Origin of the sequence: Acinetobacter sp. YH01022, from assembly GCF_013420235.1 — a bacterium.
In the GTDB taxonomy this organism is placed as follows: domain Bacteria; phylum Pseudomonadota; class Gammaproteobacteria; order Pseudomonadales; family Moraxellaceae; genus Acinetobacter.
The window spans coordinates 1-57671 of sequence record NZ_VOYP01000005.1 but is presented as its reverse complement, the minus strand read 5'-3'; the positions used below and the strand labels follow the sequence as shown (position 1 = coordinate 57671).

General features: G+C 43.4%; 55 protein-coding genes and 2 rRNA genes (1 of these 57 running past the window's edge). 31 read left to right on the top strand and 26 right to left on the bottom strand.

The features are described 5' to 3' along the window. Window positions 1-1148 carry the 5' portion of a glutamate--cysteine ligase gene (gshA, locus tag FTT87_RS02615; protein ID WP_180174306.1) on the bottom strand. The gene continues 430 nt to the left of window position 1, outside the view, so only the first 1148 of its 1578 coding nucleotides appear in the window; its start codon is at window positions 1146-1148; the stop codon falls past the left edge of the window. A gap of 226 nt (window positions 1149-1374) precedes the next feature. Between gshA and FTT87_RS02610 the strand changes: the two genes are divergently transcribed. The 5 genes from FTT87_RS02610 to FTT87_RS02590 all read left to right on the top strand — a co-directional run bounded on the left by FTT87_RS02610 (window position 1375) and on the right by FTT87_RS02590 (window position 6800). Then, window positions 1375-1914 (top strand): DUF924 family protein, encoded by a 540-nt coding sequence (locus FTT87_RS02610; RefSeq protein WP_180174305.1) that lies wholly within the window; start codon window positions 1375-1377, stop codon window positions 1912-1914. Window positions 1915-1965: 51 nt separating this feature from the next. Continuing rightward, a complete protein-coding gene (locus tag FTT87_RS02605; RefSeq protein WP_086196566.1) occupies window positions 1966-2517 on the top strand; it encodes a hypothetical protein in 552 nt (183 codons plus the stop codon). Window positions 2518-2547: 30 nt separating this feature from the next. After that, window positions 2548-3855 carry a DUF445 domain-containing protein gene (locus FTT87_RS02600; RefSeq protein ID WP_180174304.1) on the top strand — a complete coding sequence of 436 codons (1308 nt, stop codon included), beginning with the start codon at window positions 2548-2550 and terminating at the stop codon, window positions 3853-3855. A gap of 317 nt (window positions 3856-4172) precedes the next feature. Beyond that, the gene (gene argS / locus FTT87_RS02595; protein WP_180174303.1) at window positions 4173-5963 is read left to right on the top strand and encodes an arginine--tRNA ligase; all 1791 of its coding nucleotides are present in this window, start codon (window positions 4173-4175) and stop codon (window positions 5961-5963) included. 225 nt (window positions 5964-6188) lie between these two features. Continuing rightward, window positions 6189-6800 carry an SPOR domain-containing protein gene (locus FTT87_RS02590; protein ID WP_180043160.1) on the top strand — a complete coding sequence of 204 codons (612 nt, stop codon included), beginning with the start codon at window positions 6189-6191 and terminating at the stop codon, window positions 6798-6800. A 201-nt stretch (window positions 6801-7001) separates the two neighbouring features. Here FTT87_RS02590 and asd read toward each other — a convergent pair whose 3' ends face one another. The 3 genes from asd to pncB form a co-directional block, all read right to left on the bottom strand. Further along, window positions 7002-7853: an archaetidylserine decarboxylase gene (asd, locus tag FTT87_RS02585; RefSeq protein ID WP_180174302.1), complete on the bottom strand. Its 852-nt coding sequence runs from the start codon at window positions 7851-7853 to the stop codon at window positions 7002-7004. Then, window positions 7850-8698: a sulfurtransferase gene (locus FTT87_RS02580; RefSeq protein ID WP_180174301.1), complete on the bottom strand. Its 849-nt coding sequence runs from the start codon at window positions 8696-8698 to the stop codon at window positions 7850-7852. Before FTT87_RS02580 ends, asd begins: the two co-directional genes overlap by 4 nt. A gap of 113 nt (window positions 8699-8811) precedes the next feature. After that, window positions 8812-10017: a nicotinate phosphoribosyltransferase gene (gene pncB, locus FTT87_RS02575; protein WP_180174300.1), complete on the bottom strand. Its 1206-nt coding sequence runs from the start codon at window positions 10015-10017 to the stop codon at window positions 8812-8814. Between the two features lie 358 nt (window positions 10018-10375). Between pncB and dtd the strand changes: the two genes are divergently transcribed. Next, entirely contained in the window at window positions 10376-10816 is a 441-nt protein-coding gene (dtd, locus tag FTT87_RS02570; RefSeq protein ID WP_180174299.1) for a D-aminoacyl-tRNA deacylase, read from the top strand. 134 nt (window positions 10817-10950) lie between these two features. Here the strand turns inward: dtd and FTT87_RS02565 are convergent, their stop codons facing one another. From FTT87_RS02565 to serB, 3 genes are all read right to left on the bottom strand, one after another. Then, window positions 10951-11430 carry an SCP2 sterol-binding domain-containing protein gene (locus FTT87_RS02565; protein ID WP_180174298.1) on the bottom strand — a complete coding sequence of 160 codons (480 nt, stop codon included), beginning with the start codon at window positions 11428-11430 and terminating at the stop codon, window positions 10951-10953. 148 nt (window positions 11431-11578) lie between these two features. Then, the gene (gene aciT / locus FTT87_RS02560) at window positions 11579-11914 is read right to left on the bottom strand and encodes an AciT family ciprofloxacin tolerance protein (RefSeq protein ID WP_086196574.1); all 336 of its coding nucleotides are present in this window, start codon (window positions 11912-11914) and stop codon (window positions 11579-11581) included. A gap of 423 nt (window positions 11915-12337) precedes the next feature. Continuing rightward, window positions 12338-13558 (bottom strand): phosphoserine phosphatase SerB, encoded by a 1221-nt coding sequence (gene serB, locus FTT87_RS02555; protein WP_180174297.1) that lies wholly within the window; start codon window positions 13556-13558, stop codon window positions 12338-12340. 77 nt (window positions 13559-13635) lie between these two features. On the opposite strand from serB, the gene FTT87_RS02550 reads away from it, so the two are divergent. Further along, on the top strand, window positions 13636-14889 hold the full coding sequence (locus tag FTT87_RS02550) for a hypothetical protein (protein WP_180174324.1): 1254 nt from the start codon (window positions 13636-13638) through the stop codon (window positions 14887-14889). A 95-nt stretch (window positions 14890-14984) separates the two neighbouring features. Here FTT87_RS02550 and FTT87_RS02545 read toward each other — a convergent pair whose 3' ends face one another. The 3 genes from FTT87_RS02545 to mhpT all read right to left on the bottom strand — a co-directional run bounded on the left by FTT87_RS02545 (window position 14985) and on the right by mhpT (window position 18152). Then, complete coding sequence (locus FTT87_RS02545; protein ID WP_180174296.1) at window positions 14985-15929, bottom strand: bile acid:sodium symporter family protein; 945 nt, start codon at window positions 15927-15929, stop codon at window positions 14985-14987. A 98-nt stretch (window positions 15930-16027) separates the two neighbouring features. After that, entirely contained in the window at window positions 16028-16663 is a 636-nt protein-coding gene (pncA, locus tag FTT87_RS02540) for a bifunctional nicotinamidase/pyrazinamidase (RefSeq protein ID WP_180043173.1), read from the bottom strand. A gap of 283 nt (window positions 16664-16946) precedes the next feature. Beyond that, complete coding sequence (gene mhpT, locus FTT87_RS02535; protein ID WP_180043151.1) at window positions 16947-18152, bottom strand: 3-(3-hydroxy-phenyl)propionate transporter MhpT; 1206 nt, start codon at window positions 18150-18152, stop codon at window positions 16947-16949. A 722-nt stretch (window positions 18153-18874) separates the two neighbouring features. On the opposite strand from mhpT, the gene dapA reads away from it, so the two are divergent. Genes dapA through purC form a run of 3 tightly spaced genes read left to right on the top strand, consistent with a single transcriptional unit; the run spans window position 18875 to window position 21149 of the window. Then, the gene (gene dapA / locus FTT87_RS02530) at window positions 18875-19774 is read left to right on the top strand and encodes a 4-hydroxy-tetrahydrodipicolinate synthase (RefSeq protein ID WP_086196578.1); all 900 of its coding nucleotides are present in this window, start codon (window positions 18875-18877) and stop codon (window positions 19772-19774) included. Window positions 19775-19787: 13 nt separating this feature from the next. Continuing rightward, window positions 19788-20393 (top strand): lipoprotein-34 precursor (NlpB), encoded by a 606-nt coding sequence (locus FTT87_RS02525; RefSeq protein ID WP_180043150.1) that lies wholly within the window; start codon window positions 19788-19790, stop codon window positions 20391-20393. A 36-nt stretch (window positions 20394-20429) separates the two neighbouring features. Then, window positions 20430-21149, top strand: coding sequence for a phosphoribosylaminoimidazolesuccinocarboxamide synthase (gene purC / locus FTT87_RS02520; RefSeq protein ID WP_086196580.1), 720 nt, complete (start codon window positions 20430-20432; stop codon window positions 21147-21149). A gap of 342 nt (window positions 21150-21491) precedes the next feature. Here purC and FTT87_RS02515 read toward each other — a convergent pair whose 3' ends face one another. Beyond that, window positions 21492-22766, bottom strand: coding sequence for a replication-associated recombination protein A (locus tag FTT87_RS02515; RefSeq protein WP_180043149.1), 1275 nt, complete (start codon window positions 22764-22766; stop codon window positions 21492-21494). 158 nt (window positions 22767-22924) lie between these two features. After that, window positions 22925-23377, bottom strand: a complete 453-nt coding sequence (locus FTT87_RS02510) for a YcgN family cysteine cluster protein (RefSeq protein WP_086196582.1) — start codon at window positions 23375-23377, stop codon at window positions 22925-22927. Between the two features lie 192 nt (window positions 23378-23569). On the opposite strand from FTT87_RS02510, the gene FTT87_RS02505 reads away from it, so the two are divergent. Beyond that, window positions 23570-23728 (top strand): DUF1328 domain-containing protein, encoded by a 159-nt coding sequence (locus FTT87_RS02505; protein WP_180043148.1) that lies wholly within the window; start codon window positions 23570-23572, stop codon window positions 23726-23728. A gap of 178 nt (window positions 23729-23906) precedes the next feature. Here the strand turns inward: FTT87_RS02505 and murJ are convergent, their stop codons facing one another. Continuing rightward, a complete protein-coding gene (murJ, locus tag FTT87_RS02500) occupies window positions 23907-25457 on the bottom strand; it encodes a murein biosynthesis integral membrane protein MurJ (protein WP_180174295.1) in 1551 nt (516 codons plus the stop codon). A 75-nt stretch (window positions 25458-25532) separates the two neighbouring features. Then, window positions 25533-26108, bottom strand: a complete 576-nt coding sequence (gene ampD / locus FTT87_RS02495) for a 1,6-anhydro-N-acetylmuramyl-L-alanine amidase AmpD (protein WP_180174294.1) — start codon at window positions 26106-26108, stop codon at window positions 25533-25535. Window positions 26109-26283: 175 nt separating this feature from the next. Between ampD and nadC the strand changes: the two genes are divergently transcribed. After that, the gene (gene nadC / locus FTT87_RS02490; RefSeq protein WP_180043145.1) at window positions 26284-27129 is read left to right on the top strand and encodes a carboxylating nicotinate-nucleotide diphosphorylase; all 846 of its coding nucleotides are present in this window, start codon (window positions 26284-26286) and stop codon (window positions 27127-27129) included. Between the two features lie 89 nt (window positions 27130-27218). Here nadC and rph read toward each other — a convergent pair whose 3' ends face one another. The 3 genes from rph to FTT87_RS02475 all read right to left on the bottom strand — a co-directional run bounded on the left by rph (window position 27219) and on the right by FTT87_RS02475 (window position 30362). Next, entirely contained in the window at window positions 27219-27935 is a 717-nt protein-coding gene (gene rph, locus FTT87_RS02485) for a ribonuclease PH (protein WP_166170535.1), read from the bottom strand. A 174-nt stretch (window positions 27936-28109) separates the two neighbouring features. Further along, window positions 28110-29255: a fatty acid desaturase gene (locus tag FTT87_RS02480; protein ID WP_373423492.1), complete on the bottom strand. Its 1146-nt coding sequence runs from the start codon at window positions 29253-29255 to the stop codon at window positions 28110-28112. 84 nt (window positions 29256-29339) lie between these two features. Continuing rightward, a complete protein-coding gene (locus FTT87_RS02475) occupies window positions 29340-30362 on the bottom strand; it encodes a ferredoxin reductase (RefSeq protein WP_180174293.1) in 1023 nt (340 codons plus the stop codon). A 172-nt stretch (window positions 30363-30534) separates the two neighbouring features. Between FTT87_RS02475 and FTT87_RS02470 the strand changes: the two genes are divergently transcribed. Next, on the top strand, window positions 30535-31194 hold the full coding sequence (locus FTT87_RS02470; protein WP_180043143.1) for a TetR family transcriptional regulator: 660 nt from the start codon (window positions 30535-30537) through the stop codon (window positions 31192-31194). 60 nt (window positions 31195-31254) lie between these two features. Here FTT87_RS02470 and FTT87_RS02465 read toward each other — a convergent pair whose 3' ends face one another. Then, entirely contained in the window at window positions 31255-31872 is a 618-nt protein-coding gene (locus tag FTT87_RS02465) for a thiol:disulfide interchange protein DsbA/DsbL (RefSeq protein ID WP_180043142.1), read from the bottom strand. Between the two features lie 180 nt (window positions 31873-32052). On the opposite strand from FTT87_RS02465, the gene ubiG reads away from it, so the two are divergent. The 13 genes from ubiG to FTT87_RS02400 all read left to right on the top strand — a co-directional run bounded on the left by ubiG (window position 32053) and on the right by FTT87_RS02400 (window position 43504). Further along, window positions 32053-32766, top strand: coding sequence for a bifunctional 2-polyprenyl-6-hydroxyphenol methylase/3-demethylubiquinol 3-O-methyltransferase UbiG (gene ubiG, locus FTT87_RS02460; protein WP_166170527.1), 714 nt, complete (start codon window positions 32053-32055; stop codon window positions 32764-32766). After that, the gene (locus FTT87_RS02455) at window positions 32766-33464 is read left to right on the top strand and encodes an HAD family hydrolase (protein WP_180043141.1); all 699 of its coding nucleotides are present in this window, start codon (window positions 32766-32768) and stop codon (window positions 33462-33464) included. The genes ubiG and FTT87_RS02455 overlap by 1 nt, the downstream gene beginning before the upstream one ends. A gap of 31 nt (window positions 33465-33495) precedes the next feature. Continuing rightward, window positions 33496-34242, top strand: a complete 747-nt coding sequence (locus FTT87_RS02450) for a YciK family oxidoreductase (protein ID WP_086196593.1) — start codon at window positions 33496-33498, stop codon at window positions 34240-34242. A 204-nt stretch (window positions 34243-34446) separates the two neighbouring features. After that, a complete protein-coding gene (locus FTT87_RS02445) occupies window positions 34447-34602 on the top strand; it encodes a hypothetical protein (protein WP_180044009.1) in 156 nt (51 codons plus the stop codon). Window positions 34603-34903: 301 nt separating this feature from the next. Then, the gene (locus FTT87_RS02440) at window positions 34904-35302 is read left to right on the top strand and encodes an RcnB family protein (protein WP_086196594.1); all 399 of its coding nucleotides are present in this window, start codon (window positions 34904-34906) and stop codon (window positions 35300-35302) included. Between the two features lie 228 nt (window positions 35303-35530). Next, window positions 35531-35920 (top strand): RcnB family protein, encoded by a 390-nt coding sequence (locus FTT87_RS02435; RefSeq protein WP_180044007.1) that lies wholly within the window; start codon window positions 35531-35533, stop codon window positions 35918-35920. Window positions 35921-36049: 129 nt separating this feature from the next. Beyond that, window positions 36050-37402 carry an amino-acid N-acetyltransferase gene (argA, locus tag FTT87_RS02430; RefSeq protein WP_180174292.1) on the top strand — a complete coding sequence of 451 codons (1353 nt, stop codon included), beginning with the start codon at window positions 36050-36052 and terminating at the stop codon, window positions 37400-37402. A gap of 329 nt (window positions 37403-37731) precedes the next feature. Next, window positions 37732-38694 (top strand): sulfonate ABC transporter substrate-binding protein, encoded by a 963-nt coding sequence (locus FTT87_RS02425; protein WP_180044003.1) that lies wholly within the window; start codon window positions 37732-37734, stop codon window positions 38692-38694. 28 nt (window positions 38695-38722) lie between these two features. Beyond that, window positions 38723-39715 carry a sulfonate ABC transporter substrate-binding protein gene (locus FTT87_RS02420; protein WP_180044001.1) on the top strand — a complete coding sequence of 331 codons (993 nt, stop codon included), beginning with the start codon at window positions 38723-38725 and terminating at the stop codon, window positions 39713-39715. 16 nt (window positions 39716-39731) lie between these two features. Beyond that, window positions 39732-40907 (top strand): FMNH2-dependent alkanesulfonate monooxygenase, encoded by a 1176-nt coding sequence (gene ssuD / locus FTT87_RS02415; protein ID WP_180043999.1) that lies wholly within the window; start codon window positions 39732-39734, stop codon window positions 40905-40907. Continuing rightward, window positions 40907-41722: an aliphatic sulfonate ABC transporter permease SsuC gene (gene ssuC, locus FTT87_RS02410; protein ID WP_180043997.1), complete on the top strand. Its 816-nt coding sequence runs from the start codon at window positions 40907-40909 to the stop codon at window positions 41720-41722. The genes ssuD and ssuC overlap by 1 nt, the downstream gene beginning before the upstream one ends. Before the next feature lie 10 nt (window positions 41723-41732). After that, window positions 41733-42542 (top strand): ABC transporter ATP-binding protein, encoded by an 810-nt coding sequence (locus tag FTT87_RS02405; RefSeq protein ID WP_180043995.1) that lies wholly within the window; start codon window positions 41733-41735, stop codon window positions 42540-42542. Window positions 42543-42889: 347 nt separating this feature from the next. Then, a complete protein-coding gene (locus tag FTT87_RS02400) occupies window positions 42890-43504 on the top strand; it encodes a TetR/AcrR family transcriptional regulator (RefSeq protein ID WP_180174291.1) in 615 nt (204 codons plus the stop codon). Window positions 43505-43574: 70 nt separating this feature from the next. Here FTT87_RS02400 and FTT87_RS02395 read toward each other — a convergent pair whose 3' ends face one another. Further along, the gene (locus FTT87_RS02395) at window positions 43575-44147 is read right to left on the bottom strand and encodes a 5'-nucleosidase (protein ID WP_180174290.1); all 573 of its coding nucleotides are present in this window, start codon (window positions 44145-44147) and stop codon (window positions 43575-43577) included. A gap of 320 nt (window positions 44148-44467) precedes the next feature. On the opposite strand from FTT87_RS02395, the gene ribF reads away from it, so the two are divergent. The 5 genes from ribF (at window position 44468) to FTT87_RS02370 (ending at window position 50085) form a co-directional block, all read left to right on the top strand. Next, a complete protein-coding gene (ribF, locus tag FTT87_RS02390) occupies window positions 44468-45469 on the top strand; it encodes a riboflavin biosynthesis protein RibF (protein ID WP_180174289.1) in 1002 nt (333 codons plus the stop codon). A 63-nt stretch (window positions 45470-45532) separates the two neighbouring features. Continuing rightward, the gene (gene ileS, locus FTT87_RS02385; RefSeq protein WP_180174288.1) at window positions 45533-48379 is read left to right on the top strand and encodes an isoleucine--tRNA ligase; all 2847 of its coding nucleotides are present in this window, start codon (window positions 45533-45535) and stop codon (window positions 48377-48379) included. After that, window positions 48372-48914 carry a signal peptidase II gene (lspA, locus tag FTT87_RS02380; RefSeq protein ID WP_086196606.1) on the top strand — a complete coding sequence of 181 codons (543 nt, stop codon included), beginning with the start codon at window positions 48372-48374 and terminating at the stop codon, window positions 48912-48914. The genes ileS and lspA overlap by 8 nt, the downstream gene beginning before the upstream one ends. After that, window positions 48907-49389 (top strand): peptidylprolyl isomerase, encoded by a 483-nt coding sequence (locus FTT87_RS02375; protein WP_180174287.1) that lies wholly within the window; start codon window positions 48907-48909, stop codon window positions 49387-49389. The genes lspA and FTT87_RS02375 overlap by 8 nt, the downstream gene beginning before the upstream one ends. 153 nt (window positions 49390-49542) lie before the next feature. Beyond that, window positions 49543-50085, top strand: a complete 543-nt coding sequence (locus FTT87_RS02370; protein ID WP_180174286.1) for an NADPH-dependent FMN reductase — start codon at window positions 49543-49545, stop codon at window positions 50083-50085. A 979-nt stretch (window positions 50086-51064) separates the two neighbouring features. Here FTT87_RS02370 and FTT87_RS02365 read toward each other — a convergent pair. From FTT87_RS02365 to FTT87_RS02335, 7 genes are all read right to left on the bottom strand, one after another. Next, window positions 51065-52255: a PQQ-dependent sugar dehydrogenase gene (locus FTT87_RS02365; protein ID WP_373423491.1), complete on the bottom strand. Its 1191-nt coding sequence runs from the start codon at window positions 52253-52255 to the stop codon at window positions 51065-51067. Window positions 52256-52574: 319 nt separating this feature from the next. Next, the gene (locus FTT87_RS02360) at window positions 52575-52898 is read right to left on the bottom strand and encodes an ankyrin repeat domain-containing protein (protein WP_180174285.1); all 324 of its coding nucleotides are present in this window, start codon (window positions 52896-52898) and stop codon (window positions 52575-52577) included. 64 nt (window positions 52899-52962) lie between these two features. Then, window positions 52963-53814 carry an abortive infection system antitoxin AbiGi family protein gene (locus tag FTT87_RS02355; protein ID WP_180174284.1) on the bottom strand — a complete coding sequence of 284 codons (852 nt, stop codon included), beginning with the start codon at window positions 53812-53814 and terminating at the stop codon, window positions 52963-52965. 92 nt (window positions 53815-53906) lie between these two features. Beyond that, complete coding sequence (locus tag FTT87_RS02350) at window positions 53907-55256, bottom strand: aromatic acid/H+ symport family MFS transporter (RefSeq protein WP_180174283.1); 1350 nt, start codon at window positions 55254-55256, stop codon at window positions 53907-53909. Window positions 55257-55598: 342 nt separating this feature from the next. Next, complete coding sequence (locus tag FTT87_RS02345; RefSeq protein WP_180174282.1) at window positions 55599-56960, bottom strand: MFS transporter; 1362 nt, start codon at window positions 56958-56960, stop codon at window positions 55599-55601. A gap of 328 nt (window positions 56961-57288) precedes the next feature. Then, a 5S ribosomal RNA gene (rrf, locus tag FTT87_RS02340) occupies window positions 57289-57403 on the bottom strand. A gap of 177 nt (window positions 57404-57580) precedes the next feature. Then, window positions 57581-57671, bottom strand: a 23S ribosomal RNA gene (locus FTT87_RS02335); the annotation flags it as partial.

Sequence of the window (57671 nt, the reverse complement as noted above, 5' to 3'; positions counted from 1 at the left end):
CGCTCAATCTGTTCCTGTTCCGGATCGAGCAAATCGGGGCTGTCCTGTACCAGGCAATGCAGCGCCAAAACTTCCAGAAATGCTGCCGTGTTTTCATCAATTCCGATCGGACTGTACGGATTGACGTCGACTGCGCGCAGTTCAACATAACCCACCCCGCGATTTTTCAGCGCCTGGGATGGGGTTTCTCCCGCTTGAGGCACCTGTTTTGGGCGAACCAGGCTGTAGTATTCATTTTCAATTTGCAGCACATGATCATTGATTTGAATCGGTTCACCGTGCTCATCATTGAGTCCTAAACGGCTAAAAGGTGCATAAGGCGTTTTCACGGCTTTCTGCAAACCATCCAGATAATCCGACAGGTTATTGTAATGAATACCCAATTGCTTCTGGGTAGAATTCTGATAGCCAAAATTGCCCATGCGCAGTGCTGTTGCATACGGCAAGAACAGGGTGCCTTTTAATAAAGGCAACAGATGATGTTCACGCCCGGTCATGAAACACTGGCACACAGAAGGGCTGGCCCCCACCAGGAACATCACCAGGGGTGTTAGACGGATGAAATTACGGATCAGGCCAAAGTAACGGTGACTGCGATAATCCTGCAAACTGAGGCTTTTTAGGGCTTCATCGCTTTCATGCTGTTGCAGCGCTTCAAACAATTGATCTGGAAAAGATAAATTATAATGCACCCCGGAAATGGTTTGCATACGGCGACCGTAACGCACGCCTAAACCACGACGATACAAAGTCTTGAAACGTCCAATATTGGAACTGCCATATTGGGCTAAACGAATGTTTTCTTCGTCATCATCCAGCATGCAGGGCATCGACAAGGGCCAGAGCTTTTCGCCATTTTCCAGATGACGGTGCGCAACGGCATGAATATCGGCCAAATAGTCGAGTGCTTTTTCAATGCTGTCTTGTGGAGGAGTAATAAATTCCATCAAGGCTTCGGAATAGTCAGTGGTGATATGCGGATGTGTTAATGCAGAACCAAGTGCCTGAGGATGTGTTGCCTGGGATAAAAAGCCATTGCTTTGCATACGCAGGCTTTCACGTTCAATACCGCGCAACATGCCCTTAAACAGCGAAGAATCCACCCAAGTTGGTACCATAACTTGAGAGGTCGATTCGGGTTGACTCATTAACAATCTCGCTTATCGGAAGATAACTACTAAATAAAACTACTAAAATAAAATCATCAGTTTATATCAGTATAACGTGATTTTTGGCTGCTACATTACACCCTGTATAGTTTTCAAGCAAAACGTCAATTTTATTTCTGGCAAATTTTTATCACAAAGATACTGTATAAGACATCTGAATTTTGTGTTTGTATTGAATAATAAGTGCTAAGGATTTGTAAATATTATGAATTATCCAGATGTTTTGGACTTTTGGTTTAATCCGGAAACCCAGCCGCTGTGGTTTGCAAAAAGTGATGATTTTGATGCACTGATCAAGCAAAAATTTTATGACATTCACCAAAAAGCGGCACAGGCCGAACTGTGGTCATGGCGTCAAACCGCTGAAGGCCGCCTGGCAGAAATTATTGTTCTGGATCAATTCTCGCGTAACCTATTTCGGGATCAAGCTCAGGCCTTTGCCCAGGACCCCTTAGCATTAGCTCTGGCGCAAGAAGCCATTAGCCTAGATTTGGATAAACAATTAAGTCCAGAACAACGGTCGTTTTTATATATGCCCTTTATGCACAGTGAATCGAAACTGATCCACGAATTCGCGTTAAAATTATTTCAACGCTTAAATAATCCACTGAATCTGGATTATGAAAAACAGCATAAAGCCATTATTGACCGTTTCGGGCGCTATCCGCACCGCAATGCCATCCTGGCACGTAGCTCAACTACGGAAGAGCTCGAATTTTTAACCCAACCGAATAGTCGTTTCTAAACATTTATTGTGTCTCCTCCCCGCGCACAGTAAATCGTATGGAGGTTTAACATGAAGAACAGCATTATAGGTTTAACTATGGTCATAGCCATAGCGCTGTCAGGCTGTGCAACCACACCTTCAAAACCGCTAACTTTTGAACAGCTGGGGCAATTCAGCAATACGCCCCTGAATGCACAAAGCTATCGCATCAGTTTTCAGGCCCGTCCTAACATGAGTTTTGGGACTGCCGAAGAAATTACTCTGGTGAAAGCCGCCCAGACCACGGTACAGAACGGCTTCCGCTATTTTAAAGTACTAGCTGATCCAAGTAACCGTAACCAGCCACCTCGTCAGGCTGTGGTCTATTCCAGCCCGATGTACTATCCCTATGGTTATTATCGCCGTTATCCCGGCTTCTGGCCTGACCCGTTTTATGACATGCCGCACGTGGTGACTATTGACCCGGTACAGGTTTCCTATAGCATTGAATGTTATAAAGATCAGAAAAAAGCACCGGATGATGCATTTGATGCCTATTTGATTTTAAAATATTTAGGACAAAAGTATGGCTTGGGCCCTAACGGCCAAGTATTACCACCAGTACCAAAAACAGTAAAATAACAACAGTTTAGTAACCGACAGGAATCCTGCATGACCACAGCGGAAGCAATCACCACACCGAGTTTGCAACGCAGTAAACGCTTTGCCACCATTGCCCTCATCAGTGCCATTGTGACCTGGTTGGTGTTAATGGTAGTGGCCAAACTGATTCCTGAATATGCCTGGCTGGTTCATATTTTCATGCTTTCTGCCGAAGCGGGTGTGGTCGGCGGACTGGCCGACTGGTATGCCATTACCGTATTGTTCCGCAATCCTTTTGGGAAAATGCCAATTCCCAAGTTTCTGCTCGACCACACTGAAATCATTCCGCGCAATAAAGCCCGGATTGCCGAATCGATGGGACGTTTTGTACAGGAAAACTTTTTATCTCCACAAGTGGTGGAAAGAAGCCTGCAAAGTACCGATCTCAGCCTTGCGGTCGGACAATGGCTGGCAAAACCGGAAAATAATACTCAAGTCACTCAGGTCATTCAGCAAACCGTACCGAAGATTTTCGAATTTGTTGGTCAGGAACAGATTGGAAACTTTATTCAAAACAACAGTGTGCAATGGGTGCGTAACACCCAGGTTAACACCCTGGCCAGTGAAATGCTGCGCGCGGTACTAGAAAATGACTTCCATCAGGATGTATTGCAACGCGGACTCGATTTGGCACATGAATGGATGATTTCCCATCCAGAACAAACTAATGAGCTGACCCGCCGGCTGTTCAAAGAACTGGGCGTGTGGAAGCTGGCCAAAGGTGCCAGCTGGATTGGTATTGATGTACAGCAACGCACCATCGATTCACTGATTGAACGGGTGGAATCCATGCTGGCCGATCCGCAGCATCCTTGGCGGCAAAAAATTGAACAGATGGGCCAGCAGCTGATGTTGGAACTGGCAGATAGTGAAAGTGAGGCCAGTGAGCGGTTAAACCGCACCAAAGATGCCCTGTTGGATAGCCCTCAGGTACTGAATTTTATCAGTGGTGCCGTAGTGATCCTCTGTGATGCCATTAAAGCAGACTTGCTCAAACCCGATTCAGGCATTGCGCAAAACCTTCGTGTTGCGATTCAACAGGTCGGGGAAAATATCATTTCCAATCCGGCAGTACGTCAATTGCTGAATGAACGAATGAGTGGGCTTGCCGTCAATTTGAGTGATCAATACAGTGAAAAAGTGATCCGTTTTATCAGCGAACGCATTCATGAATGGGATTCACGCGAAATGATCGACAAAATTGAAAATGAAGTCGGTGGCGATTTGCACATGATTCGGGTCAATGGGGTTGTAGTCGGTGCATTTATCGGTTTGGTGCTGGGGATAATCCGTGCCTTGGTGGATGTATTGCTTTAAAGATCTGTTCAAAATCAATAAAGCCTATTCATCAAAGCAACTGGTCTGGACTAAGAACTGATTCACTTCGATGAATTGGGAGCAGAAAGATTAACCAGTTTGTCTGTTAATTTACGCACCAAAAGCAACAGGGTTAGCACAATGGGAAAAGCAAACACTCAGGAAATCCTGCTTTTTTGAATCTTTTTCAGAATTTTCCTGCTTCAATTCTGCGGTAGTTGTCGGACAAGATTCATTCAATACAAATGCATTCACCTAAAGACCACGAAATTTGCTATATTTGCTGTTTTTCTGCGACATTTATTTTTCGACTGATTATGAATACGGCAATCCAAGCAGCTCTCGATCATGCAGTGCAATCTCTTCAAGCTGAAGGTGTACTTCCATCCGACTGGAATAACAGCGGTCATTTAACGCGAACCAAAGACCGAAGCCACGGTGACTTCGCTTCGAATATTGCCATGATTGGTTCTAAAGCTGCGGGTATGAAGCCTCGTGATCTTGCAGAAAAAATTCTTGCTGCATTGCCTGAAGTAGCAGACATCAGCAAAGCAGAAATTGCGGGTCCCGGCTTTATTAACTTCTTTTTAAATGCCGACCAGCGCTTTGCTGTTTTAGACCAGATTCAAGCACAAAAAGATCAATTTGGTCGTACCCAAGCCAATGGTGAAAAACGCGTTCAAGTCGAATTTGTTTCAGCAAACCCGACTTCTAGCCTGCACGTTGGTCATGGTCGGGGTGCAGCCTATGGCATGACCGTTGCCAATCTGCTGGAAGCAACCGGTGCCAAAGTTGACCGTGAATATTATGTCAATGATGCTGGCCGTCAAATGGACATCCTGGCGACCTCTACATACCTTCGTTATTTAGAGCTTACGGGTCAAACCTTAGTCTTCCCTAAAAATGCTTACCAAGGCGACTACGTTAAAGAAATCGCGCAAAGCATTATCGACCAGGATGGTGAGGCTTATGTACGTCCAGTGGCTGATGTCTACAAAGATGTGCCTGAAGATGTTCAATATGCTGCCGAACTGGATGCAGATGGCAACAAGGTGGTGTTATCGGGCGATAAAGAAAAACACATCGATGGCTTGATTCACAATTCTCAAGCATTGATTGGTGAAGGCTACCGCGTCTTCCATCAAGCGGCACTTAAAGCCATTCTTGATGACATTAAAGATGACCTAGGCGAATTTGGCGTAACCTTCAACCAATGGTTCAGTGAAGCATCTTTAACTGAAAAAATTGAAGAAGCGCTACAAACATTAGATCAACGTGGATTCCTATACGAACAAGATGGCAATATCTGGTTTAAATCGACTGAATTTGGCGATGAAAAAGACCGTGTAGTCAAACGCCGGAATGGTCAAACTACTTACTTTGCCTCTGACATTGCTTACCACCTGAATAAACTACAACGTGGCTATACCGATATCGTCGATATCTGGGGTTCAGATCACCACGGTTATATCGCCCGTGTTAAAGCAGCGATTGATGCCATGGGTTATGACTCGAAAAAATTGACCGTGCTTTTGGTTCAGTTCGTGAGCTTGTGGCGTGGTGGCGAGATGGTGCAAATGTCATCCCGTTCAGGTCAGTTCGTGACTTTACGTGACCTGCGTAAAGAAGTCGGCAACGATGCAGCACGTTTCTACTACGTGATGCGCAAGTCTGAACAGCACATCGATTTCGACTTGGACCTTGCTGTTTCTCAAAGTAAAGACAATGCCGTGTATTACATTCAGTATGCACATGCCCGTATCTGCCGTATGCTAGAAAAAGCGGTTACAACAGGTGTGAACTTTGATGCTGCGAATGCACGTCAATTTGCGGCGAAACTTGCGCTGGATGCAGAAACAGAAATTCTGGCCAAACTTGCAGCCTACCCTGAGATCGTGATTCGCGCAGCCAACAGTTATGAGCCGCATCAAGTCGGTAACTATCTGAAAGAATTGGCAGCATTATTCCACGGTTGGTATAATGAGCATAAAGTACTTAATGATGATGCTGAACTTACACAAGCCCGTTTATTACTTTCAGTAAACGTACAACAGGTTTTACGTAATGGTTTAGAATTATTAGGTGTATCTGCTCCTGAGGCGATGTAAGCAAAACAAGGTTTTGCATCACCGCAAGACCGAAAGCTATGCTTGAAGTGGCGATGTAATAATTAATGCCTTTGTACAGCAATGTTACTCGCAGCAAAAGTCATGTTTGTGATCATCTAAACTTAGTTAATGATTTATAGACAATAGGGTAAACAAGGTGTTATCTAAAAATAACACCTTGTTTTAAATAAATTTAAATTAAAAATAATACACGAGGAATCCCACGTGTTTGGAAAAACGCAGCGCGGTGTCTCTGAGCGACCGAATAAGCCGAAAAAGCCATTGATTCCTGCATGGCTGGGAACGCTGGTGGTTATTTTAATTGTGTTGAGTTTTGCCGTAGCTTTGATGCTGTGGAAACCGTGGGCACCGGTTAAACCGAAAAATCAGATCAGTTCTGAACATTATCAGGAAGATACCAACAAGGACTATCGTTTCTACGATTTATTACCACAACAGCAAGTGACACCCATTCCAGATCAGGCAGTTCCTGAAACTAAAAATTCAGAAACTGTAGTGATTGTTGAAGCTCCAGAAACAGAAACAGCTGCTCCGGCTGAAACAGCCGAGCCAGGTCTGGAAAGTTCTGAAGCACCTGTTGCCCACCAGCCAAGTTATATTTTGCAGGTGCGTAGCTATCCCGATCCAGATAGTGCCGATGCACGCCGTGCCGAAATTATCCTGAATGGTCTGTCTGCAGATGTAGTAAAATCGGTTGAAGGTGGTCAAACCTGGTACCGGGTAATTTCTGGGCCTTATGATTCTCAGGAAGCTGCGATGATTGCACAGCAAACCTTGCAACGCAGTGGTATTGATTCGATTGTGGTGAAACGTTAATTTTTAGACATTAAAAAGCGCCTTATTTAAGGCGCTTTTTTATTTTGACCGTCCTAAATCCTTTCCTTGATGAAACATCCCCCTTAACAAAGGGGGACTGAGGGGGATTGATATAATTCAAGAGGTAAAATAATCCCTCCCTTACGCACTCGAAATATATTTCGAGGATGCTTACCTTTAAAAAAGGGAGGTTAAAAGCATTTAAACCGTATGACCTAAAGCCTCGCCCATCATCACAACAGAATTGGCTTTAAACATCGGGTCCCATTGCATTTTATCTTTTTCAAATAGCACCACAGCGGTTGAACCCAAATAGAAACGGCCCAGCTCTGCGCCTTTTTCCAGAAACAGGTTGTGCTGGTTGAGTTCCAAATGTCCACTCGGTTTGACCTTACCGGTAGCTACCGTTTCAATGCCTGCAACAATCATGGCACCCACTAGAACTACCGCCATACGCCCCAGTTCAGTATCAAACAGACAGACCATACGTTCATTACGCGCAAACAGGCCCGGAATATTTTCCGCAGTGGTTTGATTGACCGAGAACAATTCCCCTGGCACATACAAGGTTTCAGTCAAAGTCCCGGCAAAAGGCATATGAACACGATGATAATCTTTAGGTGATAAATACACAGTCGCAAAATGGCCATTTTTAAATGGTTCTGCCAATTGCGGATCAGCAATCAGTTTTTCCACCGAAAAGCTTTGCCCTTTGGCCTGAAAAATATCGCCTTCTTCAATCTTGCCCAGCTGTGAAATGGCGCCATCGGCTGGTGACACAATACTATGCGGATCGGTATCGATTTGACGTACACCCTCTTTTAAAGAGCGGGTAAAAAACTCATTAAATGATTTGAACTTCAATGCATTGCTTTGTTCAGCAATCGACATATCAATTCCATACTGGGCTTTAAAAGCCTGAATCACGGTATTTTTGATAATCGGATGTTCACTGGCAGCCAGTTTACCCACGACACGTGATAATTGGTGTTGTGGCACAACACGTTGTGCTTGAATAAAAATTTGTTTTTTTAAACGTGATGTGAAGCTCAAGATGGTAACTCTCCGGTAATAATCGGACTGTCGAGGCGGTTGCCCCATTCACTCCACGCACCATCATAAGCCTGTATCTTCCAACCGAGCAATCGGCCCAGAATATAGGCCAAACCCGAACGGTGATGTGACTGACAATAGACCACTACAGGTTGTTTTAAATTGAAACCCAGTTGTTCCAAGCGCTGTTGAGTGCGTTGTAAAGGATGCAATTTTAAATGATTTTCACGATTTAGGGCAGTACTCCATTCAAAATGTCGGGCATTTGGAATGTGACCGCCGCGTCGCGCTGCAAGACGAAGACCGGTATATTCATCTTCGGTGCGGCAATCCCACAATTGAATGCTGTTATTTTGGACTTTTTCTAACAGCTCTGCATATTCAATACGGTACTTTTCGATATTGGTCTGGTTAATGTCCACCAGAGGCACTACGGGAACTAATTTTTCCACTTCTGAAGAAGTAGGCAAACCGGCTGCCAGCCAGGCATGAATGCCGCCATTCAACAAGCTGGTATTTTCAAAACCCAGACAATGCAGGTTCCAGATCAGACGCCCTGCCCAAGCCCCACCTTCATCATCATAAGCCACCACATGATGTTCCGGAGAAATATTCAGATATTCAATCAGGGCTTTTAAGCCTTCTACATCAGGCAACAAACCTGCAGCCTGCTCTTCTTGGCGTACCAGCTGCTTCGGTTGCACATGAATGGCATGCGGAATATGCAATTGATCGTAAACAGAACGACGGCTTAAATCGACAATGCGTAATTTTTCATTGCCTAAAAACGGAACCAGCTCTTCTGCTTCTATCAGCAGAGCAAAATTAAATGCAGATACAGTCATACTTTTTTCGTGTTTTGTTTAGATCAACATGGACGATCTTAGCATAAGTCATTTTCACTATTATGCTGATTTTTTGCATTGGTTTAGCAAAAAATCAGCTATAGCCATCATGATTATTCTGTTTCGCTGAGATTAAATACCTGACGTAAATAGGCCAGGAAGGTATCATTATCGGTCATGGTTTTGCCTGGACTGTCGGAAATTTTTGCTACCGATTGACCATTGCATTCCACCAGTTTTAACACAATATTGAGTGGGGTTTGTCCCAAGTCATTGGTTAAATTAGTGCCTATACCAAAGCTGACCTGAAAACGGTCTTTAAAGTATTGATGCAGGCTCCAGGCTTTTTCCAGATTCAGACCGTCACTAAAGGTCAGCATCTTGGTTTTACTGTCAATTTTTAATTTCTTATAGTGCGCATAAGCTTTATCACCCCATGCATAGGGATCCCCACTGTCATGACGCAGACCGTCAAACAATTTGGCAAAATACAAATCGAAGTCACGCAAGAACGCATCCATTCCTACCACATCGGTCAGGGCAATCCCTAAATCACCACGATATTCCTGCACCCAGGTTTCCAGTGCCGCTTTCTGAAAATCGCGTAAACGCACATCAAGAGCCTGAAAGGCCTGTAAAAACTCATGTGCCATGGTTCCGATCGGAGTAATTCCCAATTCTTTCGCAATCAACACATTGCTGGTACCACGGAAAATATTCGGTGAGGCTTGGTTAAATACCTCAATCACATGCTTTTGCCATGCAAAGCTATAACGACGACGCGTACCAAAATCAGACACCAGAAATGGTGGTTCATGAGGCTTCAGTTCTTTTTCATAATGCTTTAACAGTTCGACTTTGGCTTGCAAACAGCGTTCACCTTCTGCCAAAACTTCATCACTGCGAATACGCATGAAATACAGTTCATTGACAATGGCCAGAACAAAAATCTCAAACATCATGGCCTGAACCATCGGGCCTTCAATCCAGATGTCCAGACGGCCTTGTTCATCAATGCTGGCTTTAATAAAACGACGTTTCAGCTGGAACAGTTCCAGATAATCAACAAAGTCACTTTTGATAAAACGTAAACTGCGAAGATAGAGCAGCTCATCTTCTTTAAACTTAAGCTGGCATAAATAGTCAAGTTGCTGATTCAAATCATCCAGAATATCCGTCAGTGGATAAACGGTATCCTCTAAATTACGGCAACGAAAATGATAAACACTGTGCGTTTGAGGAAATTTATGCAATACCACCTGTAGCATGGTGAATTTGTACAAGTCGGTATCAAGCAAAGATTGAATGATTGGGGCCATATCTAATGAAATTTCGCTGTGCTGACTGCATTAAAACACACTTTTTATCTTGATATTGCTAGTTTTGCGTACAGCTGGACCCGTCAACGCAATAGAGTAAGGGCTAAACCTCCTTCTTATTCAGCCATAGAGTCATATTTCATTTCCTATGAGCGGCTGTGGGTCATGACTCTCACATTTGCATCTTCATATCCAGTTTCGTTAAAGTCTGCTTGGGTTTATTCATGCAAAGATAGAGCAAAATATCTTTAACCAAACCTGATGATTCTGTTGAGATATTGTGTGTATTTTAAAGCTTAAATTTCTGCCTGTTTGCTACAATGCTGCGGATAAATTGAAGATTTAAATTGGTTAAGTTATGCGTGCATTATTGCAACGGGTTCTAGAAGCAAAGGTTGTGGTGGATGGTGAAACCACCGGACAAATTGAAAAAGGCATTTTGGTTTTTCTGGGATTAGCTAAAGAAGACAATCTGGAAAAAGGCAAAAAGCTGATCGACAAGATATTGAAATACCGTTTTTTTGATGATGAACAGGGAAAAATGGGCTGGAATGTGGCTCAGGCCGGTGGTGGAGTATTACTAGTGTCGCAATTTACATTGATGGCACAAACGCAAAAAGGCTTGCGTCCGGACTTTGGTCCAGCCATGCCACCGGGTGAGGCAAAAGCTTTATATGAAGCCTTGGTCGACTATGCAAAATCTCAATTTGAAAATGTGCAAACAGGTATTTTTGCCGCCGACATGAAAGTGCATCTGGTCAATGATGGCCCGGTGACGTTTAATCTGGAAGTTGAATAAGGCGACAATATTGCCATCACAAAAAAGCCCTCGATTGAGGGCTTTTTTGTTTTAATCCTTCCCTCTTGCGAACTCAGAATATATTCTGAGGATTCCCACCTTTTTAAAAGGAGGAGAACGAAAGATATAAAATCTTATTTACCAGTCTTTTCACGAATGAATGAACGTACCAGTTTCACTTTTTCTTCTACCGGTTTAGGTAGTTTTGGTGGAATCAGTTTGGCAACCTTGTTAAACCAGACCAAAAGGCCAAAATCGCCTTCCATTTTAATCGTGCCATTTTGCATGCCAGTCATGAACGCGCTTGGATCACCTTTCATTAAGGTTTTTACGCCCTGTTCACTGTCTGCGAACTGCAAAATGAAGTCCGCTTTTTCTGCATCGCCTGCTACTGTGTCAATTTGCCCATTATTTACAATAATTTGACGTGCAAAGCCCAGATCAGTGCCAATTTGGATACGGAATTGACGTTCATGAACCAGTTCAATAAATTTTGGACTGGTACGCGCCAACTGTTTCATACGCAAAGCTAAGCCCGCAACTAACAAATCAAGCGGATCCGTGCTTACATCGACCAGTGGTAATTTTACGACAGGAATCGAAGATAGTTTCATGACATTTAAGCCTATTGTAATTGTTGGAAAATTGACGACTTATCCTACCATAACTTGGGTTTTTTGAAGTAAGGCTTTGTATAACAATAATCAATAAAAAAAGATGTGCCGCAGCACATCTTTTTTTATTGATTATCAGTTTTTCAAATTAACGGCTTGAGTAGTGTTGCTGCTCATCATCATAGACTGGTGTATGTTCAATATAGCGACGTTTGGCTAAAGCGCGTTCTGCACGACGATCTTCGCGGATTAACAGCAGGGTTAAAATTCCCATGACCGACATTAACGCCGTCAGGTAACTGTATCCCATCGGTAAATCAAACGCCAGTTGAGTACTAAAGCGAATGGCTTCAATCAAGCCCCAAAACAGCATACCTGCAAACATAAAGCTTAACAAACGACGATAAGGCGAGAAGAAAACAGCTATCAAAGCAGCGGCAATCAAGCTTAAGCCTATGATGGTTGCTAAATTCGCTGTAACCATAAAAACCTCCGTCCTATAAAGGATGTTGACACTTTTATATGGGTCTAAATCAAATCCCCGATAGCGTGAATAAATGCTGAAATATATTTATATCAATTTCTATGCAAGCATTATGCGGAGTTTTTTTAAGAAAAAAAGTCTTGTATTTTCAGCAAGCGACATACCTTGTCGCAATATTATTTTGTCATTACATTTTTTTATTTTTAACTTTTTCTGGAAATAAGATGGGCTCGGACTTGCCGTGTCATTACAAAAAAATAATGCATTAAAAGCATTAAAAAAATATTTTTTACCAATGGATAGATTGGTGTTTTGATCGGCAATTTCAGCCAACCGTTCATCGTAATTTCACTATTTTGACCACAAAAAAACGCGACATCAATGTCGCGTTTTGTCAATAACATCCACCGTTAGACTGAACCATTAGGCACGGCTCAGGTCTTTATCATGTACACCTAGAAGATATAACACCCCATCCAGACCCACACTTGAAATCGCCTGATTGGCATTCTGGCGAACCAGAGGTTTGGCGCGAAAAGCCACCCCTAAACCGGCAATCGACAGCATTGGCAAGTCATTGGCACCATCACCCACGGCAATGGCCTGTTCCAGTGAAATATCCATTTTGTCTGCCAATTCACGCAGCAACAAGGCTTTGCGAGCGCCATCCACAATATGACCCTTGACTTCACCTGTGACCACGCCATCTTCCACATCCAGAATATTGGCATGGACTTCATCAATCCCCAATTTTTCTTGCAGGTATTCGGCAAAATACTGGAAACCACCGGAAAGAATTGCAGTTCTATAGCCCAACGCTTTCAAGGTTGAAATCAGGCGCTCTGCCCCTTCAGTCACGGTCAGACGCTCGGCAATTTTAGGTAAAACAGAGGCATCCATACCTTTGAGCAAAGCGACACGGGCGCGGAAACTTTGCTGGAAGTCCAGTTCACCTTGCATGGCACGTTCAGTGATTTCAGCCACTTGCTCACCGACACCGGCTTCAATGGCCAACTCATCAATCACTTCCTGTTCAATCAGGGTCGAGTCCATATCGAAGCAGACCAGACGGCGATTACGACGGTAAGCATTATCTTCCTGAACCGCCACATCGACACTCAGTTCACTGGATAAACGCAAGCAGGCGGCACGCATGGCAGTGGCATCGAGCATTTGTCCTTTGAGGCCAAATTGTACGCAAGAGCGTTTTGGTCCTTCAACTGTGCCATTGAGTTCCGGGCGGCCCGACAAACGGGTCACGGTTTCAATATTAAAACCCTGGTTAGAGACGATCTGGGTCACGGCCTGCAAATGTGAGGCGGTCAATTCAGGTGCCAGTGCCGTCACGATATAACGGGTCTGCCCACCTTCACTCACCCATTGATCATATTCTGATGTAGAGATTGGTTTAAAGCGCACTGTTAAGCCAATATCATGTGCTAGAATCAGAATCTCCTTCATGGCTAATGCTGTAGCAGTTTGGTCATCTGACGAAACAACAATACCTAAAGTCAGTTGGTTGTGGATGACGGCTTGTCCAACGTCCAAAATTTGTAACGAATGTACGGACAATACCTGCATTAATCGTGTAAATTGATTAGGCTGGTCGGGTCCCAAAAATGATATAAGAATGATTTCTCGCATGAATTGACTCGGATCTGAGCTACAACTATTGCTAGAATCATAATCGAATTTGAACATAAATGCCTTGGAAGTTTACGTTGAATGCGCCTAGACAAGGGCTATTTGCTAGCCTACTGATTGTAAGTTTTGCTTTTCACACCTTTTTACTGGTACTTGCGACGACGCATCAGCTGAATGCTAACCGCGCCAGTCAGGGACAGCTGATGACCTCACAACTGGTCACAGACAGCCTGTCCGAGCTGGAACCGGCCAATACGGTGTCATTGGCTTTACTGGCCGACCGTTATGCCACCAACCCGAGTGTGGCTTCTATCCGTATTTTGGATGCGAACAATCAGGTACTGGCAACAGGCGGTTTAACCAAAACACGCCAAGGTGAAGTGTTTGTTCGTGAAGCACTGCAAAATGAAAAGAAAGTGGGCAGTATTGAAATTACCCTGATTCAACCCAGTATTGGAGAAATTTTACGTACCCAATGGCTGGCCATTTTATTATCGCTGCTGATTCATGGCTTGTTATGGTTGGCTTACCGTGCCATTGCCCGTCCAAGCCGTACCGAATATCTGGCACGTATCAATAATGAATCACGCCTCAAACATGAAATTCAAACCCTGACTCAGGCTTTGGAACAAGAACAGCACAATGCCGCAGTCGCGATTGCCCAGGCACAGAACAATGCTCAGGCCAAAGCTAAAATCAAAGAATCGAAACCTGTGGTACTGGATGACAAGTGTATTGCCTTAAATATCCAATTTTATGACCCTAAACAGCTGATGGATTCGGTCAATAAAACCGTTTCCATCCCCTATTTCAATCTATGTCAGATTTTCCTGAATAAAACCACTGAACTCTGTGTGCAACACTACAAGTTAAACAGTTCAGACATCACCACGGTGCATAAATTTGATGAACACGGCGCAACCATTAGCATGACGGTAGAAACACCAAATGCAGTGCCTTGCCTGGTGATGATCAGTACCGTGTTCCAGCTCTTGTCCGATGTGCTGTACAAACGTTATCGTGAAGAAAAACGTTTTGTGTTGCAGACCCGCAGTGCCATTTCCAGCCACGTTGAGGCCATGCAGCTCAGCCCTGTCCAGGCAGCAGAACGTCTGGTACAACAATTGACTGCCAAGGAAAGTGCTATTCACTTACCGAATGAGTTGCTCAAGCAAATCTCGGATTGTTACCAGCTGGTTAGCCTGCCGAATCCAACCAATGTACTGACCCGTCATGCCTTTATGATGAACGGGATGGACAGCGAAGTGGCGGAACTGGCACAAACCTTTAGAACCGAAATCTTAAAAGCCAAACAATCCAAGGCCTCTTAAACTTAAGGTATAAAAAAACCGAGCTGAACTGCTCGGTTTTTTTATCTCTAGGATTCTGTGCTGAAGTACAACTGTGCTCAACAGAGATATCTTGATCATTCTTCTATTTTATCTGTCCTGCTTGCCCAATAACTCGCTAATGCAGGACCCGAAATATTATGCCATAAACTAAAAATGGCACTCGGTACGGCAGTAAGTGGTGAGGCAGCAAAATGCACTGCAGCCAAAGCCACGCCTAGACCCGAGTTTTGCATGCCGACTTCTACCGCAACTGCTTTACAGTCTGCATAGGGTAATTTAAACAAACGGCTTGCCCAAAAACCCAATAAGTAACCCAAACCATTGTGTAGGGCCACCACGCCCAGAATCAATAAACCAGATTGCAAAATTTGTGTCTTACTTCCTGCAATAATGGCCGCCACAATGGCCACAATCGCCAGCACTGAAATGAATGGCATCACCTGAATATAAGAGTCCACTTTTGATTTCAGGACAGCCCGAACAATTAAGCCCAGAATGATTGGAAACAGCACCACCTGAAGAATCGAACCCAGCATCGACAGGGCATTAATTTCAATCCACTGGCTGGCCAGAAAATAAAAAATTGCCGGTGTTAATACTGGCGCTAAAAGAGTCGAAACCGAAGTACAGGCAACCGATAACGCGGTATTGCCTTTGGCCATATAGGTAATCACATTGGATGCTGTGCCGCCCGGGCAACAGCCGACCAGAATTACCCCAATGGCAATTTCAGGGGGCAACTGAAACAGCTTGCACAACACATAGGCCAGTCCCGGCATCAGCGCAAATTGTGCGACCACACCAATCCCCACGGCTTTGGGACTTTGCACTACCCCTTTAAAATCATCCACGGTCATGGTCATGCCCATACCAAACATGATGATTCCCAGCATCCAGGTAATATAGGCTTTAAGCCAGACAAAGGCTTCCGGGAAAATTAAAGCAATAGCGGCAAATATTACTACCCAAAGGGCAAATGTTTTCTGAATAAATTGGGTAAAGCGCAAAAAAGCAGACATACAATACATCCAATATTTATGCTGTTCTGATCTGGAGAGCAGGTTGTACCATATCTATTCAGCAAAACAGCAACTTTATTCAGCTTGATCCTGTTTTTTCAGGAGATATGGCGTTGAACGATATCCTTCATCAAAATACGCTTGACCCCTGCAGCGAGCATATCTTGCCAGGCATGTTGCAGTGAACCGTGTAAATCGATGCCCTTGGTGGCATCGGAAATCACATAGCTTTTAAAGCCCAGTTTACAGGCATCTATTGCGGTCCAGGCCACACAAAAATCTGTGGCAATGCCGACAATAAAAACCGTATCAATGCCACGTTCTTTTAAATAGCCAGCCAAACCGGTTGTGGTTTTTTGATCTGCTTCCAGAAAAGCTGAATAGCTGTCGATATGGGCATGTGCACCCTTACGGATGACCAGTTGGGCAGTCGGTAAATGCAGATCCGGATGAAGTTCTGCATCAGCAGTGCCTTGCACACAATGACTTGGCCACAGGACTTGCGAGCCATAATCTAGCTGAATCATCTCAAAAGGTGTTTTACCAGAATGATTCTCGGCAAAGGAAATGTGATTTTCTGGATGCCAATCCTGGGTAATCACAATATTGTCAAAATGCAGCCCCAACTGGTTGATGTTCGGAATAATCTGATCAGCATTGGCCACAGCCAAATTGCCTCCCGGCGTAAATCCTCGTTGCACATCCACCACAATCAAAGCCGCATTCTGCATTATTTTCATCCCTTGAAATATCAATTTACGCCCAAGCATAGCGCAAAATAGTAGAGGATTTTTAGCGCTGCCGATAAAAATAGAATGACTGTTCATTCGGATTAATCTTGGAATCAGTTCCATATCTGTATTATTTTGCAATGCATAATAAATTAGGAAATCGCTTTGATTTCATCGCAAATGATAAGCAAAAACAGAAAATTCCCCCTATCAATACCATGATGATTTTTTAAATTCTGAGCATTAAAAAAGCCTGCAAATGCAGGCTTTTTTAATCTTTTCAGTATTACACCTTGGTGCGGTTCACCAGGATCAGCATACATACTGCAGAGATAATGATACATGGAATCGCTGCAGTAATAACGCCTGCTGCACCGAAACCTGCAGTCAGTAACTGACCTGCAATCACAGGGCCAAGCATTGCACCGATACGGCCTACTGCAGAAGCAACACCTACACCGGTACCACGTACTTCGGTCGGATACACGATACTACCGAAAGCATACAGTACACCCTGACAGCCAATCACGAAGGCACCTGCCAATGCTGCAGCCATATACATCTGGCTCAGCGAGCTTGCACCGTTCAATGCCAATAGGCCTGCCAAAATACCACCGTACATCAACACAATCACGTAGGCTTTTTTCCAGCGGTCGGTCAACATACCCAAAATTACAGTACCAATCGTTGCAGTAACCATAAAGTAGAACTGTGCAGTTGAACCGTCTTTGCGGGTGAAGCCCAGCTCCATAAACAATGATGGTAACCAGCTCAGCATGATGTAAACCACCATCAGCGTGAAGAAGTAGCTGACCCAGATGCACAGGGTACGTAACAGGTTATTCGAGTTAAACAGATCCTTGAATGAACCTTGTGGAGCAGCGGCAAGTTCAGCTGCAGTTTTGTTCTGTACTTTCAGGTATTCTTTCGACTCAGGCAGGAACAGCATCATCAGTGGAATCACGAAAATCGGTAATAAACCGCCCAGGTAGAATACATTCTTCCAGTTGGCACCGAATTCAGTTGCGGCAATTAACGACAGAATCGCAGCACCGACCGGCATACCACAGTACATCAGGCCCACGGCACGACCACGGTTTTTTGGCGATACAGCTTCAGAAGCCAGCGTGATCAGAATTGGCATGGCACCACCCAGACCGGCACCCGCCAGGAAACGCACAGCCAGCAACGTGTTAAAGCTGTTTACCCAAACTGTACATAAAGTAAATGCGGCAAACACTGCTGTCGACCAGATCAGGACTTTCTTACGACCAATACGATCTGCAAATCGACCGCCGACCAGTGCACCAGGCAGTAAGCCTAAAATCCCTGCACTGAAAAACACACCCAATTGCGAGCTGTCAAGACCAAAATGCTCACGAATACCCGCGGCTGCAATACCTGCGGCCTGAATATCCAGGCCCTCGATCACCGCGATCAGAAAACAGATCGCTACTGTGATGACCGCGTGCTTGTTATCTGATTTTTCCATTGGAATATCCTTGTTTCAATCAGCGTTGTTCATAATAAAGTCGCAATCATCTATGAGACTGGCAGCATAATTAACTACCAATAAGTTGAATAATTTACAGTTTATTAACAAAAATACTGGATATTTAAAGTTTTTCAGTACCAAATACACATAGTCGCAAAAACACTTAATCCGCTTAATCCGTACAAGAAAAATTCACATGATCTTGATAAATTCGATTCTAAAAATCATCCTGTGCGAAAAAAGTCAAAATGGAGTAATAGTTTTTATTAATTATTCTTCTAGTTTTTAATGATCATTTTGATAGATTAACTGTCTGGTTCATATAGCTTTAAAGTCTATACTGATTCTTATTAAATCTTAAATTCTGATGTTTTTACCCGGAATTATTGAGTTGATTGGGCCCAGCGCAGTTTTTTAAAATCAAAGTAAGCATTTTCACAGTCAAAAAATTGATCTTAAAGGATTAAAAACAGATTAGAATTTCAGGACACATCCTTTTAAAAAAATTACCCTGGTTATATTTGTGCTGTTTTTCACTTGCTTTTCATAAAGTTTTTAGATGGTTTGACTAAAGCATATTGTTCTTCACCGCTTGTTCGTTCATAATTTGCATAAGCATTATTCAATTGGCTTGAATTTGCTATAAATCAAAATACGTAACCATCCACATCTCTGTTTTTCTACCCCAGTTGGATGGCCAAATAGGATAATTTTTTAAAATGACTCAGCAAGCACAGATCATTCAAGGTTCAATTGTCGCAATCGTCACCCCGATGTTTGAAGATGGCAGCGTAGATTGGAAGGGTCTAGAAAAGCTGGTTGAGTGGCATATAGAACAAGGCACCAACAGTATTGTGGCTGTAGGGACCACAGGTGAAGCATCGACTCTAAGCATGGCTGAACATACCCGCGTGATTAAAGAAATCATCCGTGTAGCCAACAAACGCATTCCTATTATTGCCGGTACCGGTGCAAACTCGACTCATGAAGCCATTGAGCTCACCAGAGAAGCAAAAGAGCTCGGTGCAGATGCCGCATTACTGGTTACGCCTTATTACAACAAGCCTACACAGGAAGGTTTATATCAGCACTACAAAGCGATTGCTGAAGCTGTTGATTTGCCTCAAATTCTGTATAACGTCCCAGGACGTACCGGCGTGGACATGCTTAACGAAACCGTGATCCGTCTGGCCGATATTCCGCAAATTGTCGGTATTAAAGATGCCACTGGGGATGTAGCGCGTGGGAAAGAACTCATCGAAGGATTAGCCGGCAAAGACATGACTGTTTATTCTGGCGATGATGCGACTGCATATCAATTAATGGGACTTGGCGCTAAAGGCAACATTTCTGTCACTGCCAATGTCGCACCGAAGGAAATGAGCCTGATCTGTGCTGCAGCACTCGCAGGTGATGCAGAAGGTGCTGAAGCTTTAAATAATAAAGTTGCAAATTTACACAATATTTTATTTTGTGAATCTAACCCAATTCCTGTGAAATGGGCACTCCATGAAATGGGCTTAATTGGTACCGGTATTCGCTTACCATTAACTCCTCTTGCAGAACAATATCGTACCCCGTTGCGTGAAGCACTCAGCGCTGCGGGTGTCATTAAATAAAGAGCACAACATTATGCAATTACGTTTCGGTTTAACCCTTGCACTTTCGGCATTCAGTTTAGCGGGTTGTAGTTCCATGGGAATCAGCAATGGTTCACTGGACTATAAAAATACAACAACCCTTGAACCTGTGAAATATCCGGAAGGTTCAATGGTTCGACCGGCAACGCCGTTGTATCCAGCCCCAACCATTGACCCGCTGGCGATTGAGCATGCACCCAAGCTTGAAAACAAGCACGGTAACCGCTTTGCTCTACCCCGTCCCGACAAGGCGCAAAGCAATAGCGCTGCCGATGCTCAACAAGACAGCACAAATATCGGTCGTCCACAGCTGGTTCGTGATGGAAACCAAAATCCACTGCTCAAAATAGACGGAAATTCTGCTACAATTTGGCAGTACACACTTGCCACCCTCAGTAGCCTCAACCATAGCATTGTTGGTCAAAGTAAAAATCGTTACGAAGTAACCATTAAGATTGATCAGCAAATTTATGTATTAAGACTGACCTCTGTAGGCACAAGTAACAACTTAGCTGTATTCAATGCCGATAACAGCTTTGCAGACCAAGAAAAAGCTGCAGAACTGTTAACCCAGATTTACCAAAATTGGCCAGCCTAGTCGTACTAGGCATTTTTTTTTGAAAAAGGTTCCCCCATGTTGAAACAAACCTTGCTCTATACTGGTAAAGCGAAATCTGTTTATGAAACAGATAGTGCAGATCACCTTATCCTAGTTTTCCGTGACGATGCTTCTGCATTTAACGGCGAAAAAATCGAACAGCTGGATCGTAAAGGCAAGGTGAACAACCGTTTTAACGCCTTCATCATGGAAAAATTGGCTGCAGCTGGCATTGAAACTCACTTTGAAAAACTTCTTTCTCCAACTGAAGTTTTAGTGAAAAAATTGAAAATGGTTCCAGTTGAATGTGTAATCCGTAACTATGCTGCCGGTTCTTTATGCCGTCGTTTAGGCGTAGAAGAAGGTAAAGAACTGGTTCCACCTACTTTCGAATTGTTCTTCAAAGATGATGCGCTTGGCGATCCAATGGTGAATGAATCTCAAGCGATTGCTTTAGGTTGGGCAACTGCTGAACAATTGGCACAAATGAAAGAACTCACTTACAAAGTGAACGAAGTGCTTAAAGGCTTGTTCGATGCAGGTAACATGTTACTTGTAGACTTCAAACTTGAATTCGGTGTATTCCACGACCGTATCGTACTGGGTGATGAATTCTCTCCAGACGGTTGCCGTCTATGGGACAAAGACACCAAGAAAAAACTCGACAAAGACCGTTTCCGTCAAGGTTTAGGCGGTGTTGTTGAAGCCTATGAAGAAGTTGCTGCACGTTTAGGTATCGACCTTTCTGATATCTAATTCGTTCATCGAATTTCAAAAAACCGGGCTGTTTAGCCCGGTTTTTTATATCTCCAAAAATCGAAAAAACAGATTTAATTAATAAAAATGATCGTTTTTACAATATTGGTTTTTTTACTTAATATCTCTTATATACCAGGCAACAAGAGGTTGAAGTCAATGACTTTATAAGCTCCTGCTTACCGACCAAAATTTTTAGTTTACCCTCTAGGATGTATCTCCCCTAAGACATCCTATTTTCAGCCCAATCCGTCCTATGGATTGGGCTTTTTTTTACATTTTTTCATCTGAAAAAACTTAGCATGAAAGAAAATGCCTCAGCGCCTGGAATCATCTTGACTGTTATTGCTGTTGTTGCTGTTGCATCCAGCGACGCTGTTGCAGTTTTTCTCCTTCCACTTCGCGCTTGTTCCGTGCAGATTCGTATAGCTTGGTGCCTTTTAATTCAGGTGGCATATACTCTTGCAGAACGAAATGCTCTGGATAATTATGCGGATAGAGATAATTCACACCATAGCCCTGCTCTTTCATGAGCTTGGTTGGTGCATTGCGTAAATGTAGCGGCACAGGCAAGTTTGCAGTTTTTTCAGCCAGGTCGAGTGCCTTATTAATAGCAAGATAAGTGCTGTTACTTTTGGCACTGGTCGCCAAATACACTGCACATTGACCGAGAATAATACGACACTCCGGCATGCCCACAGCCTGTACCGAACGGAAACATTCGCCTGCCAGAAGCAAGGCATTCGGATTGGAATTGCCAATATCTTCCGAAGCGGCAATCAGCATACGACGGGCAATAAACACCGGATCTTCGCCGCCTTTTAGCATGCGCGCCATCCAGTACAGCGCTGCATCCGGATCACTGCCGCGGATGGATTTAATAAAGGCAGAGACCAGGTCATAGTGCTGCTCACCCGATTTGTCATAACGGGCAATATTCTGCTGCGCCACCTTGACCACAATGGCATTGGTGATGATATTTTCCAGTTCCGGTTCAAAAGTACTGGCAATTAAATCTAGAAGATTAAGCGCCTTACGTGCATCTCCAGCCGCAAATTGCAGTAATGCTTCGTATTCTTCAATTTGGATATAACGCTCTTTTAAAAAGGCATCCTGCTGTATGGCATTATTCAATAAAGTTCGAATTGACTCATCATCCAGCGCATTTAAGGTATACACCTGACAACGCGATAACAAGGCATTGTTCACTTCAAAAGAGGGATTTTCTGTGGTTGCTCCAATTAAGGTAATTTTGCCTTTTTCTACTGCATTCAATAAGGCATCTTGCTGTGACTTGTTAAAACGGTGAATTTCATCAATAAACACGACCGGGGTCAATAAATCGCCACTTTCGGCAATCACTTCACGCAGTTCTTTTACTCCGGTATTGAGCGCCGATAAACTGATAAAGGGCCGATCCACGGCTTGAGCCAAAAGCAAAGCAATGGTGGTTTTTCCAACGCCTGGTGGCCCCCAAAAAATGATGGAAGGTAAATGGCCCTGATCAATCATTTGACGTAAGGGGGCACCTGCTCCCAATAAATGATCTTGCCCGATAATTTCGGACAAATCACGCGGACGAAGTCGTTCAGGGAGTGGAATATGGCTCTCAGACATCTTGTTATTTCTTTACTGTACTTAAACTAAGTCTACTATGTAATTTTAATATCGCGCATTTCAAATGAGCCGATTTACAAAAAAATCGCTGTATCAGGTCGGGGTGAGGATGAAATTTGCAAATTTTTTCAGCCAAAAATTATATGATGAACAGGAAATTAACGCACCCAACGCACAATATATTCCTCAAGATCATCTTCATTGACTTCTGTTTCGGAAATACAACGGCCTGCTGCCGATTTGCGCGCCTTGATCACACTGTCACGTGTTCCTGTATTTAAATAATGCCAGGCAGGTAGACTCTTACCTTCTTTTAAACGGCGATAAGCACAGCTCGGCGGCAGCCAATGAATAGTGGCTAATTTTTCTGGTGTGAGTTGAATACAATCCGGCACATGGTCAAGTCGCTGCTCATAATTACTACAACGTGCAGTTTTGCAGTCTAAAAGTTTGCAAGCCACCTTGGTATAAGCGACTTCTTGCAGTTCTTCATCTTCTAATTTGATTAAACAGCAGAGACCGCAACCATCGCATAATGCTTCCCATTCGGCAGGATTAAGTTCAGTTAGAGCATATTCTTTCCAAAATTGTGGGCGTAAGGATTCGGTCATAGCAAGGCAAAAATTAGCAAATGAAGCCTATTATAACCTGTGCATGATTACAGTCCATAAACGTGATTATTACTTTAAATCATCGATTTGCCGTCAAACTGAACATTTTTTAAACATAAGCATAACACTGCTGGAAATTTTCCGCCCCTATACTGAATCTACTTTGAAAATAACAACACATGGAGAAAGCTTATGTTCCGTTGGGCGATTATTTTTGCAGTGATTGCACTGATTGCAAGTCTACTAGGTTTTGCTGGCGTCGCAGGATTATCTAAAGATTTTGCGGTTATTTTACTCGTGGTTGCCGTTATTTTAGCAATCATCGGCTTCCTCTCCAGGGGAAGAGTTTAGTTGAATGAACTCCACTTAAAATATCTCACTTGATCAAAAAAAAGAGCCTATTCAGGCTCTTTTTTCATATCCGATTTTTTATTCAGCTTTCTATTATCTACCTAGCAAAAGAACCGAATCAAAAATTAAATATCTTTTTATCTAACTTATCTCACCGTGTAGAGTTTTAAGATAAAAATTAAGGTCGTAAATGGCGTGGTCTAAAGCCGGTGACCAATAAACCAATCGCATAAGCCACCACACCAGCGACACATAAACCAATCACTTCAAGAATTCGCATCCACTGCGATACCTCTCCATTGTACCAACTGAGACCATACCACAGTACAGCAATCATCGCGGCATTCGCCACTGCATATTGTAGAAACAGCTTTTTCCAGTGTCCGGCAAAGCGGAAAATATTGCGTTTATGCAGATAGAAATACAGCATACCGGCATTGACCAAGGCCGAACCTGAAGAAGCCAGGGCCAAGGCCATATGCTCTGCATGCCAATCAATCAGTTTAAAGAAACCAATAAACACCACGTTTAAAATGGCATTCGCTGCCACGGCCATCAAGCCAACACGCACAGGTGTGCGGGTATCTTGCTGAGCATAAAAGCCCGGGGCAAAGACTTTAATCAGCATGAAGGAGATTACCCCGGCACTCATACATTGCAGGGCCAGCGCAGTCATTTCAGTATCTTGCAAGGTAAATTGCCCACGCTGGAACAATGCCTGAATAATTGGAGTAGACAGCATAAATAAGGCGATGCTGGCAGGGATACCGACCAGCATGATCACTTTGGCAGCCCAGTCAATCATGCCTCTAAATTTAACCTGATCCTGTTCGGCATGACGTGCAGAGAGTGAAGGTAAAATTACCGTACCAATCGCCACACCGATCAACCCCAAAGGCAATTCCGTCATCCGCTCGGCACTGTATAACCACGATACCGAACCATCCTGCATGAACGATGCCCAAATGGTGTTGAGCAATAGATTAATCTGGGTGACCGAGACACCAAACAGTGCAGGAAGCATCAATTTCATGATGCGTTCTACACCTTCATGTTTAAAATCTACTTTAGGCGGAATTAATAATTTTTTACGCCACAGCTCTGGAATTTGAATCACCAGCTGTAAAATACCGGCAATCACCACAGCCCAGCCGAGTGCCATAATCGGTTCGGCCATATAGGGCGTTAGCCACCATGCGCCTGCAATCATGGTAATATTCAACAGTACTGGCGAAAAAGCCGGGGTTGAAAAAGAACCATAACTGTTCAGGATACTGCTGGCAAAAGCCGTTAACGACATAAACAGCAGATAAGGAATGGTCAGACGGAACATGTCTGTCGCCAAGGCAAATTTTTCCGGGTCATCATGGAAACCGGGCGCATAGATATACAGCACCGCAGGTGCTGCCACCATGGCAATAAAGGTCAGGGTGGTCATAAAGGTGGCCAGACAACCAAACACCCGACTAATCAGGATTTGCACTTCTGCATGAGTGCGCGTGGTTTTATATTCGGTTAAAACCGGAATAAAAGCCTGTGAAAATGCACCTTCGGCAAATAAGCGCCTGAAAAAGTTGGGAATACGAAAGGCCACCACAAAGGTATCGAAATCTTTACCTGCACCAAACACATTCAGCAATACCACATCTCGGACTAAGCCCAGCACCCGAGACAACATGGTCATTGTACTAACAATAAAGGTCGATCGCCAAAGCGCCATCGTAACCACCCAGTGAAAAAATTAAGTCGCTATTGTAATGAAACTCCACATGGAGTTTCGTTGTTTAATCATAAAGCCCACTTATTATTGATGGATTTTATGCTGCTGCAATAAAGTTCTGAATTTGACCCAGTCAAAAAATGGGCCCGGATCGGTTTTACGTCCAGGCGCAATATCGGAGTGACCGGCCAAATGCTGCAAAATTTTGGGATAAGCCGCTTGCAATGCAGCGGTCACTTGCGCCAACGCCACATACTGCACCTCGTCAAAAGGCAAATCATCACTGCCTTCCAGTTCAATGCCAATAGAATAGTCATTACATTCTTTTTTGCCCAGGTAAATGGAACGTCCGGCATGCCAGGCCCGATCATTAAAATTGACAAATTGCAGCACTTCACCACTGCGTAAAATCAGCAGATGGGCAGAAACTTGCATGCCTTCAATGCTTTGAAAATAAGGATGTTCTGACCAGTCCAGTTGGTTCTGAAAAAACTGTTCAATATATCCCCCACCAAACTGTGACGGCGGCAGACTGATGTTATGCACCACAACCAGTTGAATTTCGGTGTGTTCGGGACGTTGATTATAATTTGGGGAAGGTACTTGCCTGGCACCGATTAACTGACCGTCGATGACCTGAAAAAAGGGGGCCTGTTGCATAGTCCAATCCTGAGTCCTGTTCGCATAAGCTGATGATTTTAGCGCAATCCTAAAACTTTAAACTTAAAATCTCAAATTCCGCAGCTAAAATCGCTGGAAAAAAACATTTCTTTTAAATGAACAGTGCTAAAATAACGCGCAATTTTCATGGGTTAAAAAAGATACGGGAATCCTTATGAGCATATCTCAATCCTTGCTTGAACAATCGATCCAAATCAACATTCAACAAGCATTACAAGAAGATATTGGCGAAGGTGATATCACTGCTTTATTAACTCCTGAAGATGAACAGGCGACAGCAACCATTATTAGCCGTGAAGACATGGTGCTGGCCGGTCAGCCTTGGGTCAATGCACTGATTCAGGCTTATGATCCAAAAGTACAGGTCACCTGGCTAAAAAATGATGGCGACCGCGTACAAGCCAATGAAGCCTTTTTAAAACTGGCCGGTTCTGCACGCAGCCTGCTCACGGTGGAACGCCCTGCCCTCAACTTTGTGCAAACACTTTCTGCGGTTGCGACCAAAACCGCTTTATATGTCAAAGAACTGGAAGGCTTAAATACCAAATTGTTAGATACCCGTAAAACCTTGCCGGGCTTACGTATTGCACAAAAATATGCCGTGGCGATTGGTGGCGGTCAGAACCATCGTCTGGGTTTGTTTGATGCCTTTTTGATTAAAGAAAACCATATTATGGCAGCCGGTGGTATTGCGCAGGCGATTAGCAAGGCACATAACATTGCACCGGGTAAACCTGTTGAAGTTGAAGTTGAAACCTGGGATGAACTAAACCAGGCTTTAGAAGCAAAAGCGGATATCGTGATGCTGGATAACTTCAGCCAGCAGCAAATGATTGATGCGGTGAAGCATGTTGCCGGTCGTTGCAAGCTGGAAGCATCAGGTAACATTACCATCGCAAACTTACGTGAAGTGGCAAGCTCAGGTGTGGATTATATTTCAATGGGTGTATTAACCAAAGATGTGAAAGCAGTGGATTTATCCATGCGTTTTAATGCTTGATCGCCCCTACTCAACTCAATAAAAATTGAGTCAATAAAAAACGCACCGATGGGTGCGTTTTTTATTGCTGAGATTGTTAAATTAACAACTTACCAGCCTAAAGCTTCTTGCTGTTTTTTAATGAGTTCTTGGATGCCTTTTTCTGCCAATTCAAGCATTTCGTTACATTGTGCACGGGTAAATGGCTTGTCTTCAGCAGTCCCCTGCAGCTCGATAAACTCGCCTGCTTGAGTCATCACTACGTTTAAATCAGTTTGGCAGTTTGAATCTTCTTCATAACACAAATCGAGCAAGGCTTTGTCTTGATACATGCCGACAGAAATCGCAGCCACCAGACCTTTCAACGGATCGTGTTTAATTTTCTTGGTTTCAAGCAATACATTCATGGCATCGACTAAAGCCACTGCTGCACCAGTAATGGATGCTGTACGTGTACCACCATCAGCCTGAATCACATCACAGTCAATGGTAATGGTATTTTCACCCAGTTTTTTCAAGTCCACCATGGCACGCAGGCTACGACCAATCAGACGCTGGATTTCCTGAGTACGGCCACTTTGTTTACCACGCGCCGCTTCACGGTCACTACGGGTATGGGTAGAACGTGGCAACATGCCGTATTCCGCAGTCACCCAACCCTGTCCCTTACCTTTCAAGAAACGCGGTACTGAATTATCAATACTTGCAGTACAAAGAACTTTTGTATGACCAAATTCAATCAACACTGAACCTTCCGCATAACGTGTATAGTTACGGGTAATTTTTACGTCACGTAATTGATCTAATGTACGTTGGTCGATACGCATAATGAGTCCTTAATTTCGGCTAAAATTCATTGCGGCCTAGTATAACAGAAGCATGCTCTCAGGTTTTGCCAAGAGATTCTCTATTGGCAAAAACCATCAAGCCCGGATGCATCCATTTTAGCTTGCATGAAATTCGCTACCCACCCTGCATATCCTTAAGCTTGTTATTGAAGTTTAAAAGCTCAATAAGTCTTTTAATTTCTGTTTGGATTGTTCAAGAGTTGAAGTCCATGAATTTGGCAATGAACATTGAGCCAAACGTACCCAGACGCTCCCAAACTGTTTCATGAAACTGGCTTCATTATAGTGAATGCCATACTCTGCACATAAGGCACGGATTTTTGGTGCAGCTTCAGCATAACGGTTCGCTGGCATATCAGGGAATAAATGGTGTTCAATTTGATGACTCAAATTACCACTCAAAATATGCAGCCATTCTGTGCCGCTAAAATTACTCGATCCGCGAATTTGACGTAAATACCATTCGGCACGCGTTTCAGTGGCCGTATTGTCCAGTTCAAAGGTTTCGGCATCTTCAGTGAAATGTCCATTAAAAATCACTGCGGATGCCCAGAGGCTACGAATGACATTCGCCACTGCATTTCCGGCAAATACCGGCAGTGCATTCGGACCTGCAATTAATGGAAAAAAGACATAATCTTTGGCAATCTGACGGGTGGCTTTCTTGCGGAATTTTGCCGACTCTTTCCAGACCTGTTTCCAGGTTTTGGTTTTATAGGCAATCGCATCTTCCAGATGTAAATTCTGTACACCGACATACCATTCAAAGAACAGCATCAGCTGAATAGTTAAAGGAATATTGAATAAAAAGCGCGGTTCCCATTTTTGTGCTTCACTGACCCGAATCAGGCCATAGCCCACATCATGGTCTTTACCGACAATATTGGTATAGGTGTGATGGATATAGTTATGCGTATGTTTCCAGTCATCGCCTGTTGCCATGGTGTCCCAGTCATAATTGGCACCATTTAATGTCGGATCATTCAGCCAGTCGAACTGACCATGCATCACATTATGGCCTAGTTCCATATTTTCCACGATTTTGGAAATACCCAATAAACCGGTTCCCAATAACCAGACTGGTGGAATCCAGCCGCCAAACATCAACATGCTGCGTGAGGCAATTTCGCTATAACGGACAAAATCGCGGATTTTATAAATGTATTCGGCATCTTTTTCACCAATGCTGTCCATAATTTCGCGGCGAATGGCATCGACCTTTTCACCAAATTCGGCAATTTGTTCAGCAGTTAAATATTTTGATTTACTGTTTTCTTGAAACTTTACTGACATATTCATTGTTTTTCTCCTGAGTGAGAATCAAACACTGCTATAAAAATTGCAATCAATCACTGAGCAGCGCTATCAAAGCATTTTTTGTTTTTAAAGGTTAATCACCACCGGACTCACGGCCTGGCTAATACACAATTTAATCTGGGTATTGCTATCGTGGTCGATTTCACCAGTGAGCAGGTTTTTGGTTGAGCCGCTGACTTTGGTACAGGTACAGGTATTGCAGATGCCCATACGGCAACCATGTGCGGGTCTTAACCCCGCCTGTTCGGCACTTTCCAGCAAATTGGTCTTGGCTTCAAACTGTTGTTGAGCGCGTAAGAAAATTACCGGTTGTACTGCAGCAGTTTCATCAACGACGACCTGGAAATATTCCTGTTTGAGCAGATCGGTAATCCCCAGCTGTTGATAAATCTGGTTCAGGCTTTGCATCATGCCCTTGGCACCACAAGCATAACTTTGACGTTGCTTAAAATCTGGAATGATACTTTCAAGCAGTTCCACCGTTAAATGTTGCTTCTGGGTCAGGGTATTAAAATGATGATATTGAAACTGTGGATACTGCTCGGCCAATTGCTGCAATTCGCTATGAAAAGCCTCATCACGGCTAAAATAAATCAGGTCAATTTGACTGACTTTTTGATGGATGGCCTGTTGCAATAAAGAATAAATTGCAGTGATACCACTGCCTGAAGCTAACAACAGAATAGGTTGTTGAGATGAACTTAATGTGAAATCACCCTGCACCTGGGAAATTTCCACCACACTGCCCACAGCCAAACGGGTTAAAGCATTGGAGACTTTGCCCTGACGTTTCACGGCAATCACCACGTTACCGTTGGCAGTGATTTTGACAACGGAATAACTGCGTTGCTCACGCACACCTGCAATCACCACAGTCACTAAAATACTTTGTCCGGCATAAAAAGCATCAGCACAAAAATTATGATTCGGCTGCAACTCGATCTGATAAAAGTCTGAACTCAGCATCTGTACATCGACAATACTGGCTTTGACTTTTTTCCATGCCCAAACTGGATTGATTTTTTCAGCAATAAAATCGACGAAATCTTCTCGAATCCATTGTGGCTGATATTGCATGACATGACTCATATGACGTTCCTCTTTTATTGCTGGCTATTTATTTGAGTGAACAGGTGTTCTTATAGTGAACACATGTACACTATAATCATTTTTTAATTCAGTCAACATCCGTTCACTGACATTCGTCGTTTAATTTGTTTTTTTTTGATAGACTTCATGCAGCATTTTTTAGGGTAGTCGCATGTCGATACGGGATGAGCGTAAACAGCAGAGCCGCCAGGCACTTTTGGATGCCGCGCTGGCGTTAAACACGTCTGGACGCTCTTTCAGCAGCATCAGTTTGCGTGAAATTGCACGCCATGTCGGTTTGGTACCAACGGCATTCTACCGTCATTTTCAGGACATGAATGAGCTGGGACTAGAACTGGTTGATCAGGTTGCCCTGCATTTAAAAGGTATTTTTCATCAGCTGGGACAAGCCTATATCTATCAGCCAGATACCGAAACCCAAATCAGCCTAGACCTGTTTTTTCAGGCAGTTGAACATCATCCTGAACCGTGGGTATTTATGATTGCCGAACGCTGGGGTGGATCAGAAGTGATTCGCCAGGCGATTGCCCGGGAAATTAATTTTTTAATTGAAGACCTGGCTAATGATTTGGGTCAAATTGAGGCCATGCAGCACATTGGTAATACCCAAGACCTGCAAGTATTTTCTAATATTTTAATTAACTTGTCTTTTACCTGGGCCATGACCTGGATGGACATTAGCCGGAAATATCAGGCTGAAGAACGTATAGAACAACAAAAACAGTTTAAGCTGCAAACCATGACTCAAGTGCATTTGATTTTCCGTGGCATCTCCAACTGGGACCCTTCCAAAGATTCGGTCTCTTCATAATTGAATAACGACCAGATGTAAAAAAACCGCCATGATGGCGGTTTTTTTAGAACCTGTTGCTTATTTGGCTTTACGCTCTTTTTCTACCAGATAGCTGAGCACTTGCGTGACTTTGGCATCTTCACCTTGCACCACATATTTACCATTGACCACAACCGCAGGCACACCACTGAGTTGATATTGCTGTGCCAACTGTTTGGCTTGCGCTATTTTTGAAGTAATAACAAATGAATTAAACATGCTGTTGAATTTGGCTTCAGGCACGCCATATTTTACAAAGAACTTGGCTTGGGATTTTTGATCAAAAATCTGCTGGCCACCTGCATGAATGGCATGGAATAAAGGCAAGTGAGTTTTCTTACGAACGCCTAATGCTTCAGACACATAATAGCCACGCGCGCCCTGCTCCCAGACAGGATTCATTGCCGCCGGAGTACGCACGAAACGCACATCTTTAGGTAATTTTTTCAGCCAGGTCTGCATATGCGGCTCTAAGCGATAGCAATGCGGGCAGCCATACCAGAAGAATTCACGCACTTCAATTTTTCCAGGAACTTCAACCTTAACCGGATTGGCCACCACGGTGTAATCTTTACCTGCAACAAAATTGGCTGCCATTGCAGTACCGGATAAGGCAAAAATAGCCGTTGCTACACTACCTAAAAGAAATTTTTTCATTGACCTTATTGTCCTCTAAATCGTTATGCTTAATTTATGCGATCACTATAAATCAATTATGCCGAATTCGTTTTCATTCTGTGAACTTTTTTACGGCATTTATCGCTTTTTTTAGAATTAACGCTACACTAAGCTTCTGTAACTTTTTTAAATTATAATGACTTGATTGAGGTGATACCGATGTCGCAATTGAATGTTGATCCACAAGAAATTGCCAAATTTGAAGCATTCGCTGCCATATGGTGGGATCAGCATTCTGAGTTCCGCCCCTTGCATATGATCAATCCGCTGCGTTTAAACTGGATTGATGAGCATGCTGGCGGTCTCAGCGGTAAAAAAGTGCTCGATGTCGGTTGTGGTGGCGGTATTCTGTCGGAAAGCATGGCGCGTCGTGGAGCCAATGTTTTGGGTATCGACATGGGTGAAGCGCCATTAAATGTAGCCCGCATTCATGCCGAACAGGAAGGCGTGCAGAATATTGAATATCGCCAGGTTCCGGTAGAACAGTTGGCCCAGGAACAGGCCGGACAATATGATGTGGTGACCTGTATGGAAATGCTGGAGCATGTTCCAAATCCGGCATCAATTATTCAGGCCTGCCAAACCCTGGTCAAACCGGGCGGCCATGTGTTCTTCTCGACCATTAACCGTAATCCAAAGTCTTATCTGTTTGCCATTATTGGCGCGGAATACGTTCTGCGTATGCTCGCTAAAGGCACCCATGATTACAGCAAGTTTATCAAGCCTTCCGAGCTGGCGCATGATATCCGGGCAGCAAATCTGAAACTGAAAGACATGACCGGCCTGCATTACAACCCGCTGACCAAACGTTACTGGCTGGCACCAAATGTCGATGTGAACTATATGGTTTATACGGTAAAAGAAGGTGCCTGATGAAAGCTGTACTGTTTGACCTGGATGGCACCTTAATTGACACTGCGGCTGACTTTATTCGCATTATTCAGGACATGTGCCGCGACAAACCCTGTGACATCGTGGCCGCGGATTTAATTCGTACCCAGGTCTCTGAAGGTGCACGGGCCATGGTGAAACTGGTCTATCCGGAACTGGAAGTGGAAGATCCGGTATTCCTCGCCCATCGCCAGCGCTTTTTGGATTTGTATGGTGAAGATATTGCGGTAGAGACCGATCTGTTCGAAGGCATGCATTCCTTGCTAGAACAACTGGAAAGTCAGGATATTCCTTGGGGCATTGTCACCAACAAGCCTCGCTGGCTCAGTGAGTCCCTGCTTCAGGCACTCAATCTGACCGAACGCTGTGCGGTTCTGGTTTGCCCGGAAGATGTCAGCAACACCAAACCCGATCCGGAACCGATGTATCTGGCGGCCAAGCAAATTCAGGTACGACCTGAAGATTGTATTTATGTGGGTGACCATCCGCGTGACATTGATGCAGGCCGCAATGCCAATATGTACACCATTCTGGCAGGCTATGGCTATTTACCATTGCAACACAAAGATAACTTAACAGCATGGCAGGCGGATTGTATAGTGAAGACAGTTGCAGAATTACATCAAGTGATTAATCAACTAGTCGGCGTAAAACAAGATCATCATTCACTCATTTCATAACGACATAACAATATAAACGAGGAGGTATGCAATGAAATATTCAGAATATCAGCCTCGCCCCGATCTGTTAAAAGATCGCATTATCCTGATTACAGGTGCGGGCGATGGTATTGGCCGTGCGGCTGCAATAAGCTATGCCCTGCATGGTGCCACTGTAGTGCTGCATGGACGTACCCTAAACAAGCTTGAAGTCATCTATGATGAAATTGAAAGCCTGGGTGCACCACAACCGGCTATTCTGCCTTTGCAGCTCTCCAGTGCCTCTCCTCGTGACTATGAGTTACTGGTCGATACTTTAACGCAACAGTTCGGTCGCCTAGACGGCATTTTGCACAATGCCGGGATTCTGGGAGAGCGTACCGAACTGGCGCATTACCCGGTAGATGTCTGGGATGATGTGATGGCTGTGAATCTGCGTGCTCCCTTTATTTTGACCCAGGAACTGCTGCCCTTACTGGCAAAGTCCGAGCATGCTTCGGTGGTATTTGCCAGTTCCGGTGTCGGACGTGAAGCACGGGAACGTTGGGGCGCTTATTCAGTATCCAAAATTGCCATTGAAGCAGTGAACCAGATTTTTGCCAAAGAAAATGTCTATCCGAATGTGCGTTTTAACTGCATCAATCCGGGTGCCACCCGTACCGCCATGCGTGCCAAGGCTTATCCTGAGGAAGATCCAAAAACCTTGGCGACACCGGAAAGCATTATGCCGGCTTACCTCTATTTAATGGGGGATGACAGCCTGCATTTGAATGGTCAAAGCATTGATGCACAAGACTGATCTCTAAAAATAAAAAAGGGAGCTCTATATGCTCCCTTTTTTATTGCAGACTTAAATTTTTAAAAACTCAGAACTGTACTTTCGCTATTTAAGGCTTAAATCGTATTTTTAGATAATTTTTACAAAAATATTCGTTTTTATAAATTAAAAGAATGCCGCTATGCTGAACAGCATTCAAAAACATTCAGTATGAGGAAGCTCAACATGGCAGATCAAAAACGTAAAATTGAAACGATTCGTTGTATTGAAAAACTACAGCTTTCAAATACTTTGATCATCGGTCTGGATGATGTCAAACAGGCAGAAGCAATTGCTGAGGCTGTCAACTCACTACAAGGCCTGGTGGAACAATGGAACTAAAAGAAAACTATATGGAACTGTCGAACCCAACCCGCTGTTCAGCCCATTGCTTAGAACATTGTTAAATCAGTCAACGTGATCTCAAAACTTTGATACAAAGTTTTCCTCAAGCAAAAGTTTTTTAATATTTAATAGCGCTATAAAATTGCTGAAGATTTTTAAATGATGAGATATTTTCCCATAATATCCTTATTATCTCTGCATTTTTTAAGAAATGCATGATTGATCTTCACAGTTTCTCTGCAATTATTTTGTACATTAACATCAGTGAAATTAATACTTTTTTTTATGAGGGTTCAACATGAAAAAGATTTTGACTGTTTTGGCAATTTCTTTCAGTGCTTTGATGGCAAGTAGTGTCAGCCTTGCCGGACCTCATGAAAAAAACAATAATTATCGTGGCTGGGATCAATCCGATCAGCCAAAATTTAGCCGCGGTCGCGATTTTCGTGAAGATGACGATGACATGCAAGACAAACGCCGTATGCGTGAAGAACGCGGATTCAAGCGTCTACAACAGCATAAATGGCAACCGGGCTATGTGATGCCACAGCATTATCGTGGCGATGGCTACAAGGTCGACTATAAAAACCATGACTTGCCCAAACCATCGCGTAACCAGCAATGGTACAAAATCAATAATGACTATATTTTAGTGGATACAGACAGCAATAATATTGTACGCATTCAAGGATTCTAAACGCCGTTTTAAATGCTCCATGCCCAAACTCCAGTTTGGGCTTTTTTATTTTTGCACTTTTATGGTCAAGCCTATCCCTTTATCTCTATAACTTTCAGTCTTTTACAATCTTCTTTTTTTCTCCATCAATTTCACAATTCAACTAAGATTCCAACATCGTTTATCTCGACTTTTCCTCTAATTTTGAATCATCGAAAACATCTTCCTAAATGATCCAGGGTGAAAGTAATGAAAAAAATTCTGACTACAATTGCGCTTTCTTTATCTGCATTGATGGCAACTTCAGCGATGGCAGCATCAGACCATCGCTATGATGATCATCAGCGTTATCAGCAGGCACACTCACAACATGACCAGCGCTGGGACAACAACAACCGTTATGACCACAACCGTTGGGACAATAACAACCGTTATGACAGCAAACGAGTAAACCCAAGCCGTGACTGGCGTGCAGGCCAAAACTTCCCGCGTGTATTTAGCTCATCCAGCTATAAAGTTAGCGACCGTGAAGCACGCCGCTTACCGAATACCAACCGTTATCAACAGTGGTATAAAATCAACGGCGACTATGTGTTAGTGAATGAACGTACCGACCGTATTGTGCGCATCATCAACTAAAACCGGCCTAAGTTTCCTCTTCCCTAAAAAACACCTGAATTCAATTCAGGTGTTTTTTATTTTTTAGCTTTCCCCCCGTCATTTTTTGATTAGAATCAAGGAAGGAAATTTTTTAATTTTGAGATAGGTATGCAAACGAATTCATCTGAAACATCACAAAGCACAAATTTACAATATGTGCATTGGTTTCGACATTCTGCACCCTATATCAATGCCCACCGCAACAAAACCTTTGTCATCATGTTTGATGGTGAGGCGGTGCAACATGAAAATTTCCAGCATATTATTCATGACATTGCTCTGCTGCATTCTTTAGGCATTCGGCTGATTCTGGTACATGGTGCACGTTCGCAAATCAACCAGAACCTCAAAGCCAGCGGTATTCAAACGCCTTTTCACAATCACCGCCGCATTACCACACGCGAATCTTTAAGCTGCGTCATGAATGCAGTGGGTTCGATCCGTTTACAAATTGAAGCCCTGCTTTCCATGGGACTGGTCAATTCCCCCATGTATGGCGCACGCATTGATGTAATCTCGGGCAATTTTGTCACCGCCAAACCCTATGGCATTCGGGACGGCATCGATTTTCAGCTGACGGGTGAAGTACGAACGGTTGATACTGACGCCATTCAAAGACATTTGAAAAATCACAATATTGTGTTGCTGGGTCCAACCGGCTATTCCAGTACAGGTGAGGTGTTTAACCTGGTGGCAGAAGAAGTGGCCACCAATACGGCTATTCTGCTGAAAGCCGACAAGCTGATTTTTTTGGGTAAACAGCAAGGTCTGGTCAACGAGTTTGGACAATTGCAGCGTGAAATAGCGCCGCATCAGCTGGATCGGCAGATCTTGCAATATCAGGATTCCAATCCCGATATTGCCCTGCAATTGCGCGGTGCCAAAAATGCCTCCCTGCAAGGGGTACATCGTGTACATCTGATTTCTTATACCTACGATGGGGCCTTGCTGGAAGAACTGTTCACCCGTGATGGTGCGGGCACCATGATGACCGATGCCCATTATGAAGATGTGCGTACGGCTACGATTCAGGATGTCGGCGGCTTGATGAATCTGCTTCGTCCACTTGAGGCCGAAGGCATTCTGGTGTATCGCTCACGTGAAAGATTAGAAAGTGAAATTGAGCAGTTTTCCGTGATTGAACGGGACGGGATGATTCTGGCCTGCGCCGCCCTATATCCAATTCCCACCTCAGCCAATGAAATTAAATCGGCGGAGATTGCCTGTGTGGCGGTCGATCCGACCTATCGCAAGTCCAACCGCGGCAGCCAGATTCTGCATTATCTCGAAGACAAGGCCAAAAGTCTGGGCATTCAGCAACTGTTTGTACTGACCACACGTACCGCGCACTGGTTTGTCGAACATGGTTTTGAACCCGCCAGTGTCGATGACCTGCCCAATGCACGTCAGGCCCTGTATAACTATCAACGTAATTCCCTAGTCTTCAAAAAGCCACTTTAAAGTGGCTTTTTTTATGCCGCTTATATCTTTATTTTTTATATCTTTATGATAAACCCATCGAAATTTATCATGATTTGTTTATGGCATTTTTGCATATTCTTATCCACGCTTAAGATTTAGAATTTAAGTTACTTAATATCAATAATTTAATTAAATAAAACTGGATATTGAGTTGTCCTGATAAATCACATTTCTACATAAGGTTTTCTTTATTTTATTTATCTTTTTTCCTCATTAGAAATTTATCTTTTCTTATTTTTTTCGAAAAAGAAAAGGCTTTAGCGTATGTGTTCAATATTCAACACTTCCTTATTGCGGAGCACACATACATGAGCGCCATTCAAGCAAAATTCTGGGCGAAATCACTGGTCCTTTCTTCAGTAGTTGCTGGCGCAATGATGATGTCAGGTTGCGGAAAAAAAGAAGCTGAAACAGTCACGTTAAATATCGGCTTTCAAAAGTATGGCTTGTTACCGATTATTAAAGAACGTGGCACTTTAGAAACGGCGTTGAAAGATCAGGGCGTCAATGTGAAATGGGTAGAATTCCCAGCCGGTCCTCAATTGCTTGAAGGCTTAAATGTCGGCAGTGTTGTATTAGGTGAAGCAGGTGAAGCGCCGCCTATTTTCGCACAGGCTGCCAATTCAAATCTGGTTTATATCGCCAACCAGCCGGAAGCACCTAAAGCTGAAGCCTTGATTGTGCAAAAAGATTCAGCCATTCATAGCATCCAGGATTTAAAAGGCAAACGTGTTGCACTCAATAAAGGCTCGAATGTTCATTATCTACTGTTAAAAGTGTTACAAGCCAACAAGCTCACCCTAAATGACATTCAGGTGGTGTACTTGCCGCCTTCGGACGCACGCGCAGCCTTTGAGAAAGGTGCAGTCGATGCCTGGGTGATTTGGGACCCGTTCTTTGCGGCTGCAGAAAAGCAGATTGGTGCTCGTGTCATTGCCACAGGTGAAAACCTGGTCAGTAACCATCAGTTTTATCTGGCTGACCGCAAATTTGCCGAGCAGCATCCAGATGTGCTGAAAGCGGTGGTGAATGAACTCAACACCACCACACAATGGGTATCCCAGCATCAGGACGAAGCCGCCAAGCTGCTGGAAAAACCAACAGGACTGTCTAAAGATATCCTGAAAACGTCCATTTCCCGCATGGGCTTTGGGGTACAACCGATTTCTAATGAGGTGGTGCAAAAGCAGCAATATGTTGCCGATGCCTTTTATCAGCAGAAACTGATTCCAAACAAACTCAATATTCAATCCGCGATTTTGGCGAAGTAAATCATAAATAAAACCTAGGGGATTTAACATGACTCAGCATCAGCTACACAACAAAGCAGCCACATGGTTCAAGACCTCCAGTCATGGCATGAATGCCATGTTAATTGCTTGTTCGATGTTGGGTTCAGGTGCCGCCTGGGCTGTTGATCCTTCAGTGAAACAGCTTCGTGTCGGCTATCAAAAATCTTCTGTCAATCTGGTGATTGCACAACAGCAAAAGTTATTTGAACAGGAATTTCCCAACGCCAAAATCAGCTGGAATGAATTTCCGGGCGGTCCACAAATTTTAGAGGCCCTAGCCGTCGGTTCTGTAGATATCGGTTCAACCGGCGATACGCCGCCTGTCTATGCTCAGGCAGGCAACAAGCCACTGCATTATTTTGCTTATGAAACGGCAAAACCTTTGGCTTCTGCCATTTTGGTGCCAAGCAACTCCAAAATTACCCAGCTCCGCCAGTTGAAGGGCAAACGTATTGGGGTTCACCGCGGTTCAAGCTCACATTATCTATTGGTGCAGGCAGTACGTAAGGCCGGTTTGCAATGGACAGATGTTCAACCGATCTGGCTCAGTCCGGCTGATGCCCGTGCGGCTTTCCAGAAAGGTGCGATTGATGCCTGGGCCATTTGGGACCCGTACTATGCTGCGGCACAACTGGAAGATAAGGCCAAGGTACTGACCACAGGGAAAGGCTTAAGTCCAAATTACACCTTCTATCTGGCTTCAAATGATTTGGTTAAGAATCATCCTCAGGCACTTAAAGGCATTATCAAGCAGCTTAATGTTGCCGATAAATGGGTACAAAGCAACAAGGCTGCGACTGCAAGCCTGTTTGCTCAAAGCACCGGTCTGAAACCGATTGTCAGCCAGACTTTTATCCAGCGTCGTCCTAACCCGTCTGGTGCTGCTCTGCTCAGCAAAAAAGTGATTGCTGATCAGCAAGAGCTCGCCAACCGTTTTAGCGAACTCAAGATCATTCCGAAATCTATCAATATTCAGCAAGCCGTTTGGGCAGGCAAATAATCTAAGGATCAATGCAATGAAAATTTTCTGGTTTATTCCTACGCATGGTGACAGTCGTTATTTAGGCACAAGCAAAGGCGCCCGTCAGGTCGATCATGCTTATATGAAACAGATTGCCGTCGCGGTAGATAACCTGGGTTATGAAGGCGTACTCATTCCAACCGGCCGTTCATGTGAAGATCCATGGATTACCGCTGCCAGCCTGATTGATGCCACTAAAAATTTGAAATTCCTGGTGGCATTACGTCCAGGCGTTACCACACCGGCACTGGCTGCACGTATGGCAGCAACTTTTGACCGTTTGTCTGGCGGTCGCGTTCGGCTGAACCTGGTCACCGGTGGTGATGAGCAAGAGCTTAAAGGTGACGGCGTGTATGAAGATCACGCGACGCGCTATAAAACGGCGGCTGAATACACCACCATCTGGCGTGAAATTTTAAAACATTCACATACTGGTGAAAGTTTCACTTTCCACGGTGAACACTTAAGTGTCGATGACGCAAAACTGCTTTATCCGCCAATACAACAACCTTACCCGCCACTTTGGTTTGGCGGTTCTTCCGATGCAGCCGTGGAATTGGCCACCGACCAGGTCGATACTTACCTGACTTGGGGCGAACCACCGGCAGCAGTAAAAGAAAAAATTGAAAATGTCAGAGCCAAAGCTGCCGCCAAAGGCCGTAGTTTAAGTTACGGTATCCGTTTACACGTGATTGTGCGTGAAACCAATGAACAGGCATGGGCTGCTGCTGAAGAGCTGATTCAGTATGTGGATGATGCAACCATTGCTGCTGCACAACAAAAATTCAAGCAGATGGATTCAGTCGGCCAACGCCGTATGGCTGAACTGCACAACGGTGACCGTACTAAACTTGAAGTATCTCCAAACCTTTGGGCTGGTGTAGGCCTGGTTCGTGGCGGTGCAGGTACAGCATTGGTGGGTGACCCTGAAACGGTTGCTGCACGCATTCAGGAATATGCGGACTTGGGTATTGATACTTTTATTTTCTCAGGCTACCCGCATCTGGAAGAGTCTATTCGTTTTGCCGAACTGGTGTTCCCGCTGTTGCCTTTAGAAACCCGCAAGAAACTGGCTCAACCGAACTTGACCGGTCCTTTTGGTGAAATCGTAGCAAATAACTATGTTGCTGATGAGGCCAAGAAGGAAGTGAAACATCAGGAGCCGGCTTAATGAGCACAAGCATTTCTGCGGGAGCCTTGGCGAAACCCAAGGTTTCACGTGGAACACAATTTGGGCAGCGTTTGCTGCCCTGGTTGTTCCCGATTGCACTGATTGTTATCTGGCAAATTGCCTCCAGTACCGGGCTGTTGGAAAGCCGTATTCTGCCTGCACCGACGGCGGTCGTAGCTGCATTCTGGCAGCTGCTGATCAGTGGTGAACTTTGGCAACACGTCAAGGTGAGTGCCGGACGTGCCCTGCTCGGTTTATTGGTCGGCGGCGGTTTGGGTTTATTACTCGGCCTGCTGAATGGTTCTTCGAAGACAGCCTCTACCCTGCTGGATACCACGTTACAGATGATCCGTAATATTCCGGCTTTAGCCTTAATTCCTTTGGTGATTTTATGGTTCGGGATTGATGAATCTGCCAAGCTGTTTCTGGTGGCGGTAGGGGTATTTTTCCCACTCTATATCAATACCTATCACGGCATTCGTTCAGTAGATCCGCAGCTGATCGAGATGGGTAAAAGTTATGGCTTAACGCGCTGGGAGTTATACAAAGAAATTATTTTACCGGGTGCGATGCCTTCGATTCTGGTCGGTTTACGCTTTGCCCTTGGTCTGGTCTGGGTACTGCTGATTGTGGCCGAAACTATTTCAGCACAATCCGGTATTGGTTATATGACCATGAATGCGCGTGAGTTTTTACAAACTGACGTGGTCTTGGTAGGGATTTTACTGTATGCCCTGCTGGGCAAACTGGCCGATGTATTGGCCGTCGCTTTAGAAAAATACCTGCTGCGTTGGCACGCTGGCTATCAAAAATAAGGAATAAGACATGACTGATTTAAGCATCGGGCGTCATGTATCTGAAGAACGCTCAATATCGCAACAACCTGACCCTACAGATATCAATCCTAACGCAGTGGTGGGTGCAGAAATTCTGATTGAACAGCTGCACAAATTCTATGGCGAAGTGAAAGTTCTGGAAGATCTGGACCTGCATATTCAACCGGGTGAATTCCTGGCCATTGTCGGACGCAGTGGCTGTGGTAAAAGTACCCTGCTGCGTCTGATTGCCGATCTGGAACAACCGAGCTATGGCGAAATCAAGTTTAAATCAGCACGTCATATTCGCGAAGGCATCACCAGCGATGACATTCGGGTCATGTTCCAGGACCCACGACTGTTGCCGTGGCGTAGCATTGAGCAAAATGTACAATTGGGTTTAGCCAAAGAACAGCAAGCCAACGCTTCTGCACTACTGGAAAAAGTCGGCTTGAAAGAAAAGGCCGGACTCTGGCCATCACAACTTTCAGGCGGTCAGCGTCAGCGTACTGCACTGGCCCGAGCCTTATCGCATAAACCTCGCATTTTGCTGCTTGATGAGCCTTTAGGTGCGCTGGATGCACTCACCCGTTTGGACATGCAGAACCTGATTGAAAAACTCTGGACTGAACAGGGCTTTACCGCCATTTTAGTCACTCATGATGTCAGTGAAGCCGTACAACTGGCCGACCGGATTATCCTGTTAGATAAGGGGCACATTGCCCAGCAGTTTAAAGTGGATTTGCCTCGACCACGTAAAAAAGATTACTCATTTACCGAGCTGGAACAGCAAGTATTAAAGGCTGTATTGGCAACCTGAGCATGCAACACGGCGATAACGAATCTAAACGATCCGTTATCCTTCCTCGGTTTATGCATCTTTTAGTCCAGCTTAAACATACTCTTTAGTTTTTTTAAAACTGCACCAAATCTAAACACAAAAAACCAGTCGTATCATTTACCAAAAAAAATCAATCCCATTTAATCATTTATATAAGAAATGCAATCATTGCCTATCGGTAGGTTCTATAGGATTTTTAACTCATTAAATAGCTAACCTACAGAATAAACTATCAATTATGATAAAAATGCAATTTTTAGTAATGCACAAATCTGTCGATTTGCCGTACAATTTGCCTTTCCCCTTTAATTTTTTTAAATTTGCCAATGGAACAAAAAAAGAGTACACAAAAAAGACATCAATTGCTAAATGCTGCACTCGATGTATTTTCCCTTTACGGTTTTAATGGGGCAAGCTTAGACGAGATTGCTCAGATTGCTGAAATGCATAAATCGAATATTTTCTATTATTATGAAAATAAAGAAGCTTTATATGTAGAAGTGCTCACCACCGTTCTACAGAAATGGCTTGCGCCACTGCAAATGCTGGAATCAGAGTTGGAACCTGAAGAAGCGATTACCAATTATTTATTGCAAAAAATTGAAGTGTCACGTACTCAACCGAAAGCATCCCGCCTGTTTGCGCTGGAAGTGATCCAAGGTGCACCCCATATTTTGCCAATTCTAAAAGGTCCTTTAAAGAAACTGTTTAAGCGCAAGGCTAAAGTGATTAGCGTATGGCAGGAACAGGGGAAAATTGCCAAAGAAATTGATCCTGAACTGCTGATTTTGAATATTTGGGCATTGACGCAAAACTATGCAGATTTTGCCACGCAAATGGAAATGGTCACGGGTAAAACCTTACGCAACCGCAGTATGCAACAACGTTGTATTCACCATACGGTACACATGATGTTATATGGCGTCATTCCCCGTCCATAACTCTTAAATTATCGTCAACGATAGTTTTGGCATACGACCATAGTTTTCTATGGTCGCCGAATTTCCACTTTCACTGTTCTTCTTTTATCGTTTGATATAATTTTGATAGCTTTTGCGCACCCAACAATAAATTTTCTTCCCAATCCAGATGCGCAGTTTCATTGGCCCCATCGGTAATATATTTCACTGAAACGAATCTTACCCCCAGTTTTTTACAGACTTTGGCCATGGCATAGCCTTCCATATCGACCAGATGGCATGGCACTTTAGGCAAGCCTATCTCAAAGCTGTCCCCTGTTCCGCAGATACCTTGAGGCAAATGCTGAAAATAGGACTGCAAATGGATTTCTGCCGGATGATCCTCATCCATAGGCGTAACCCCAACTGCAAAACCGAGCGGAGAGACATCCATATCCCGTTGCACAAAGGTGCTGACTTCGACCAGTTCATGCGCATTAAAATGCGAACTTCCGGCGGTACCCAAATTGAGCAGGGTCTTGCAACCGGTCTTGTGAATCACCTCGAAGGCTTTATATGCCGCATTGACTTTGCCTATACCGCTGTAATGGACTTCGATGCCTGCCTGTTCAAACAGACCTTTAGATTCACTGGGCAAAGCCATAATTAAAGCCAGATCAGACATAGCAAAACCTTATCGATGCACAAATTTAAAATTGTGCCAATTAGAAAAGAATTACCCAATAAGTGCAAATTTAAAATCATAAGCACGTTCCCGTACAAAAATTTGATCCCCCCGATTCACTTGAATATTTAAATTTATTTTTCTTATCATGAACGATTTTGAAACCATTCCATGCAATGAATCTTCTGGATGCAGATTTTTTCAAATACTATTTTTGCAAGAAATTTAATATTTTTTTGTATGAAAACACAACAACAAGACGAACGCGTAAGATTATGGCAATATATAGCCCTGATAACTTTTCACTTATTGATTCGCCCATGAAGCTGCTCCGCCTGAATGCTTTAGCGCCCAATTTTCAATTGCCAAAAACGGCCGTAACCATTGGTAATTTTGACGGTGTACATTTGGGCCATCAGGCAATGATTAGCCAGTTAAAACAGCTGGCAGCCGCAGAAAATTTAAAAACGCTGGTGATGATTTTTGAGCCGCAACCTCTGGAGTTTTTTAAGGGTTATGATGCTCCTCCACGTATTACCTCACTGCGTGAAAAAGTGGAATATCTGACTAAACTGGGCGTGGACTACATTGCCGTTGCAAAATTTGATAACCATTTCCGCAGTCTAAATGCTGAAAACTTTGCTGAACTGTTAAAACTCAAACTGAATGCCCACAGCCTGGTATTGGGCGATGACTTCCACTTTGGCAAAAACCGTCAGGGCAATAGTGAATTTTTAACAGCCTATGGTTTTCAGGTCACCAACTTAACTACGGTTGCACTGGATGGTGAACGCGTCAGTTCGACCAGGATCCGCCAGACCTTGCAAGCAGGTGATTTAGCCCTTGCTGCCAAATTACTTGGCCGTCCCTATAGCATCACCGGTCGGGTACAATACGGTGACCAGATTGGACGAACCCTTGATTTTCCAACCATTAATGTCGCGCTAAACCGTCATAAACCGTGCTTGAAAGGCATTTACGGCGTAGAGGTGATGTGTGAAACCCTATCGTTAAAAGATAAAGTGAAAGCCGACAATCCTGAAAAATCAGGCATTGCAGGCTATGAACCTACCGCCCTGTTCGGTGCCGGACATGTCGGTACCCGACCGGCCATCAAACAAGTCCATCCGGAATGGCGATTAGAAGTACATTTTCCTGATGTTTCTGCTAATCTGTATGGCCTGTTAATGCGGGTGACATTCTTGAACTATTTACATGGCGAAAAGGACTACCCTTCGCTTGAAGCATTAAAAGTCGGAATTGATGACGATGTTGAGAAACTGCTTGAGTTTCGACAAAACACGCCGCATTTTCCCTTTTAAATCCCAGATTTTTTATTGTAAAACGCGTCAGCCTCAGACTGATTAAATTGGAAGACAACTTGCATGAGCGATAAGCAAACTCCTGAAAATGCAGTGGATTATAAAGCCACGCTAAACCTCCCAGGTACTGAATTTGCAATGAAAGCAAATCTGGCAGTACGTGAAGCAAAATGGTTAGAAGAGTGGTATGCCGACAACATTTATCAGCAGATTCGTGCATCGCGTATTGGCAAGAAAAAATATGTGCTTCATGATGGCCCTCCGTACGCAAACGGCCAAATCCATTTAGGCCATGCCGTCAACAAAGTCCTTAAAGACATCATCATCAAAAGCCGCGTGATGGATGGTTATGATGCCCCTTATGTTCCGGGTTGGGACTGTCACGGTCTGCCTATTGAACTGAAAGTTGAAGAAAAAGTCGGCAAAGTCGGCGTGAAAGTCGATGCCGCCACTTTCCGCAAGCACTGCCGTGAGTATGCCTACACCCAGGTTGAATTACAGAAAAAAGACTTCGTGCGTATGGGCGTGTTCGGTGACTGGGATAACCCCTACCTCACCATGAACTTCAAGCAAGAAGCCGATATCGTGCGTTCATTGGGTGCAATTGCCAAAGCAGGTCATATTGAACCGGGTCTTAAACCTGTGAACTGGTGTTTGGACTGTGGTTCTGCATTGGCAGAAGCCGAAGTTGAATATGAAGATAAAAAATCCGATGCAATTGATGTCGGTTTTGCTGTGGTCGATTTAGCAGACCTATCTGCACGTTTAGGCGTTCAAGTAACTGACTGCACTGACATCGTGATCTGGACCACAACACCTTGGACATTACCTGCCAACCAGGCCGTTGCCCTGCATGCTGAAATTGAATATCAATTGGTCAAAGCACGTGGTGAAGATAAACAACCGCAAAACTTTATCTTGGCCAAAGATCTGGTTGAATCTGCGACTGAACGTTATGGCTTTAGCACTGTTGAAGTGATTGCCGATTTTACCGGCGCAAAACTTGAAAACCTGCAACTGCAACATCCGTTAATCGCTGATCGTCAAGTACCGGTCATCCTGGGTGAACACGTCATTGCAACCAGTGGTACAGGGGCAGTACATACCGCGCCAGGCCACGGTGTGGACGACTATAAAGTCGGCCTATTATACAACCTAAAAGTTGACAATCCTGTCGGTGGCAATGGCGTATATTTACCTACTGCACCAATCTTTGCAGGCGAACACATCTACAAAGCCAATCCACAAATTATTGCGACTTTGGCAGAAAACAATAAGCTGTGGGCACATCACCCAATCAAACACAGCTATCCGCACTGCTGGCGTCATAAAACTCCAATTATTTTCCGCGCTACACCACAATGGTTTATCAGCATGGATGCCAAAGGTTTACGTCAAGGCGCACTGAATGCGATTGAAAATGACATCAGCTTTGTACCGGATTGGGGTAAAAACCGTATCCAAGCGATGATTGAAGGCCGTCCGGACTGGTGTATTTCACGTCAACGTACTTGGGGCGTGCCAATTCCATTCTTTGTACATAAAGACACCAACGAATTGCACCCACGCACACCTGAATTGATCGAAGAAGTTGCGAAACTGATCGAACAAGAAGGGATTGATGGCTGGTACAACCGTGAAGCCAAAGACTTCATTGGCGAGGATGCCGAGCACTACAATGCAGTACGCGACACCTTAGACGTTTGGTTCGACTCAGGTACGACGCATTATGCAGTTCTACGTGAGCGTGAAGAGTTACAAGACCCAGCCGATTTATATCTTGAAGGTTCAGACCAACACCGTGGCTGGTTCCAGTCTTCATTGCTCACCTCAATTGCGATCAATGAACGCGCACCATACAAAGGCTTGTTAACTCACGGCTTCGTAGTCGATGAAAAAGGCCGCAAGATGTCGAAATCGTTGGGTAACATCATTACTCCACAAGACATTATTAAAGACATGGGTGCAGACGGCTTACGCTTTTGGATTGCATCGGCAGATTACCGCTATGAAATGACCGCAGGTAAGGAAATCTTTAGCCGTGCTTCGGATGGTTACCGCCGTATTCGTAATACCCTGCGTTTCTTGCTGGCCAACCTGAATGGCTTCCAGCCAGCTACTGATGCCTTGCCAGTGGATCAATTGATCGCGCTGGATCAATACATCCTGCAACGTGCTGCGGACGTACAAAAAACCATTCAACAAGCGTATGAAGATATGAACTTCCATATCGTCACCAATGCCTTGACTAACTTCTGTATCAATGACTTGGGTGGTTTCTATCTCGACATCATCAAAGACCGTCAGTACACCACCAAAGCGGATTCACAAGCCCGTCATTCTGCACAAACTGCCTTGTATCACCTGGTCCAAGCCTTTGTTCGCTGGATGGCACCGATCTTGAGCTTTACTGCTCAAGAAGCTTGGCCTTTAATTCCAGGTCAAAGCGAGAAATACGTGTTCACTGCCGAGTGGTATGACATTCCAGTCGCTTCAACAGCCAACCTGGTTTCAGAAGCCGACTGGCAGACTTTAATTAGCGTTAAATCTGCAGTCAACAAGCAAATTGAAGCGGCACGTAATGCCAAACTGATTGGTTCTAACCTGTCCGCCAAAGTTGAACTTTGGGCCAATGCTGAACTGAAAGCAGTACTGGATCAGTTAGGTGACGAGCTTCGTTTTGTCCTGATCACCTCTCAAGTTACTGTAAATGCCTTTGATGCAGCGCAAGGTGAAGCCACTGATCTGGAAGGTTTACGCGTCAAAGTCTCTGCAGCCGATGGTGAGAAATGTGCACGCTGCTGGCATGTACTGCCTGATGTGAATACACATCATGAACATCCAGGCCTTTGTTCTCGCTGTATTATTAACCTTCCTACAGGTCAAGGCGAAGAGAGAAAGTATGCCTAATCCGCAAAATAAAAAGGGCTTATTCCAGTTCTACCCGCACAATCTTGTGTGGGTCGGATTATCCATTGTGGCAATTATTCTGGATCAATGGACCAAATGGTTTGCAACGACGCATCTGAATTATGCAGATCCGGTCCCTGTACTGCCCTTTTTAAACTGGACATTGCTACATAACTATGGCGCAGCCTTTAGTTTCCTGTCCGATGCCGGTGGATGGCAACGCTATTTCTTTACTTCACTGGCAGCGTTAGTGTCTGTAATTTTTGTATTTTGGCTGATGCGTATGCCAAAAAAAATCGTGATTTTACCTATGGCGATTGCCCTGATTCTGGGTGGCGCCATCGGTAACCTGATTGACCGGGTCACCTTGGGTTATGTGGTCGATTTTATTCATGTTTACTACAACAACAGCCACTTTCCTGCTTTTAATATTGCCGATAGTGCCATTACCGTGGGGACTATCTTGCTCCTGATCGATACGTTTTTCCTGGAAAAACACCGTATTCAACGTGCGGAAGCGCAACAAAATGACTGATTTTATTAATCCAAATGAAGAAACCCGAATTGCAGAAGGCTCTAAAGTCGAGCTGCATTTTTCGGTCGCCATTGAAAATGGCGTGGAAATTGACAACACCCGTAGCCGCGAAATGCCTGTCAGCCTGGTAATGGGTGATGGCAGTTTATTGCCGGGTTTCGAAAAAGCCCTGTTTGGTCTACGTGCCGGGGACCGTCGTACCGTGAGTCTTCCCCCAGAAGAAGCTTTTGGTCCATGGAATGCTGAAAACGTACAAAAGTTTGACACCGTTAAATTCGAACAGCCTCCTGTTGTGGGTCATATGATTGAATTTGAAGATAAAGCCAAGCAAAGTCTATTTGGTGTGGTGAAATCAGTCGGTGAAGATATTACTGAAATTGATTTTAATCACCCGCTTGCAGGCAAGGACATTACCTTTGAAGTGGAAATCTTTAAAGTGACCCCTGCTGGTCAGCAAGCTATTAAACTGATGTAAAAGATCATCTAACGCATGATTTTTTAAAAGCTCCTTCGGGAGCTTTTTTATTTTCTGCTTACAGCGATGGTTAAAGATACAAATCCTTAATATTCAATAAATAATATTCATAATAAGTTAAAGATGACAATTCAAAAAATCTAGGATCTATACATGAAAATATATATTGTCGTGGGTAGCGTGCGTGAAGGTCGGACTGCCATTAAAGTGGCACGTTGGGTCAAGCGCAGTATTGATCAGGCCAATTTCAGTACAGTTCAGGCCGAACTGGTCGATTTAAAAGAATGGGCTCTGCCGATTTTTGCTGGTAGCCATCCTCCAATTACGGGCATTTATGATCAACCCAAACAACAAGACTGGGCAGATAAAGTGGCTTCAGGCGATGCCTTCATTTTTATTAGCCCTGAATATAACCATGGCTACAGCCCGGCACTTAAAAATGCCCTCGATTACGTCGGTAAGGAATGGCAAGGTAAACCGGCTGCCTATATTGGCTATGGTGCAACCAATGGCTCCCGTTCCATCGACCAGATTCGCCAGGTCGGAACGCAACTTGGCTTAGTGGACAGTAATGCAGTGATTGAAATTCGCGATATTTTTTCACGTAATAAAACCGAAGAATTTGAACCGAATGAGTTTGATGAAAAAGCTTTAAAAAGTGTACTGGATAAACTGATTCAATACGTAAGCAATTGATACCTAGAAAATCGTTGTACGTTTAAGCTTACAAGAGTTGAAGAATATATCTACTTTTCACACATTATCTTTCACGATATATTTAACTCATACTGAGACAGGAAGTCTCTAAACTTACAACTAGAAAGATAAGTGATATAACAGCAGGATGCTGCAAGGTACGACAGGAGTTATACCTTAGAAAGAATATAAAAAACCTCGACAGGATGTCGAGGTTTTTTTCTTTATGCATGATGCTGATCGGGCTGAGTATTTATCGAAAACTTCAACTAAAACGATTAAAGTTTACATGCTATTGAAACTTCAAACTCTATAATCACAAGCATACAAAAATGAGGAATCATTAGAATAACCCTCAGAATTATTCCAGCCACTCTCAACAAAATAATAAAATGGAACCATCAAGACAAGCAGGCCTTTTTTGATGCCATATACTAGAATAGCCTGTCACTACAATGGCAGAAAGGTGATGTAACTATTGTGGATAATATCAGGATTGCCGATTGGGGCATGAATGGCAAACAAGGCAACCGTAAACTGATCCAGATTCAGGCCAATGTGTTTAATGCAGACGAGCATTACACAGTCTGATTCAATGCAGTCATGAATATCAATTATTCTAAAAGCCCCATCAGAGGCTTTTGAACTTTATTAAATTTATTTCATAAATCATTTTCAATGACTATAAGTATTTCATAATACGAAAATAAAAAATTGATTTTTTAGCAAGTATTGGATTCATGAGTGTGGCATGGATGCCACACGTTTCCCATCACGACAAGAAAGTCATGTATGGGAAACAAAAAGTTTTTCTTACGGACTCAAAATATATTTTGAGATCCTCATTTTGACCTTTCAAAAGTAGCGATATTGCCTACGCAAAGGCATCAAAATGAAATCCATCAAATGAGGCTGTGCTGAATTAAAAAAATTAAGATTGAACATATTTTTGATTTATGAAAGATATCTATTAATCACCTTATTTCGCAGTCATTTTCAGCAGTCTGGCATTTTTACCATCTTCCAGCACCCAAATTGAACCATCTGCAGCTTGCAGCAAATCACGGATACGTTGCTTCATATCTACACGCTGTACTTCAGTCACAGGTTTCATCGCTGTATCTACCACCACAATGGACTTGGAAGACAAGCCACCAATCAGGGCTTTATTTTTCCATGCAGGAAATTGCGAACCGGTATAAAAAATCAGGCTGGATGGCGAGATGACAGGTGTCCAACTAATTTCAGGTGCTTTAAATTCAGGGCGGGTATGGTGGTCAGGAATATCTCTGCCATCATAATGATCGCCATTTGAAACCAGCGGATAACCGTAATTTTCACCTTTGACAATCAGATTCAATTCATCTCCACCTTTGGGACCCATTTCCACGACCCAAAGTTTCCCTTTAGGATCAAATGCTATACCTAATGGATTACGATGTCCCAATGACCAGACCTGTTTTGCGATCTCGCCCTGACCGTTAAACGGATTGCCTGAGGCAGGTGTGCCATCCTCATTTAAACGCAATATTTTGCCTAAATTGGATTGCATATTTTGCGCAGGATCAAACTTCTGGCGTTCACCTGAGCTAATCCATAACTTTCCATCCTGACCAAACAGGAGCCGATGGGCATAATGTCCCTGCCCTGATACTTTAGGCACCTGTTGCCAGATAGTTTTTAAATTTTTAACCTGTGGTTGCTGAACATTGGACAGATCCAGTTCGCCATGTGCGACCACAGCCCCATAGCCTCCCTGTCCTGCTTCTGCATAGCTTAAGTAAATGATATGGTTCTGTTCAAATTGTGGATGCAAGGCTATATCACCCAAACCGCCTTGCCCGCCATAGGCCACCTTAGGAATGCCTTTGACTTCAATTTTTTCTATGGTTTTGGGGTCAAATAACTGTAACTTTCCCTTTTTTTCAGTGACCAGTAAACGACCATCCTTCAGCCCTGTCATGGCCCAGGGTTCATTAAATTCTGCGACGGTGGTGAGTTTATACGTTTGATTGACTGAACCTGAAGAAGGTTTGGAAGATGTAGTTTCTACGGCTGACTTGGATGCCGGACTTACAGCATCAGTTTGTGCATTACACGCGGTTAAACTTGCTGTACTGATTAATATAGTTGTGATCAGCATACGCTGTCGGAATATTTTTATTTTCATCCTGATGATCCTCTGCCATTCAAATCGCTCACCCGTTTTATTCTAAGTACAATATTGAAAATCACTATTTTTTATTGGTAACAAACTTTCATTTGCTATGGTCAGCCTGTGTAAGAGATAACGTACATAAAATGGTTCTATTAACCTCTATCTGCCTCAAGATAAATTTCTTATTCTAAATTCATCAGGAAACAGGACGTTTCCCAAACAGAAAACAACAATAATAAAGTTTGAGCATCAGGACGTGAGGTACGACAGGAGTCATACCTAGGCAACCTATATAAAGAAGCCCTATCAAAATGATGGGGCTTCTTTTTTATCACGATAATCCTTTTAAGCTTTTAAGATAAGCTACGACTTCTTTATTGCCTGCCATTTCAGCAAGCTCTAAAGCCGTATAGGTACTGCGATGATCAACATCTGCGCCTTTACTTATCAATAGCTTCACGACTTCTAAATGATCATTTTCAGCTGCTGCCTGTAAGGCGCTATAGCCTTCTTCATCGGCAGAGTTGACGTCCAGGCCTTCCTGTAAAGCCTGTTCGACTTGGTCGATGTCACCAAGAGATGCCCAGTACACCAGTTCAGGAAGATGCAATTCATCGTCATCTTCAGGGATTGGGGAGAATGAGTTGAGTTTCATAGTTATGTACATGTGGTTTGTAATTTATAAATTATCTAAAAATACAAAAATAATGTATAGAGCTTTAATGTTCTATGAGGTCTTCCCATGCAGCTATACAAATAGATCTAGGTAATTTGGTTTTACTAATAAAATCTTCATAATAGTTAAAACCATCTTGTTCACGAGGAAGAATAATTACCGCTATATCATCAATAGAAAAACAGAAACTTTTAATTGAGCGCCATTCCCTTTCACAGTAAATCGTATCAAATTCTGACTCATCAAATGTTTTGATATAAGCTAGAAATTTTGAATATCCTTCATTTATATCAGTAGTAGCATAATCTAAGCTTGTTATAGCTTGGCTCAAAGGCCATACATCAATTTTAGTATCAATATCTTGTTCATATTTAAAACTCTCTAATTCACTATCTATATCATTACATTCACTTTCTAGCTCCCAAGTTATAGATTCTAAATCTGTAGCAGCGTCATAACTTTTATATATCTTATTAAGTAATTGAGAATTCTCTAAGGTATACATTACTGGATTAAAACCAGCTTTTATAATCGCTTCACGTCTAAAACCTATTGCAATTTTTCCATATCTATTTGCATGATAAGCAATGTGTTGTAGTGGTATATCTGCAATACAACAAACAGGAGCAGACTTAATGGTTACTGGATAGTTTTTTACTACATTGAAAGTATTATTCTCAAAGTCAAAAACTTTCTTAATAGGTAATACAATTTTTACTATTTCATTATAATTTCCAATACGAATTTCTTTACTTTCCAAAATTGAGTTTAAAGCTTCATACCCTTTTATAGAAGGTTTTAACTCTTTTAATTGTTTATTAGTTTCTACATCCCATAATGGACCACCTGTAAAATGCCAAAGTATTTTTGAAACAGTCCCCGGCCTAAAAGACATTTACTTTCCCTCTTTTTAATTTTTAAGTTGATTTTTTAATTATATCATTAAAAAAAAGCCCCCTTTCGGAGGCTTCTTTTTAAACTTAACTTTTAAGCTTTAGACACTGCCGGTTCAGTTGAACCAATCTTTTCAGACTCATCATCATGCATAATCAATGCAACAGCAATAGCAGTAATTAGCACCGGTAAGCCGACTGCAATGAAGTTGAAATGTGCAGGCAGGTTCATACCCAGTAAGCCACCAATCAAAATTGGACCTACAATCGCGCCCATACGACCAATCGCAGACGACCAGCCAATTCCTGTTGAACGTACTGCAAGTGGGTAGAACTGCGCAACATAGCTATACAGCAACATTTGCGAACCAATCGATGCTGCACCCGCCAGGAACACCAAGATGTAAAGTAAGAACTGGTTAGACGCAAAGCCCATTGAGCTCATCACAACCGCACCCATCATGCCCAGAACCATCAATACAGGTTTCAAGTGGAAACGGTCTGCAAGAATACCACCACCCACAATACCGACAACTGCACCCACGTTCATGACCATCATAAACATCAGGCTGTTATCCATCGAGTAACCTGCCGCCATCATCAGCTTCGGTAACCAGCTGCTCAAGGCATACATGGTCAGCAAGCAGGTGAAGAATGCAACCCAGAACAATAAGGTATTGGTTGCACGACCACGACGGAACAGGCTTACTACGTTTGCCGCTTCAGGTACACTTTCCTGTGGCAAAGTAAATGTGGTCTGGTCCGTAACCTTGGTATTTGGCGACAGGCGACGCACAATACGACGTGCCTCAGCCTGCTTGTTTTGCTTTACCATAAACGCCAAAGATTCAGGCAAGAATTTCCAGATTACAGGCAGTAAAAATAAAGGAATACCGGCAATAAAGAACATGATTTGCCAACCAAAATCAGGCGTAAACCATGAACCTAATAATGCCGCCATCACACCGCCGACCGCATAACCGCTAAACATGGTGGTCACAAGTGTGCTGCGCATTTTTTGTGGGGCATATTCAGAAGTCAGCGCCACCAGGTTTGGCATCACACCGCCAATACCCAGACCGGCCAGAAAGCGTAAAATACCAAATTCAGTTGGGTTAGAAGCAAAACCACCTGCAAAGGTTAAACCACTGAATAAAACAATACAGATCATGATGACTTTCTTACGACCAATCTTGTCCGCCAAGGAACCAAAGATCATCGCACCAAACATCATGCCTGCAAGAGCTGTACTGGCAAGCATTCCCGCTTGAACGGCACTGAGGCCCCAGTCCTTCATTAATAGTGGTAAAGTTACACCATTAATTGCCAAATCATAACCATCAAATAAAATTACCAGTAAACACCAAGCAACTACATTGAAGTGAAAAGGCGTAAATTTCGCATTGTCGACTACAGAATTTATATCTACAGTTTCCATTGTCATCGTTCTCATCTCCCATGAGTACTTGTCCGTAACATCCTTTAAATATTCGGCTGAATATTTAATTCGACGCAATATACGCAAGCCGGATTTAACGCACAATAAGACTAATTGATATTCTTCTATGATCACTGAAATAACATTTATTTGATTGATATATCACATTATTATTAGAGTAATTTATGATCATTTTTATAAGTAAATTGGGCTTTTCAGGCCTTCTAGCTCGATTATTTTTTTGATTGGTTTAATCTTTTATGAAATAGCATAAAAAAACCTCTTCATTTGAAGAGGTTTAGATATTTTTGAAATATTTAACGCTTAAAGATTCTGATCACAATACGATCATTGGGCTTTTAGAGTGTTCAGTTTTTTCACCGCTAATGGATCAGCTTTTACCACTTTGTCTTGACGAACAATCAATGCTACCGCAAGTGCCACAACAATTACCGGTAAACCGACTGCCATAAAGTTAAATTGATGTGGCAATTCCATACCCAGCAACATTCCAATCAGGATTGGTCCGATAATCGCACCAGTACGTCCAACTGCAGAAGCCCAGCCAATACCCGTTGAACGTACGGTTAGCGGATAATACTGTGCGACATAACTATAAAGCAAAATTTGTGAACCAATCGCGGATGCACCAGCAACTGCAACCAGTAAATAAATCACAGGTTGTGGAGATTTAAAGCCAAGTAAAGATAAAGCCACAGCACCTGATAAACATAAAGTAATAATGACTGGTTTTAAATGGAATTTATCTGCAAGAATACCGCCACCAACTGTACCGATTACCGCACCAATATTCATCGCAAGTAGGAACATCAAGCTGTTATTCATTGAGTAACCTGCTGCCATCATCAGCTTTGGCAACCAGCTGCCCAACGCGTATAGCGTTAACAGACACATAAAGAATGCAAGCCAGAACAACAGCGTACTGCCTGCACGCCCCTGCTTAAACAAGCTGCTGACAAAAGCAGGTTCAGAAATTTTAACTTCACTCAGTTCAAATTTAGTTTGTGCATTCAAGACTAAATTTGCGCTAAGACGCTGCAAGATATTTCGTGCATGTTCATCCTTTTGAGCCTTGACTAAAAAGGTTAACGATTCAGGCAGAAATTTCCAGATCAGCGGTAACAGCAATAATGGTACGCCTGCAATAAAGAACATAATTTGCCAGCCAAAATTCGGAGTAAACCAGGCACCAAATAGCGCTGCCATTACACCGCCTACCGCATAGCCACTAAACATCGTGGTGACCAGTGTTGCTCTTAAACGCTGCGGAGCATATTCTGAAGTTAAAGCAACAAGGTTGGGTAATACCCCGCCAATGCCCAACCCTGCAAGGAAACGTAAAGCACCAAACTCTGTTGGATTTGAAGCAAATCCACCCGCAAAGGTAAATCCACTAAATAACACCACGCAGGTCAGGATCACTTTTTTACGGCCAATTTTATCCGCCAAAGTACCGAATAGCATCGCGCCAAACATCATGCCTGCAAGAGCTGTACTGGCCAGCATTCCCGCTTGAACAGCACTGAGGCCCCAGTCCTTCATTAATAGTGGTAAAGTTACTCCATTAATTGCCAAATCATAACCATCAAACAGAATAATTACCAAACACAAAAACACGACCTTAAAATGAAAGGTCTTAAATTCAGCTTTATCAATAACATCATTTACATTGACTGTATTCATTGCCATATCCCCACCTCCTGTGAGTTTTAATTCATTGTGATTACTACGACACAGCACATGACCTGTAATCTTTTTATTATTTTTAATGATTTATAGCAGCATGCTTTCGTAACTGACTCAGTTGAACACAGCCATTTTTGAGTAAACACTCTACTAAAGTATTAAAAATGACCAAAATCCTAGACCCTTGGGTTTAGTTTTTAACCATTCTTAAATTGACAATTTTGAATTTGAATCAATAAAAGCAAAATTGAATTATTCTTTTTGAATTACATCTTTTTCTTTACCGATAAAAAAAGCCCCCTCATTAGAGGGGGCTTTTTAAGGAATAATGAGCTGGCGATGACTTACTCTCACATGGGTAATCCCACACTACCATCAGCGCTAAGAGGTTTCACTTCTGAGTTCGGGAAGGGATCAGGTGGTTCACTCTTGCTATGGTCGCCAGCACAACTGTTTATGACTTTGCGTTTGGTCTTATTTATATGCCAATGCTTGGTCAAATAGAATTCATTAACAGGTATATCTGAGCTGTCATATTTTGTTCTTTAGCGTTCACTAAATCAAGCTGTTTTGCTTAATATCGAATCAATTGATGCTTTATACAACAACTGTTTGGGTGTTGTATAGTCAAGCCTCACGAGCAATTAGTATTGGTCAGCTTCACATATCACTATGCTTCCACATCCAACCTATCAACGTCGTAGTCTTCAACGG

Excerpts from the sequence above, each read along its gene's own strand:
- lspA (WP_086196606.1), top strand. The coding sequence starts at position 48,372 with ATGCCTAATCCGCAAAATAAAAAGGGCTTATTCCAGTTCTACCCGCAC.
- FTT87_RS02610 (WP_180174305.1), top strand. The coding sequence starts at position 1,375 with ATGAATTATCCAGATGTTTTGGACTTTTGGTTTAATCCGGAAACCCAG.
- FTT87_RS02395 (WP_180174290.1), bottom strand. The coding sequence starts at position 44,147 with ATGTCTGATCTGGCTTTAATTATGGCTTTGCCCAGTGAATCTAAAGGT.
- FTT87_RS02450 (WP_086196593.1), top strand. The coding sequence starts at position 33,496 with ATGAAATATTCAGAATATCAGCCTCGCCCCGATCTGTTAAAAGATCGC.
- FTT87_RS02445 (WP_180044009.1), top strand. The coding sequence starts at position 34,447 with ATGGCAGATCAAAAACGTAAAATTGAAACGATTCGTTGTATTGAAAAA.
- FTT87_RS02600 (WP_180174304.1), top strand. The coding sequence starts at position 2,548 with ATGACCACAGCGGAAGCAATCACCACACCGAGTTTGCAACGCAGTAAA.
- FTT87_RS02525 (WP_180043150.1), top strand. The coding sequence starts at position 19,788 with ATGCAATTACGTTTCGGTTTAACCCTTGCACTTTCGGCATTCAGTTTA.
- FTT87_RS02425 (WP_180044003.1), top strand. The coding sequence starts at position 37,732 with ATGAGCGCCATTCAAGCAAAATTCTGGGCGAAATCACTGGTCCTTTCT.
- FTT87_RS02505 (WP_180043148.1), top strand. The coding sequence starts at position 23,570 with ATGTTCCGTTGGGCGATTATTTTTGCAGTGATTGCACTGATTGCAAGT.
- FTT87_RS02350 (WP_180174283.1), bottom strand. The coding sequence starts at position 55,256 with ATGACAATGGAAACTGTAGATATAAATTCTGTAGTCGACAATGCGAAA.
- ampD (WP_180174294.1), bottom strand. The coding sequence starts at position 26,108 with ATGCAACAGGCCCCCTTTTTTCAGGTCATCGACGGTCAGTTAATCGGT.
- FTT87_RS02565 (WP_180174298.1), bottom strand. The coding sequence starts at position 11,430 with ATGAAACTATCTTCGATTCCTGTCGTAAAATTACCACTGGTCGATGTA.
- FTT87_RS02375 (WP_180174287.1), top strand. The coding sequence starts at position 48,907 with ATGACTGATTTTATTAATCCAAATGAAGAAACCCGAATTGCAGAAGGC.
- FTT87_RS02480 (WP_373423492.1), bottom strand. The coding sequence starts at position 29,255 with ATGAATATGTCAGTAAAGTTTCAAGAAAACAGTAAATCAAAATATTTA.
- FTT87_RS02475 (WP_180174293.1), bottom strand. The coding sequence starts at position 30,362 with ATGAGTCATGTCATGCAATATCAGCCACAATGGATTCGAGAAGATTTC.
- rph (WP_166170535.1), bottom strand. The coding sequence starts at position 27,935 with ATGCGTATCGACCAACGTACATTAGATCAATTACGTGACGTAAAAATT.
- FTT87_RS02510 (WP_086196582.1), bottom strand. The coding sequence starts at position 23,377 with ATGACCGAATCCTTACGCCCACAATTTTGGAAAGAATATGCTCTAACT.
- FTT87_RS02545 (WP_180174296.1), bottom strand. The coding sequence starts at position 15,929 with ATGTCTGCTTTTTTGCGCTTTACCCAATTTATTCAGAAAACATTTGCC.
- FTT87_RS02405 (WP_180043995.1), top strand. The coding sequence starts at position 41,733 with ATGACTGATTTAAGCATCGGGCGTCATGTATCTGAAGAACGCTCAATA.
- FTT87_RS02360 (WP_180174285.1), bottom strand. The coding sequence starts at position 52,898 with ATGAAACTCAACTCATTCTCCCCAATCCCTGAAGATGACGATGAATTG.
- ribF (WP_180174289.1), top strand. The coding sequence starts at position 44,468 with ATGAAGCTGCTCCGCCTGAATGCTTTAGCGCCCAATTTTCAATTGCCA.
- FTT87_RS02345 (WP_180174282.1), bottom strand. The coding sequence starts at position 56,960 with ATGGCAATGAATACAGTCAATGTAAATGATGTTATTGATAAAGCTGAA.
- purC (WP_086196580.1), top strand. The coding sequence starts at position 20,430 with ATGTTGAAACAAACCTTGCTCTATACTGGTAAAGCGAAATCTGTTTAT.
- FTT87_RS02370 (WP_180174286.1), top strand. The coding sequence starts at position 49,543 with ATGAAAATATATATTGTCGTGGGTAGCGTGCGTGAAGGTCGGACTGCC.
- aciT (WP_086196574.1), bottom strand. The coding sequence starts at position 11,914 with ATGGTTACAGCGAATTTAGCAACCATCATAGGCTTAAGCTTGATTGCC.
- ileS (WP_180174288.1), top strand. The coding sequence starts at position 45,533 with ATGAGCGATAAGCAAACTCCTGAAAATGCAGTGGATTATAAAGCCACG.
- FTT87_RS02400 (WP_180174291.1), top strand. The coding sequence starts at position 42,890 with ATGGAACAAAAAAAGAGTACACAAAAAAGACATCAATTGCTAAATGCT.
- ssuD (WP_180043999.1), top strand. The coding sequence starts at position 39,732 with ATGAAAATTTTCTGGTTTATTCCTACGCATGGTGACAGTCGTTATTTA.
- dapA (WP_086196578.1), top strand. The coding sequence starts at position 18,875 with ATGACTCAGCAAGCACAGATCATTCAAGGTTCAATTGTCGCAATCGTC.
- FTT87_RS02465 (WP_180043142.1), bottom strand. The coding sequence starts at position 31,872 with ATGAAAAAATTTCTTTTAGGTAGTGTAGCAACGGCTATTTTTGCCTTA.
- FTT87_RS02435 (WP_180044007.1), top strand. The coding sequence starts at position 35,531 with ATGAAAAAAATTCTGACTACAATTGCGCTTTCTTTATCTGCATTGATG.
- FTT87_RS02420 (WP_180044001.1), top strand. The coding sequence starts at position 38,723 with ATGACTCAGCATCAGCTACACAACAAAGCAGCCACATGGTTCAAGACC.
- ubiG (WP_166170527.1), top strand. The coding sequence starts at position 32,053 with ATGTCGCAATTGAATGTTGATCCACAAGAAATTGCCAAATTTGAAGCA.
- pncB (WP_180174300.1), bottom strand. The coding sequence starts at position 10,017 with ATGGCCCCAATCATTCAATCTTTGCTTGATACCGACTTGTACAAATTC.
- FTT87_RS02605 (WP_086196566.1), top strand. The coding sequence starts at position 1,966 with ATGAAGAACAGCATTATAGGTTTAACTATGGTCATAGCCATAGCGCTG.
- FTT87_RS02455 (WP_180043141.1), top strand. The coding sequence starts at position 32,766 with ATGAAAGCTGTACTGTTTGACCTGGATGGCACCTTAATTGACACTGCG.
- FTT87_RS02470 (WP_180043143.1), top strand. The coding sequence starts at position 30,535 with ATGTCGATACGGGATGAGCGTAAACAGCAGAGCCGCCAGGCACTTTTG.
- FTT87_RS02365 (WP_373423491.1), bottom strand. The coding sequence starts at position 52,255 with ATGAAAATAAAAATATTCCGACAGCGTATGCTGATCACAACTATATTA.
- nadC (WP_180043145.1), top strand. The coding sequence starts at position 26,284 with ATGAGCATATCTCAATCCTTGCTTGAACAATCGATCCAAATCAACATT.
- ssuC (WP_180043997.1), top strand. The coding sequence starts at position 40,907 with ATGAGCACAAGCATTTCTGCGGGAGCCTTGGCGAAACCCAAGGTTTCA.
- serB (WP_180174297.1), bottom strand. The coding sequence starts at position 13,558 with ATGCGAGAAATCATTCTTATATCATTTTTGGGACCCGACCAGCCTAAT.
- FTT87_RS02440 (WP_086196594.1), top strand. The coding sequence starts at position 34,904 with ATGAAAAAGATTTTGACTGTTTTGGCAATTTCTTTCAGTGCTTTGATG.
- FTT87_RS02580 (WP_180174301.1), bottom strand. The coding sequence starts at position 8,698 with ATGACTGTATCTGCATTTAATTTTGCTCTGCTGATAGAAGCAGAAGAG.
- argA (WP_180174292.1), top strand. The coding sequence starts at position 36,050 with ATGCAAACGAATTCATCTGAAACATCACAAAGCACAAATTTACAATAT.
- dtd (WP_180174299.1), top strand. The coding sequence starts at position 10,376 with ATGCGTGCATTATTGCAACGGGTTCTAGAAGCAAAGGTTGTGGTGGAT.
- mhpT (WP_180043151.1), bottom strand. The coding sequence starts at position 18,152 with ATGGAAAAATCAGATAACAAGCACGCGGTCATCACAGTAGCGATCTGT.
- FTT87_RS02355 (WP_180174284.1), bottom strand. The coding sequence starts at position 53,814 with ATGTCTTTTAGGCCGGGGACTGTTTCAAAAATACTTTGGCATTTTACA.
- argS (WP_180174303.1), top strand. The coding sequence starts at position 4,173 with ATGAATACGGCAATCCAAGCAGCTCTCGATCATGCAGTGCAATCTCTT.
- FTT87_RS02515 (WP_180043149.1), bottom strand. The coding sequence starts at position 22,766 with ATGTCTGAGAGCCATATTCCACTCCCTGAACGACTTCGTCCGCGTGAT.